The sequence below is a fragment of the Pseudomonas sp. SYWMCR5 genome (genome assembly GCF_057197165.1).
Map to the genome: position 1 here is coordinate 56,911 of NZ_JBXUNH010000010.1, position 56,680 is coordinate 113,590.

Genomic DNA, 56,680 nt, shown 5'->3' on the forward strand with positions numbered 1-56,680 from the left:
TTTGGTCGATCGCCTGGAGCGCCTGGGCCTGTCGCGCACCTGGGGCGTGGTGGTGGTGTTCAGCCTGTTCACCCTGGTGTTCCTCGCCTTGCTGCTGGTGCTGGTGCCGATGCTGGCCAAGCAGTTGCTGCGCCTGTACGAACTGGCGCCGCAGATGCTCGACTGGCTGCAGCATGTTGCCCTGCCCTGGGTGCAGAGCCGTCTGGGCCTGGCCGATGGCTTCTGGAAGTTCGACAAGATCAAGGCTGCCATCGGCGCGCACATGGGCCAGACCACCGACATCGTCGGCATCGTCCTGTCCCAGGCCACGGCCTCGAGCCTGGCGCTGATCGCCTGGCTGGCCAACCTGGTGCTGATCCCTGTGGTGGGCTTCTACCTGCTGCGTGACTGGGACCTGATGATGGCCAAGCTGCGCAGCCTGCTGCCACGTCAGCGTGAAGATCAGGTGGTAGGGCTGGCGGGTGAATGCCATGAGGTGCTGGGGGCGTTCGTGCGCGGCCAGTTGCTGGTGATGCTGGCGCTGGGCGTGATCTACGCGGTCGGGCTGTCGCTGGTCGGTCTCGAGCTGGGGCTGTTGATCGGTTTGCTGGCGGGGCTGGCGGCCATCGTGCCGTACATGGGCTTCATTGTCGGCATCGGTGCAGCGTTGATCGCCGGGTTGTTCCAGTTCGGCGGCGACCTGTACCCGATGCTGGGCATTGTCGCGGTGTTCATGATCGGCCAGGCCCTCGAGGGCATGGTGCTGACGCCGCTGCTGGTGGGCGACCGCATCGGCCTGCACCCGGTGGCGGTGATCTTCGCCATTCTCGCCGGTGGCGAGCTGTTCGGCTTCACCGGCGTCTTGCTGGCGCTGCCGGTGGCGGCGGTGATCATGGTGCTGCTGCGCCATGTGCACGACCTGTATAAAGAGTCGGACATGTACGCCGGGGATATCGATCCCGACCTGTAATCCTGCCGTTCGCCCGGCCCTGGTGCCGGGCGAAGCCCTGAGGCAACCCGCCACGTTGACGTTCCCGCCGCCAATTTGTTTGTGCTGGCGTTTCGGTTACAATCCGCAACCGTTTCAGCCGACCCCGGTCAATCAGACCAATGGCTGAAGCCTGTAAGGGTTCTCTGGCTGCTGAACAATGATCACAAAAAGCCTGCGCTGAAGAACAAGAAATACCAGGGCCAGCCACAGGCCCCCCTCCGTTCTACTGACTGGAAGTGATCAATGTTCAAAAAAGCTGGCAAGACCTTGCTGGGTCTGGCTGTCGCGGCGAGCTTCATGCAAGCGCACGCCGACGAAGCCAAGAAAGTCGATGTGCTCCTGATTGGCGGCGGCATCATGAGTTCGACCCTGGGCGTATGGCTCAGCGAACTGGAGCCGAGCTGGTCGATGGAAATGGTCGAGCGCCTGGATGGCGTCGCCGAGGAAAGCTCCAACGGCTGGAACAACGCCGGTACCGGCCACTCCGCGCTGGCTGAGCTGAACTACACCCCGATGGATAAGGACGGCAAGGTCAACATCTCCAAGGCGATCGAGATCAACGAAGCCTTCCAGGTGTCGCGCCAGTTCTGGTCCTGGCAGGTTCGCCAGGGCGTGCTGAAGAACCCGAAATCGTTCATCAACACCACCCCGCACATGAGCTTCGTCTGGGGCGACGACAACATCGCCTTCCTGAAGAAGCGTTACGAAGCACTGCAGGCGAGCCCGCTGTTCCGCCCGATGCAGTTCTCCGAAGACCACGCGCAGATCGCCAAGTGGGTCCCGCTGATGATGGAAGGGCGTGACCCGAACCAGAAGCTGGCCGTGACCTGGACGCCGATCGGCACCGACGTCAACTTCGGCGAGATCACCCGCCAGTTCGTCGGCCACCTGCAGACCCGCGACAACTTCAAGCTGAAGCTGTCCAGCGAAGTGCAGGACATCACCCGTAACAAGGACGGCTCCTGGCACGTCGAGTACAAGAACCTGAAGGATGGCAGCACCTCTGCCACCGACGCCAAGTTCCTGTTCATCGGTGCCGGCGGCGGCGCCTTGAAGCTGCTGCAGAAGTCGGGCATTCCTGAAGCCAAGGAGTACGCAGGCTTCCCGGTTGGCGGCTCGTTCCTGGTGACCGAGAACCCGACCGTTGCCATGCAGCACATGGCCAAGGCCTACGGCATCGCCTCGACCGGCGCGCCACCCATGTCGGTTCCGCACCTGGACACCCGCGTGCTGGACGGCAAGCGCGTGATCCTGTTCGGGCCATTCGCCACCTTCTCGACCAAGTTCCTGAAGAACGGTTCGTACCTGGACCTGCTGAGCAGCACCACCCTGCACAACGTCTGGCCGATGACCAAAGTGGGTATCGAGCAGTACCCGCTGGTCGAGTACCTCGCCGGCCAGGTGATGCTGTCGGATGACGACCGCTTCGAAGCCCTGCGCACTTACTTCCCGAACGCCAAGAAAGAAGACTGGCGCCTGTGGCAGGCCGGTCAGCGCGTGCAGATCATCAAGCGTGACGAAGAGAAGGGCGGTGTGCTGAAGCTGGGTACCGAGGTCGTGGCGTCCGAAGACCGCACCATCGCCGGTCTGCTGGGTGCTTCGCCAGGCGCCTCGACTGCTGCGCCGATCATGCTCAACGTGCTGGAAACCGTGTTCAAGGAGAAGGTCGCCACGCCTGAATGGCAGGCCCGCATCCGTGAAATCGTGCCGAGCTACGGTACTAAGCTGAACGATTCCGCTGCTGCTGTGCAGAAAGAGTGGAACTACACCGCTGAAGTGCTGCAACTGGAGAAGCCGCCGGTCATTGACCAGAGCGTCGGGACCAGCACCGGTGTCGAGTCGACCGCACCTGCCGAGAGCAAGGCTGCCAACGACATGGCGCTGTAAGCTGCCCTGGGGATGGCCTGTCGTCTGACAGGCCGTTGCCTGAAAAGCCACGAGGATCGCCGCAGGCGGGCTCGTGGCTTTTTTGTGCCCAAGCCACAGCCCTTGTAGGAGCGGCGGTTCGGCGCCCCGACTTGCCCGCGAACACCGGCGAAGCCGGTGCCATTCACCGCGGCGTTCTTTTCGCGGGCAAGCCCGCTCCCACAAAAGCAGCGCAGGCCCCTTTGGGCTCCCACAGGGATGGATTGCAATCAGTGGCTCAATGATCCACGTGCAACTTGTCGTCCAGGCGGTTGCTCGACGAGCCATTCTTCTGCGGCGTCTCGTCGAAATGCTTCCATTCGGCCTCCTGGAAGCGGAACAGGCTGTCATCCTCCGGCGCCTCGCGGTCGCCATAATGGTGGATCGAATAGTGGGCATACTCGACCTTGTCCGCCCAGTCGCCCTGCAACAACCCATCGGCCGCCAAATCCCGATACCAGTCGTTTTCCTTCTCACTGGCCTTCTGCCGTTTGTTGTGATCGACGAAGTAACCGATGATCCCGCCAATCACTCCCAGCACCACGCCCACCAGGAAGAACGGCCCGGTCAGCGCTGCAGCCGTGCCCGCACCGAACAGGCTGGCAGCACCGAGGACACCGGCCGAGGCACCGAAGGCACCGCCGGCGATCTGCAGGCCACCGGAGGCCTTGGCCAGCGGGTCGCCATCCTTGATCGCGTTCTTGATGGTGAAGGCCCCCAGCACGATGTCGGCGAAACCACCGGCAAGGTCTGTGGCCGGGCCCAGTACCTTGATCACCGACCCCGCAATCTTCGCCGCCTTGCCCGGTGGCAGCTTGACCGTGCCGGAGGCCGACACAGCGTCCTCCAGGCGCTGGGTAATGCCGCCATAGGCGTTCTTGGCGGCGTTGGCATTGCCCGCGCCGTCACCGAGCACGTCGGAAAAGTCCCCGAGCTTGCTGCCGGGCAGGGTATCGAGCGCTTCGGCGATCTTGGCCTTGGTGCTCGCCGGCAGCTCGCTGAGCTTGAACTCGAATTTCGGCTCCTGAATACCGCCCTTGCCCCAGATCTCCGGCAGCGTCTTGTCCAGGCCAAGGAAGTCGACCAACCCGCTCTTGCCGACCAGCCCGCCGATGGCATCGCCGACCTTGGCGAAGTGGCTGCCGGCGCCGGCGAAACTGACGAAGTCCTTGGCGATCGACAGACGCTGCTGCCAGGTCTCACCCAGCTTGCCGCCCTGGCCGACCAGTTGATAGATGCCCGAGAACAGGTTCACCCCGGCACCCAGCGTGCCGAGGATGCCCTTGCTGTTGAGGGCGCTGAACACCTCGCCGAGGGTGCCACGGTCGGCAATCGGCACGTAGGGCTTGGACAGCACGGTCTTGAGGTCGGCTTCGCTGATGCTGCCCTTGGCCATGTCGATCTGCGACAGCTCTTCCAGCACCTTGGTGACCACCGAGGATTTCTGCTTGCCCTGCAGCCCCTCTTCGAGAAACTTCTCGATGACTTCCTGGGTGCGGCGCGGCATGTCCAGCAGTGAGCCCTTGAGCACACTCTTGAGCAGGCCGAACAGGTCCTTGGTGGCCAGCTCCTTGTTCTCGTCGGAAATCTTGCTCGGGTCGCCGACCAGGTCGTTGAGGTCGTGGGTCACGCCGTCGGCCTGGATCGACTGGGCCGCCTTGGTGGCCGCCTCCGGATCGAACAACGACAAGGCCGAGAGCGTATTGTTGAGGTCTTCCTTGGCCTCGTGGTCCTTGCCCTGCTTCTGCAGGTCCTTGAGGTAGGCGATGTAGTCGGGGTTGTTGGTCAGGTCGAGCAGCTTCTGCTTGACCTCGTCCTTGTTGGGGATGCGGTTGAGCGCATCGTCCATCTTCGATTTGTAGTCCTTCTGGATGGTCTCGTCGGCGAACAGGGTGCTGATCTGCTCCTTGAGCTTGCCGCCGTCGATGATGTCGTGCATGTCGGCGGAGGTGAGCGCGGTCTGTTCCTTGTCGAACACCCGCCAGGTGCCGCCGAAGGCGCCGGGCTCTTCCTCGTAGCCGGTGATGCCGCGGCCGTTCTGGTAGGCGGCCTGCGCCTCGAGGGCGCGGACCAGCTTGGCACGCGGGTCGTCCTTGGCGATCGAGCCGTCCTGCACGCCTTTGCGGTAGTTGTCGAGCAGCTCCTTGGTGGCCAACTCGCCCACGGTCAGTTCGGGCGAGGAGGCGTCCTTCTCATCGGCCTTGACCCCGGTCTTGAGATTGAGCGCATCGAGCTCCTCGCGCGGCGGCAGGTTGTACTTGCTGCGGGTCTCATCGACCTCGCCCTTGGTCCAGCCTTCCCATTTGCCGACCACTTCGTCGTACAGCTGTGGGCTGAGCTCCTTGGAGACGATGAACTTGCCCTCGTCGGTCTCGAAGCGGATCAGGCCATCGCCCAGCTCGTCCGGCGAGCCGAAAGACATGTCCTTGTTCTTGAGAAAATCGTTGGGGCCGGCCAGCTTGTAGCCGTCCTTCTCGCTGTCGTGGATCTTGCCCCAGGTGTCGTTGGCGGTCGCCACCTGCTTGAACAGCTCCGGCGCGATGTCGCGCGAGACCACGACCTTGGTGCCGTCGTGGGTTTCGTAGGTGAGGACGTTGTCTTCCTGGCCGATGGTCCAGCCGAAACCCTTGTAGTCGTTCAGGCCCGGCGCCTGTGTGTTGGCATCGGCCAGCACGGCGCCGTTGTCCAGTGCAGTGCGGATGTCGGCAGCCTTGGCCGGGTCGCTGTAGACCTCATGCAGGCCGGCCAGGTAATCGAACAGCTTGGGGTTGTCGTCGCGGGCGACCACGACTTTCTCGCCATTGTGTTCATAGCGGATAAGGTCCGGGCCGACCTCGTCGCGGGCACCGATGGCCGTACCGTCGAAGGGCGGCCAGACTTCATTGTCGGTGGCGCGCCGGTAGCCGTCGGCTTCGCTGGCCTGCAGACCCGAGAGGCTGTCGTAGGCACTGCTGGCGGCCTTGAACAGCTCGGGATTGTCGCGTTCGGACACCACGTACTTGCTGCCATCCTGGGTCTCGTAACGGAGCACGCCCGGCCCGACTTCCTCGGCGGGGCCCACGGCGCGGAAGTCGCCAAGCGTGCCGGGCACCTGCTGGTCGGCCCCGGCCCATTGGTAGCCATCGGCGATGCTGCGGTTGATGCCCGAAAGTGCCTTGTAGTCCTGCGAGACCTGCTTGAACAGTTCGGGGTTGTCCTGCTCGGCGACGATGTAGGCCTTGCCGTCGGCGGTCTGGTAGCGGATCAGGCCGGGGCCGACTTCGTCAGCGGCACCGATGGCCTTGTAGTCACCAAGGGTGGCGGGGGCCTGGGCGTCCTTGCCGAGCAGTTCGTAGCCGTCCTGCTTGCTCTTGGCGATGGCCTCCAGTACCGGGCGGGCCTCGACGATCTGTTGGTAGAGTTTGGGGTTGGTGGCCTTGCTGACCAGCACATGGTCGCCTGCGGCCGTCACGTAGCGCACGGTGTCGGCCCCCTGGGCACCGGGCGCTTCGATCGCGGCCAGCTCGCCCAGCGTGGGCATCTGCTCGTCGGGCTTGGCACTGCGGTAGCTGTCGGCGTTGCGCTCGCTGTTGGCGAGCAGCACGCGGAAGGTGGCGGCGGGCTTATGATCGCGTGGCTCTGACAGTTTGGTGTCGGCGCTGCGGGTGAGAGGGCTGGTCGACATGCCGTGAAACTCCTTTCGTCGGGGCAGAAAGGGCGCAAGGCGTGTCAGCGTTGCTGGACGCTCGGCGACCCTCGAGGCGGCTCGACGGTAGCAGAACAGAATGTAAGTAAAGATTTCAGTGCGCGGGAATTCACAACGTTTTACATCCGTGAAACAGGTGTCCTGATCGGTACGGCAGGGCAATAACCCTACCGTTAATCCGATTATTTTTCCTGTGGCAAATGGCCAGCTAGCCTGCAAATCAGCGTCAGGGATAACGCTGAATACTGGGACCATGAAGGGCCCGCATCTTGTGTCGTCCCGACGCTTTATCTGCTGAGGAGACGATAATGAGAAAACGACCGAAACACCTGGCCTGCCTGGGTGCAGGCTTCACCAGCGTACTGGCCGTGGCCGCGGTGGCAGACAGCCCCGTGCTGTCGTCGCAGATTCCCTTCGATGTCACCGTCGTGGTACCGCCCACACCTACCCTTGAAAGCCTGCAGCACGATTTCGACCTGTTGTCGTGGAAGACCTTCGTCGCCCTGAACTGGCCGGCCAAGCCCGATGGCAGTGCCGACACCGATGCGCCGATCGGCAAGCCGAACACAACGACGGTGTGGGAGTCGTGGAAGGAGAGTTACGAGATCTTCCTGCCCAAGGGGCAGAAACCTGTAGGTTGGCACGAGAAAGCCCCGCTTCCCGCGGCCTGTGAGGGCAAGGGCAACCTGCCTGTGCTGCAGCAGATGGGCAAGGTCGCCGGAGTGCTCGATGAGTTCATCCAGCCGTTCAAGACCGGCCCACTGGTCGACCAGAGCGGGCAGTACACGCGCAACGCGATCATGGTCAACCAGCCGATGTTCGACGATATCGTCAACAACGGCCTTTACAGCAAGGAGGGGCAACAGGCGTTCCTCGGCAAGAGCGACAACCGCATCGCCTTTGCCTGCGGTTCGAACGAGGATAAGCGGGTCGGCGCGATCATGGTCAAGTCGGCCTGGAAGGTCCTTGATGCAAGCGACAAGGCCGATGAGTTCCATGCCGTCGATGCCCTGGTCTATACCCCGGGCAATGACGATCCGGACAAAGGGGCGCTCATTCCCGAGTCGTGCAGTGCGCAGAAGGTCGGCCTGGTCGGGCTGCACATCGTGCACAAGACCCAGGACGCGCAGCAGTGGGTGTGGTCGACGTTCGAGCACGTGCGCAACGTGCCGGAAAAGACTACGCCTATGAGTGAGCGCAAGGGGCCGTACCTTTTCTATGACGCCAAGGCCGATCGGCCGATCAACGAGCCGCCGGCGCTGCCGTGGGATCCATCGAAGAAGGCCGTGCCGTCGCAGATCGTGCGCGAGATTCCGATCACTGCCGCCGCCCAGGCGCTCAACCAGCAGTGGCGAGGCGCGCTGGCCGGCACGGTCTGGGCCAACTACCAACTGGTCAGTACGCAATGGCCGACCAAGCCCGCCAAGGATCCGAAGTGCCAGGTACCGGACCCGGTCAACCCCCTGGGCTCTCCGGCGCCAAGCTTCCTGGCCAACGCCACGCTGGAAACCTACAACCAGGGCACCGTGCCGCAGGCGTCTTCGAGCTGCATGGAGTGCCACAACAACGCGACCACCCGGGTGACTGAATCGCCGCGTACCAGCTTCGCGGACTTCACCTTCCTGCTTGAACGTGCCCAATCCACTGGCGCCAAGGAGTGATGCCATGAACGACCAGAACCTGCAGAACTTCATTGAGCTTTCGGCGCTGCTGACGGGCCTGTCCAGCGACCACCTTGCCCCGTCCGACGACCCGGTCAACCTGCCACCGGTGTTTTTCGCCACAGCGCAAAGCGGCATGGGCGCGGCAGCCTTCAGCAATCTGCTGGAGCTGTTTGTCAGCCTCAAGGGCCGGCCCGAGAAAGAGATCGCCGCCGCCATTCTGGACCGCAAGGATTCACCGATCGCCCAGGGCGCGCGTTCGATCATGAAGCTCTGGCTGCTGGGCAGTTGGTACCAGCCCTACGACCTGAAGGACGCGCAGAAAACCAAAGGTGATATCCACGTGGTTTCCGACCAGGCCTACAAGGAAAGCTGGGCGTGGAAGATCGCCCAGGCCCACCCCATGGGCTATAGCCAGTATCACTTCGGCTACTGGGCCGAGCAGCCACCAACCCTCGAGCAATTCACCGGTGTCAAAGCCAAGGAAGGGCAGCAGCCATGAGCCTCGTACAAGCCAAGAACATCGAGCAAGCCGATGTGATCGTCGTGGGCGCCGGCATGGCCGGCAGCGTGATGGCCTACCAGTTGGGCCTGGCCGGGCTCAAGGTACTGGTGCTGGAGTCGGGGCCGGCGATTCCGCCGAACCGCAGCGAGTATCTGGAGCGTTTCTACACCGCGGTGCTCAAATCGCCTGAATCGCCCTATCCGCCTGAGCAGATGGAGCAGACCCCGGACAAGCAGTTCGCTCCCCGAGCGACCATCAAGGACGTGATCACGGTCGCTAGCAACGACCCGCACAAGGATGAGAAAAGCTATCTGGTACAGAAAGGGCCGCTGCTGTTCGCCAGCACCTACGAGCGGGTCGGTGGCGGCACCATGTGGCACTGGATGGGCACCGCACTGCGCCTGTTGCCCAATGACTTTCGCATGAAGTCGGCCTACAACGTCGGGGTCGATTGGCCGATCAGCTATGCCGACCTGCAGACCGCGTACTGCCGCGCCGAGGAGGAGATGGGCGTGTCTGCCGACGTGGCGGCCCAGTCCTATCTCGGCGTGACCTTCCCCGAGGGCTACCAGTACCGCATGCACGGCATCCCGCCTTCGCTGGTCGACCAGGGCGTGGCCAAGGCAATTGACGGCAAGCTCTATAACGGCATCACGCTGAAGGTGCGCCCGACCCCGGCCGGACGCAACTCGCAGAACGACAACGGGCGGCGGGTCTGTGCCGGTAATACCAGCTGTACGCCGATCTGCCCGATCCAGGCCAAGTACGATGCCACCGTGACCATGGCCAAGGCGCTGGACACCGGCAACGTGCGCATCCTCTACCAGACCGTGGCCAGCAAGGTGCTAGTGACCGACAAGCAAGTCAGTGGCATCGAGTTCATCCAGTACCAGGCCGATGGCAAACGCAATGATGGCGTGGCCCAGGGCCAGCGTTACGTCATCGCCGCCCATGCCATCGAGACGCCGAAACTGCTGCTCAACTCCAAGAGCAAGGATTGGCCTAACGGGGTTGCCAACAGCAGCAAGCAGCTTGGCTGTGGCTTGTCGGACCATCCGGTGTACCTGGCCTGGGGCCTGATGCCCGAGGGTAAGCCGCTGTTCCCGTTCCGTGGCCCGCTGTCGACTTCAGGCATCGAGGAAATGCGTGACGGCGACTTTCGCAGGAAACATGCGGCCTGGCGTATCGAGATCGGCAACGAGGGCTGGAACTGGTCGCAGGAGGATCCGTACAAGGCCGTTTGCGACTACATCGACGGGACCAACGAGGGCGGGACCAACCCCAAGAAGTCGGCACTGTCTGGCCAGGCACTGGTCCAGCAGCTCAACAGCGTGCTGACTCGCCAGTTCCGCCTGGGCTTTCTGGTCGAGCAGTTGGAAAAAGACCCGGACAAGGCGCTGTGTCGAGTGAAGGTCAGCGATACCCTCACCGATGGCCTCGGGCTGGCTAGACCGGAGATCGAATATGATTTCTCCGACTACACCAAGGAAGGGTTCAGGCAGGCGCGTTTGGCCGCGACGCACATCATCACTGAGCTGATGGGCGCCAGCGAGTTGACCGACTTCCACCCCAAAAAGGAACCTGGACCGCAAACGGTGTTCGACCATGGCAACGAACGCTATGCGTTCTACGGCGCCGGGCATCTGATGGGCACCTACCGCATGGGTAGCGACCCGGGCAAATCGGTGGTCGACAAGCAGCAGCGCAGTTGGGACCACAAGAACCTGTTCCTGGTCGGCGACGGTGTGTTCCCCACCACCGGTACCGCCAATCCCACCCTGACCATCACTGCGCTGACCTTCCAGGCTGCCGATGTGGTGGCCAGCGACCTGCTTGCGCGCACCGTGCAGGTACAGGCCAACCAGGCCTGGCAGGGGACCGGTGTGCAGGTCAATGGTCACAGTTGGCAGTTGGCGGTGTGCAAGGGCGGGCAGTGGACAGCCAACCCGGCTACCGGGTTCGTGGGCGCCAGTGGTCATGCGGGTTTGATCGCCAAACCTGGCTATACCTTGCCCGGGCAGAACGAAGGTGCGCTGATCGGCCGTATCGGCAGTAACGGCACGCCGTTCCTGATAGGGGACAAGGTGCAGTTGCCGCGTGGCCAGAAGGGCGAGTTGCAGTTGTGCATCAATGACGATCTGGAGGGGCGTTACGGGGTTGGTCTGCGCGACAACCAGGGCAGCTTGAGCGTCGAGCTTAGCTTCGGATCCTTGTAGTCCGCGATGGCAGGAAGGGCACCGGCGTGGCCGGTGCCCTCCGATCACGCTTCTTCGAAATGCATCTCCGGCGGCTGCTTGCTGAACCCACCCGTCAGCACTGCCAGGTACAGGATTCCCGCCGCCAGCCAGGCCAGGCCCAGGTAGATCGCCAGGTGATCCAGGCTCACCATCAGCCACAGGTCTGCCGCCAGGCCGATCAGCGGGAACACCAGGAACAGCAGCACCGCGCGTGGCCCGCGTTCGCCACGGCCGATCCAGTAGTGGAACACCACCGACAGGTTGACCAGGCTGAAGGCCAGGAAGGCGCCGAAGTTGATGAACGAGGTGGAGGTGGTGACATCCATGTGCAACGCCAGAAGCGCCACCACGCCGCACAGCACGATGCTGCCGACCGGGGTGCCGAAGCGCTCGCTCAGGCGCCCGAAGAATGCCTTGGGCAGTACACCGTCACGCCCCATGGCGAACAGCAAGCGCGAGGCGCTGGCTTGGGCGGACAGCCCCGAGGTGAACTGGCCGACGATCAAACCGACCAGGAACAGGCTGACGAACAGGTCGCCACCGATGTTGCGGGCGATCTCGTAGGCCGCCGAGTCGGCGTTTTCGAACTGGGTGGAGGGGTGGGCAAGCTGCACGAAGTAGCTGGCGGCGATGAACAGGAATCCACCGATCAGGGTAATCAGCAGGATCGCCCGCGGGATGTTCTTGCGCGGCTCGTGGGTTTCCTCGGTCAGGGTGCTCACCGCATCGAAGCCCAGGAACGAATAGCAGGCAATCGCTGCACCGCTCATGATCAGCGGCAACTGCACGCCTTCCTTGAAGAACGGCTCCAGCGACCACAGCGGTTTGCTCGCGTCCCCCAGCACATAGTGGATCGCCAGCACCACGAAGGCCGCCAGAACGAGGAACTGCACCAGCATCAGCGCGCCGTTGATGTTCTTCGCCAGGCGCAGGCCGACCACGTTGATCGCCGTGGTCACGCCGATGAACGCCAGCACCCAGACGGCTTGCGGCACGGCGGGGAAGGCCGAGTGCAGGTAGGCCGCGCCGATCAGCCAGATGGCCATGGGCAGGAACAGGTAGTCGAGCAGCACACCCCAGCCGGCCAGGAAACCCAGTTTCGGGCTGATCGACTTGCGCACATAGGTGTAGGCCGAGCCCGCCACCGGGAAGGCGGCGGCCATGCGCCCGTAGCTCAGGGCGGTGAACAGCATGGCGACGGAGGCGGCGAGGTACGCCGAGGGCACCACGCCGCCGGTGGTGTCGGCGAGGATGCCGAAGGTCCCGAGGACGATGATCGGGGTCATGTAGGCGATGCCAAACAGCACCACCGCACTGAGCGAAAGGGTTCGCTTGAGTCGGGCCATTACTGCTTACTCCAGATTATGTTTGTTATGCAGAGTTCGAATGTGCGAGCAATCGTCTTGCACCAGACCCAAGGCTGGCGCCGATACCTGTGTGGGAACAGGAGCTGATTGCCGGCACAGGACCTGGTGTTCAGGCCCCGATCACCAGCTCGCGCAGGCCGTTATCGTGCTCGCGCACTTCGCCCGGCAGGACGAAGCGTCGCTCGGCCAGATAGCTGTAGTCGCGACGGGCAACATCCAGTTGCGCCAGGTCCAGTTCCAGCCCGATGCGGCACTCCTCGCGCCCGGCTTCGCAGAGCAACTGCCCGTATGGGTCGACCACCGCGCTGCCGCCGGCGAACACCAGGGCGCCATCCCCCTCGCCGACGCGGTTGACCATCACTGCAAACGCCTGGTTTTCCATGGCGCGGCCACTGATCGCGGTACGGTGGGTCGGCCCGTAGGGGTCCATGTTGCCGTTGGTCACCAGGATCAGCTCGACGCCCAGTTGGCCGAGGGCGCGGGCGCTTTCGGGGAACTCGATGTCGAAGCAGATCAGCAAGCCCACCCGCACCCCCTTGAACAGCGCAGTGGCGTAGCGGTCGCCCGGGGTGAAGATGCCGCGGTCCGACGCCCACAGGTGGGTCTTGCGGTACTTCAGGGCGATGCCTTCAGCGGTGATCAGCAGGGTGGTGTTGTAGAAGCGGCCGTCGTCACCCGCTTCGGCCATGCCGACCACCACGCCGACGTCACGTTCGCGCGCTGCCTGTTGCACGGCGCGCACGCTGGGGCCGTCGAGGGGCTCGGCGAGGGTTGCGATGTTGTCCTCGCTGGGGAACCCCATCAGCTGGGTTTCAGGGAAGACCACCAGGTCGGTGCCGGCAGGGCAGGCGTGGATCGCCTCCAGGGTGCGGCTCAGGTTGTAGGCGGTGTCACCGTCGCGGCCCACCAGTTGCACGAGTTCGACCTTCATTGCTGTTCTCATAGACCCAATCTTTTATTGAAATGCCCGAGCCATGGCGGTGACATGACCGCCCGGTGAAAAACGGTCAGAATGCGCATCGGACCGAGGCAAGGCTTGCCCGAGTATGCGTCGGCCACCGTATCGGGGGTAATTACGCCCACGTGGTAACCCAACAGGGGTAGAGGCATGCACCTTACGCTGCAGGACCTGGCCTGGCACCGCTCGGTCGGTCACCTGGTCGAGACGCTCGACAAGCCCGGCTTCTGGCTCGCCCTGGTGCGCCTGCTCGATCAGTATGTGCCGTTCGACAGCTGGGTGGCCTTGCTCTTCAGCAATGGTAGACCGCAAGTGTTCGCCGAGTGTCCTGGTGAGGACGGCGGGCCCGACCCGCTGTTCCAGGACTACCTCAAGGGCCTGTACCTGCTCGATCCGTTCTACATCGCCAGCCGCGAGGCGCCGGGCAGCGGCCTGTTCCAATTGGCGGACGTGGCGCCGGAGTGCTTCGAGCAGACCGACTACTACCAGCGCTACTTTCGCCTGAACGTGGTCGCCGACGAGGTGCAGTTCAATGTGCAGCTGGAGAAGGAGCGCACCTTGTGCCTGTCGTTGGGGACCAAGGGGCGTTTCAGCGCCGAGCAGATCACCCTGCTCGACTTGCTGCGCCCCTGGGTGGCCGGGCTGATGCGCCAGCGCATGACGTTCGAGCGCGAATTGCTGGAGCAGGCCACGCCACCGGCGCCACGCTGGCAGAGCCGCCTGGAGGAAACCGTCGAGGCGCTGCAGACACCCCTGACTGCACGGGAACTGGAAGTGGGGCGCTTGATGCTCAGTGGTTGTTCGAGCAAGGAGATCGCGCGCAAGCTGGCGATATCCGCCGAGACCGTGAAAGTGCACCGCAAGCACATGTACAGCAAATTGGGGATCAAGTCACAGTCCGAGTTGTTTTCGCTGTTTCTGCAAGCGCAAAGTTGATTGAGTTCACAGAAGTCATTATTCATCCGCTTATCCTGACGCCTTGTAATATTGGCCCTGTAGCGCCGCCCGCCTTACTGCGTTTATTCAATAACTGAACTTGGCTGCCGGCTGTTTCGACCAGAAAAACAGCGCATTTCCCCAATCCTAGACATTTCAAGGTATTCGGCTTTTCAGCTGAAGGCCTTGCTGTGCATGGCTTGTAGCTTGTGTAGAGGCGGTGCCCGGCAATTTGTATCAAGAGTTTTCCCAACCTTTCACAACGTTTCACAGCAGTGGCGAATATTCATTGCCTAACATGGGCCCCGTGTTAGAGAGCGACTGCCAGACTTCCCCTCAGGCGCTGTCTTGCACGGACTTCTACCCGCCTCAAAGCGGCTTCTTATGAATCCCTATCCTGAAGGAGTATCACCATGAGCAACGTACCTCCAGCAAGCAGCGGTGGCGGCGCAGACGCAGCAATCGCCAAGATGGAAGCCACTTTCAACATGGCTATCGAGAAGTCGGCCAAGATCACCGAGCTGACCACGGCAAAGAAGGCTGAGCTCGACGCCACCAAACAGCGTCCGCAGAACTGACGTTGTGCCCTGCGGGCGGAGGTTGCTCCGCCCGCATGTCTTGCAACGACGCATTTTTCGGCAAGGGCCTGAATGGCCGTTGCCCGTGTTATTCACGGTGGTGCCCCGCCCATGACAGCCCTTACTGCTCTGGCCGCCGTCACCGGTGGCGCGACAGCCTCCAAGCCGGTCCTCAGCGTCACCCAGGGTCTGCACCAGGGTGGCCGGATCAGTCTGGACGGCACCCAGTACACCTTCGGCAGCACACCTGATGCCGACTTCATTCTCAATGACCCGGGCGTCGAGCCCCGCCACCTGGTATTGCGCCTGGCTGACGGCAAGGTCGCAGTCGAGGCCGTGGGCGGCGAAGTGCGGGTCGAAGACCAGCAGGGGCGGGCGATCATCGTTCCGCTGGGCAGCGGTTATCGCGGCCAGTTGCCGCTGCGTATCGCCTTGGGTGAGGCGCGGTTGAGCCTGGAGCACGAACAGTCCGCGCGCGCCGCTGCCGCGATCGCACGGCCCCAGAACGCCTCGGCATTCACCCGCACCCACGTTGCGCTGGCGCTGGGCCTGATGCTGATCTGCGCCTTCGCCTACGCCGTGCGTGGCGAGCCACCCAAACCCCTGGCCGCCAGCGTGATGCCTGCGCCGCGTGCACCGCAGCTGCCTTCGCTGGCGCAGGCCCATCAATGGCTGGGGCAGCAGCTGCAGGTCAACGGCCTGGAAGGCGTACGGCTCAGCGAAGCAGGCGGGCAACTGCTGGCCGAGGGGCGCCTGGACCTGACGCAGAAGGCGCGCTGGCTCGCCGTACGCCAGGACTACGACCAGCGCTACGGCCAGCAGGTGATGCTGCACAGCACGGTCACCGCCCAGGCCGATGTCGCCCGTCCACGGGTGCGCTTCCAGGCGGTGTGGTTCGGCAACAACCCCTATGTGATCAGCGAAGGCGGCAAGCGCCTCTATCCCGGCGCGGCCTTGGCCGACGGCTGGATGCTGGAACGTATCGACAGCGACCAGGTGATCCTGGCCAGGGGTGAAGAACGCTTCACCCTGACCCTATAGGACCGAGCATGAGGATCGAACCGCGGCCATTGTTGCCGTCTTCCACCGAAAAGACCCCCTCCGTCGAGGCCGTGCTCCCGCTGCAGGCGCGCCCCAATGCTCGCTTCGATGCGTTGCTGGGCAAGCGTGAAGTGGCTGGTCGCCGCTCGCTGCGCGCAGAGCTCGAGCAAGCGTGCGCCGGCGAGGAGATCAACCCGGACCTGTTCAGCGGCACCCGTGCGCTGGACCTGCTGCAGTACCTGCTGGACGAAGTCATGCCGTCGCTGGATGCCGAACCGGAGATCCGCGATCTGGCCGAAGACCTGCTTCGTGAAGAGATACACCTGCGCCAGTCCCTGGAGCAGCAACGCGCCGAGGTGCAGGAACCATGATGTCCCGCGAACGACACGACAGCATCGAGCTACTCAAGGGCCTGGGCGACCTCTACCGCCGCAGCGGTCAGCCCCAGCGCGCGCTGGTGATGCTGTTGATCGCCGCGCAGATGGCCCCGCAGGACGGCACGCTGCTGCGCTACCTGGCCATGGCCTTCACCGACAGCGGCAACGCCAGTCGTGCCCTGAACGCGCTCGACCGCCTCACCGAGCAGGAAGGCGAATCACCCGGCCTGTTGCTGCTGCGCAGCCATGCCCTGTGGCGCGGCGGGCGCAAGGACGAAGCGCGCCAGTGCTTCAAGCGCTACCTTAGTGCACGCAGGGCCGCCCGATGAGCCCGCTCGATCGCCTCAACGGCCTGGCGCGTGCGGCCTCCCAGCGCACCGACGTGATCATCGTGTCGTTCATGCTGATGGCCATCGCGATGATGATCATCCCGCTGCCGACCTATCTGGTCGACGGCCTGATCGGCCTGAACATCGCCCTGAGCATGCTGATCCTGATCGTCGCTTTCTATATCAACCACTCGGTGGAGTTCTCGGCGCTGCCGCCGCTGATCCTGCTGAGCACCCTGTTCCGCCTGTCGCTGTCGATCACCACCACGCGGCTGATCCTGCTGCACGGCGATGCCGGCCATATCGTCCAGGCGTTCGGTGACTTCGTCATCGCCGGCCAGGTGGTGGTCGGCCTGGTGGTGTTCCTGATCATCACCGTGGCGCAGTTCGTGGTCATCACCAAGGGGGCCGAGCGGGTTGCCGAGGTCGCCGCGCGCTTCACCCTCGATGCCATGCCCGGCAAGCAGATGAGCATTGACAACGACCTGCGCAACGGCGACATCGACCAGGCCGAAGCCCGTCGCCGTCGTTCGCGCCTGGAGCGTGAAAGCCAGATGTTCGGCGCCATGGACGGTGCGATGAAGTTCGTCAAGGGCGACGCCATCGCCGGCCTGGTGATCCTCGCGGTGAACCTGCTGGGCGGCATGCTGATCGGCATGGTCGAGCGCGACATGCCGTTCGGCACCGCAGTGCACACCTATTCGCTGCTGACCGTCGGTGACGGCCTGATCGCACAGATTCCGGCGCTGCTGATTTCGGTGGCGGCCGGCACCGTGGTGACCCGCGTCAACAGCGACGGTGCCAGCGGTGACCTGGGGACGGAGATCATTCGCCAGTTGGGCGCCAGCCATCGTGCCTTGTTCCTCACTGCATTGATCCTGCTGGGCATCGGCCTGCTGCCGGGCTTCCCGGCGGCGGTGTTCTTCGTGCTTGCCGCAGTACTGGGTGGCTCGGCGTTCTACCTCAAGCGTCGCCAGGCGATCGAGCAGGCTGAGCCTGTGCAAACACCGGAGGCCGAGGACGAACCCCAGGTGCCGACGGTGGAGGCCAGCGTGTCGGCGAGCAAGCCGCTCGACTGCCGTATCCTCCTGGTCATGGGGCCGGGCCTTGCGACCAGTGCGCCGGAGCAGCCGCTACGCCAGCGCTTCGAGGCGCTGTGCCACGAGATCCGTGGCGAGCTCGGCATCGATGTGCCCCTGGCCGCCGTGCATGTGGACGCCAAGAGCGCCGCCCAGCGCTTCGTCATCGAACTTGAAGGCGTGCCGGTGAGCGAAGGTGAACTGCCTGCCGATTGCCTGCTGCTCAGGGACGACCCAGTCAATGTGCAGTTGCTCGACATCCCGATGATCGAAGCCGACTCGCCCCTGGCCGCGCGCAGCGCCCACTGGATCGCTCGTGAGTACCAGGAGCGTCTGGAACAGGCGGGCGTCGGTTTCATGCTCCCCGAGGAAGTCCTGCGGGCGACGGTCGAGCGCACCCTGCGCCGCTACGCGGCAGATTTCCTCGGCATTCAGGAGACCCGTGCGCTGCTGGAAAGCATCGAGGGCAGCTATGGCGAGCTGATCAAGGAAGTGCTGCGCAACCTGTCGTTGCAGCGTATGGCCGAAGCCCTGCGCTACCTGGTTGCAGAGGGTGTGTCGATCCGCAACCAGCGCGCCTTACTTGAGGCCATGGTCGATTGGGGAGGCCGCGATGCCGACGCCGCGCACCTGGCCGAACACCTGCGCGCAGCGCTGGCCCGACAGATCAGCCACCAATATGCCGACCGCAACCGGGTGATCAGCGCCCTGGTGCTGGCGCCGGTGCTGGAGCAGCAGTTGCGCACTGGGATACGGCGTCAGGACGGTAGTCGCGAGGCGATTCCCGAGCAGGTCAGCCGCGCCTTGATGCTGCAACTGCGCCAGGCCTGCGAGCGCCTGCCCGAAGACCGCACCAGTGTGCTGCTGGTACACCCGGAATTGCGCCGCTATCTGCGCCGCCTGGTGCTGCGTGGAGACCTGGAGCTGGCTGTGCTGTCGTTCCGCGAGTTGGCCGGTGAATACAACCTGCAGGCCGTGGGCACTCTCGAACTTGGCGACACCTCTCAACGCCGCTCCACCAGCGGTGCCTCGGTCACTTCTCTGGCGAGTGCTTCATGATCGGTTCATCACGCGTTGGCGCTGTGCTTCATTACCGGCTGTGGCTCGGCCTGGTCGGGTTGCTGCTGTCCTTCCTGGCCACTGCCGATGAGATCGCGGCCGGCAGCCATGGCCGCCTGGACCTGGCATCGGGCGAGGGCAGGGTGCTGCATTTCAAGGCGCCGGTGGCGTCGGTGCTGGTCGCCGAGCCGGGAATCGCCGACCTGCAAGTGGTGTCCGACGGGGTGATCTACGTGTTCGGCAAGGCGCCGGGGCAGACCAGCCTGATTGCTCTGGACGACGCGGGCAAGCAATTGGCGGCCTTGAGCCTGTCGGTGAACAACGCCACCCAGAGCGTCAGCCGTCCGCTGCAGGACCTGCATCCGGCCAGCGGCGCGCAGGTCAGCGCCGTGGGTAATCAGCTGATGGCCAAGGGTTTGGTCAGGGATGTCGGCGAAGCCAGTGACCTCAATGCACTGCTCGACAACCAGAGCCCGGTGCCAGCGGTCAACGCCGCGACCTATGCCGGTTCTGCCCAGGTCAACATCCGCGTGCGCTTTGCCGAAGTCTCGCGTTCCGAGCTGCTGCGCTACGGGGTGAGCTGGAACGCACTGTTCAACAACGGCACCTTTTCCTTTGGCTTGATCACCGGTGGTCGCCTTGCCGCCGACGCCGCCAGCGGTGCATCGAATGTCATCAGCGCCGGCCTCAGTTCGGGCAACGTGAACATCGATTCGATGCTTGAAGCCCTGCAGAGCAATGGCGTGCTGCAGATCCTCGCCGAGCCGAACATCACCGCCATGACCGGGCAGACCGCAAGCTTCCTGGCGGGCGGCGAAATCCCCGTGCCGGTGCCGGTCAACCGTGACCTGGTGGGCATCGAGTACAAGCCTTTCGGTGTGTCGCTGCTGTTCAGCCCGACGCTGCTGCCCAACGGCCATATCGCCTTGCAGGTGCGCCCCGAGGTCAGCAGCCTGATGGGCTCGGACACCACCGACGTCAACGGCTACCGGGTGCCGTCGTTCCGCGTGCGGCGTGCCGATACCCGGGTCGAGGTCGGCAGCGGCCAGACCTTTGCCATTGCAGGCCTGTTCCAGCGCGAAAGCAGCCAGGACATGGACAAGGTGCCGATGCTCGGCGACATGCCGATCCTGGGCAACCTGTTCCGCTCCAAGCGCTTCCAGCGCAACGAGACGGAGCTGGTGATCCTGATCACCCCGTACCTGGTCCAGCCGACCCGCGAGCGCGACCTGGCCACCCCCCTCGATGCCCTGCCGGGCCCTGCGACCGCTTCGGCGGGGCCACGCAGTGGCGGCAAGTTCGGCTTCTACATGAACTGACTTGGGGGTGACCATGAAATCGATCTTTTCCAAGCCGATGATCAGCGCCCCCGCCGGGCTCTGCTGGCTGTTGCCATTGGCACTGCTGGCTGGCTGCCAGACACACCTGGAGCCGGTCTCCTATTCACCGGATTTCCAGCACAAGACACTGGCCAATGGCAGCACCGAGATCCTGCCGGTGGAGTGCCTGAAACCGGCGAGCAAGGATGACTTCGGCCTCGATGAGGACTTCGTGCCGCTGCTGCCGCCGGGCTGCGCCAACAACCTCACGCTGATGCGCATGGTAGAGCAGCCGGACGACCTGGCCCAGGGGCGGCCGACCGGCCCGACCATGGCGGCGCCCGTGGGACGCGCCGCGCAGGTCTATATCGAGGGTTACGATCGCGCCGAGCTGCGTCGACGCCAGGATGAACAGCAAGCGCGCGCCGATCGCCAGGAGAAGCAATGAAACGCGCGCATGTGCAGGTGCTAGCGACCGTCCACCAGGCCCAGCTCGCGGGCCTGGGCCTGGGCATCCGGGATCGCTTTGATGCGCCGGGCTTCGTTGAGCAGCGTCTGGCGTTCGCTGGCGGAGAGATCGTCCAGGGGCAGGCCGGCGACGTCCTGCTCGCGACCGGCCAGTACGGTGACCAGCAGTTCGTTGCGCTGGTGCCGGGGCAGGGCACGGGGCGACTGGCCGACCACGCGCACGGTGTCCAGGGCCCGTTGCGCCTGACCGCCCAGGGCGTAGGCCAGGGCCAGGTTGCAGCGGGTGTCGAGGTCGTTCGGGGCCAGCGCCATGCTCTTGGCGAATGCACCTTGGGCAGCAACGGCCTGGCCGCGCAGGATCTGCGCGATGCCCAGGCGGTTCCAGGCATCGGCGCGGTTGCCACGTTCGGCCGCCTGGGTCAGGGACGTGACCGCACGTTCCAGCTTGCCCTGGCGCAGTTGGGCGCTGCCCAGCCCCAGCAGGGCGTCGAGGTTGTCCGGCTGCAGTTCAAGCGCCTGCTGGTAGGCCCGCTCGGCCGCGCGCGCATCGCCCGCGGCCAGCGTGGTGTCGCCCAGCTTCTGCCAGGCTTCGGGATGGCGCCCAGGTTGCTGCGCGGCATTCTGGTAGAGCGCAGCAGCCGAGGCGGTATCGCCGCGCTGCTGCAGATCGCCCGCCAGGTGCATGAGGCGATCGTAGCCATCGTCGGCAGTGTGTGGCTGGCTGGTGCAGGCACCGAGCAAGGTGCTGGCGATCAGAAGCAGGGTGGACGGCAAACGCTTGGGCATGGAAAGGACTCGAGCGGACGACTGAGTGGCCATTCTAGCGACTTGATGTGTGAATTCGACTGCGCTTCATACGATTTCACGCCTGTGACCTCTGCCAAAGAGGTGATTGCCCATGCGTAACCCGCTCTGGCTCATCGGTTTGTTGCTGGTCGTGCTGTCGTTGCCTGCGCGCAGCGATGAAGGCAAGGGTGACCCCGCCTGGTTCGCCCAACCCTATGCCTACGCCCTGGTCGACCAGGACCTGCGCGGCGCCCTGAGCGAGTTCGGGCAGAACCTGGAGCAGGTCGTGGTGGTGTCCGACAAGGTCCGCGGCAAGGCTCGCAGCCCACTGCGCAGCAGCACTGCCGGCGAATTCCTCACCCAGCTGTGCGACAGCAACGCGCTGGGTTGGTACTACGACGGCAACGTGCTCTACATCAATAGCAACGATGAAGTGGCCACGCGCTTGTTCCGTCGCCAGCCCGGGTTGGACCTGGAGCAGTTGCGCGACTACCTGCAAAGCCTCGATGTGTACGGCCGCCAGTTGTCGCAACGCCCTGGCGCCGACCGCGACGAGCTGCTGGTGTCCGGACCGCCCGCCTACCTGAACATGATCCAGCAGCACCTCGACAACCGACCCCAACCCGTCGCGACGTCCGCAGCCTCCCGGGGTATCCGGGTGTTCCGCGGCGCCAGCGTCAGCGATCACTGAAAAACCAACCAGGAGAAGCCCCATGGCCGTTACCCCGATCGATACCCCCGGCAGCACCCCGAGCAGCGCTGAAGCGCGCTTCGATGCTGCGCTCGGCAAATCCCAGGACGCCTCTGACGATCCAAGCTTCCAGGAGGCGCTGGTGAACCAGGCCGTGATGATCGGCGGGCAGTTCATCATCATGCCCAAGGCGCAGGAAATGCTGAACGAAGCCCAGTCCTCGGACGACGATGAGTAAGCGGCCATGACAGCCAGTCTTGCGACTACGGCGGCACTGCCGCCGTCAGGAGGACAAGGGGGGCTTGGTGCCTCCCAGAACCTCTTCGAACACATGGCCAACAGCGCCAAGGGCATGCCTGAAGGTGCCAGTCCTCACCAGATCGGTGAGAGCCTGATGCAGCGCCTGGATGGTTTCATCGACCGTTCGCGCACCTTCAGCGCTCGGGCCGAGTTGCTTAGCCAAGGCGGCCCAGCGATGCCATCGTCGAGCCCGGCCGTGGGCTCGTCGCCGTTCATGGCGCCGGGCGCCGAGGGCGCGCCCAAGGTCGGAGAGACCCAGGTCGCGAACATCGTCGAGTCCCTCGGGCGGATGTTCGACTACTCCATCGAAACCCAGATGGTGGTGCGTGGCGCGACCCAGGTTTCCGGCTCCGCCAACACCCTGCTCAAAGGACAATGAATCGATGACCCGTCGTTGGCGAGCCCTGCGTGTGCTGATCGTCGTCGCCCTGGCCAGCCTGTTGCAGGCCTGTGACATGGACTTGTACAGCAACCTCAGCGAGCGCGAGGCCAATGCCATGCTCGCGGTGTTGCTGCGCGATGGCATCCCGGCCTCGCGCAAGGTCCAGGACAACGGCCAGATGAAGATCGTGGTGGACGAGCGTCGCTTTGCCGACGCCATGGCCCGCCTCGACGAGGCCGGGCTGCCGGGGCAGTCGTTCTCCAACCTGGGCGAAGTGTTCAAGAGCAATGGCCTGGTGTCCTCGCCGGTGCAGGAGCGTGCGCAGATGGTCTACGCCCTGAGCGAAGAGCTGTCGCACAGCGTCTCGCAGATCGACGGCGTCGTCTCGGCGCGGGTACATGTGGTGCTGCCGGACAACGACTTGCTCAAGCGGGTGATTTCCCCGTCGTCGGCCTCGGTGCTGGTGCGCTATGACGCCAACACCGACATCAATCCGCTGATTCCGCAGATCAAGACCCTGGTCGCCAACGGCATTTCCGGGCTCAGCTATGACGGTGTGTCGGTGACAGCGATCAAGGCTGCGGCCCCCAGGAGCGAAGCCGACGGCCAGCCGCGCCTGGTCAGCGTGATGGGCATCTGGATGCTAGAGCAAGATGCGTCCCGCGCGCGTCTGCTGCTCGGTGGCAGCCTGCTGGTGGCGCTGGCCCTCGCCGGGCTGTTGGGCTGGCGACACTGGCAGCAGCGTCGTGGTCGTGCGCTGTACAGCCTGTCGGAGGCGCCATGAGCCTGATGCCCCAATGGCAGGCCCTGCTGGAGCAGCCTCTGGCCTTTGTCGACCGGCGCCACCTGCGCCGCTGTTTCGCCGAGAACGTCGCCGGTGCGCAGATCCAGGCATTGATCGAGTCGCCGCGTTTCCAGGCGCGCCTGCAGGCGCTGATGCTGGCGCACTTCCAGTTGCAGCCATTGGATCAGGTGTCGCAACCGACCGAACAGGACCTGCCGGTATTGCTGCTGGCGCCGCAGGATTTCGCCCGTTTGCCGCGCCTGTGTGGGGCCATCTGGCACGGTGCGACCTTAGGCCGGGAAATCCGTCGCGAGGTGGTCGAGCACTTGCGCCAGGGGCTTGGGCATGAGGTCTTCGGCCTGGCCATTGCCCATAGGCAATGGGGCGGGGCAATGGACCTGTTGCGCCAGCCTGACGACCTGCTGACCGCCATCGATCACGACGGTGCGCGCTGTGTGCAGGCCTGGTTCGACGAGCAGCCCGCCGACCTGCGCGATTGGCTGCAATTGCGCCTGCCGATGCCTGTGGCGGAAGGTTCGGCATCGTTGGCCGACCCTGGCATCGTGCGTCGGGTCGCCGCCTTGCTGATGCCGTTGTCCGAGAACCGGGAGAGCGTGCAATGAGTCAGTTGCCCAGCCGTCCGGCGTCGCGCATTCTGCGTGCCGCCGAGGTCCAGGCCTGGACCGATGGACGCGATTACCTGCAGGCCGCCCGCGATGAGGCCGAACGTATCCGTGAAGACAGCGCGCGCTGGCTGGAGCAGGCCCGCGCCGAGGGTTTTGAACTCGGCCGCGCCAAGGGCGCCGAGGCAGTCAGCGAATTGCTGGCCGACACTGCCGCCAAGGTCGAGGCCTACCTGGCGGGGCTGGAAAACAGCCTGGCCGACTTAGCCCTGGGCATTGCCCGCGAAGTGCTGGAGAGCCTGGGGGACGCCGAGCGCATCGTGCTGTGCACACGCAAGGCGCTGGTTGCGTTTCGCCAGGACCAGGCGCTGACGCTGTTCGTGCCGCGCCTGGAGGTCGAGGCCGTGCGCCGCCGCATGCACGGCGAAACGGATGGCCTGGCGACGATCGCCGTGGAGTCCGATGATCAATTGCAGCCCGGTCAGGCTCGCCTGAGCAGCCCGGTCTGCTCGGTGGAGCTGGGGCTGGACGCCCAGTTGCAGGCGCTGCGCCGTAGCCTGTTGCCGTTCGCCGAGGTGACGCCGTGAGCTTGCAAGCGTTGTTGCCGCGCCTGCACGCGCGCCTGGGCGATGCCCGGCCACGGCCGATGAAGGGCACCATCCGCAGCATTCGTGGTGTGTTGCTGCGTGCCAGCGTCGCCGGGGTGCGCATCGGCGAGCTGTGCCGCCTGCACGACCCGTCCAGTGGTCGCGCCCTGGCGGCAGAGGTCATCGGTTTCGATGGCGACGAGGCGATTCTCTCGCCGATCGGCTCGCTCGAAGGCTTGTCGACGCGCACCGAGATCACCGCCACCGGCGAGGCGCTGGGGGTGAGTGTGGGCGATGGTCAGCTGGGGCGGGTCATCAGCCCCATGGGCGATTACCTCGATGGTGATCGCCAGCCGCCGCTGGGGCCGATGCGCCGTTATCCGCTGCAGGCCGAGCCGCCTGAACCCTTCGCCCGGCAGGTGATCGTCGAGCCGTTGTCGGTGGGGGTTCGCGCCATCGACGGGCTGCTGACCCTGGGCCGTGGCCAGCGCATGGGCCTGTTCGGTGAGCCGGGGGTGGGCAAGTCGTCGCTGCTCGCCAGCATGGTGCGCAACACCGATGCCGACGTGGTGGTGATCGGCCTGATCGGCGAACGTGGCCGCGAAGTGCGCGAGCTGCTCGACGTGCAGCTCGATGCCCAGGCCCGCGCGCGCACCGTGGCGGTGGTCGCCACTTCCGACCGGCCGGCCGCCGAGCGTGCCCGCGCCGCCTATGTGGCGACGGTGCTGGCCGAGTATCACCGCGACCAGGGCCGCAACGTACTGTTGCTGATGGACAGCCTGACCCGCTTTGCCCGCGCCCAGCGCGAGATCGGCCTGGCGGTGGGCGAGCCGCCGACCCGACGCGGTTATCCGCCGTCGTTCTTCTCGGCCCTGCCGCGCCTGCTGGAACGTGCCGGCCCCGCAGCCCGGGGCAGCATCACGGCGCTGTACACGGTGCTCACCGAAGGCGACGCGGCGACCGATCCGGTGGCCGAGGAGGCGCGCTCGATTCTCGACGGCCATGTGGTGCTCAGCGCCGAGCTTGCCCAGCGCAACCATTTTCCCGCCATCGATGTGCTGCGCAGCCGCAGCCGCCTGATGGAGCAGGTCGCCAGCCCTGAGCAACGCCAGCTGGCCATGCGCATGCGCGAGCTGATGGCGCGGCGCAACGATATCGAAATGCTGATCCGCATCGGTGAATACGCCGCCGGCAGCGACCCACTGGCGGACGAAGCGATCGCCCGCCACGCCGCGATCGAAGCTTTCCTGCGCCAGTCGGCGGCGGAGCCGAGCGGCGCCCGACAAACCCTGGATCACATGCGCAAGGTGCTGGCATGAATGAGGAGCGCCCATGAAGAGTCACGAACTGAAAAGCCTGCAGACCCTGCGCCAATTGCGTGAACAACGGGCGTCGGCGCAACTGGCCGCGCAGCGCCAGCTCTGTCGCCAAACCCATGCGGCCCTCGACGACGCCCGCCAGCGGCTGTGCCTGGCGCGGGAAACCTCTGCGCTCGAGGCAGAAAAACTCTACGGTCGCTTCAGCGAGGGGCTGTCGGTCAAGGCCTGGCTTGCCGCGCAAGTGCACCTGTCGGAGCTGGAGGACGAACAGGAGACGCTGCTGGGTAATCTGGACGAGGCCTACGACTATCACCAGCAGCAGGAGCAGACCCAGGAGAGCCTGCGTCAGGCCCATGTCGCTTGCCAGCGCCAGGCCGATGCCTGGGATTCCCTGGTCGAAGGCCACGCCTTGGGTGAGCGCCGCGTCGTGGAAGCGCAGGATGAAGGCGAAGACCTGTTTGCCCCCTTGCTGGATCTCACGCCTTGACCCTGCAGACCACCGAGGTGCCCGCCGACGCGCTGGCCTTCGAGCGCAGCCTGGAGCGCCTTGACCCGCATTGGCAAGCCCTGCACCAGCGCCTGCATCGGCCGCGCCAGCCCTGGCAGGGGCAGTTGGGCGGGGCGCCGCTGAGTGTCGCCTGGGCGTCGAGTGGTGTGGCGATGGATGAACCCCAGCTTGAGTTGTGGCTGTCGCTGGGCGACTCGCCCGTGCAACTGCGTGTGCCGGCCCGTGCCCTCGATCTGCTCGGCTTGCCCGAGGGGCTGGTGCTGCCGAGCCTGCCCGCGGCGCTGTTGCTGGAGCAGGCGCTGCTGACGCTGATCGCGCCGCTGGAGCAGTTGTTCGCGCAGCCCATCCGCGTGCTCGACCGCGCGCTCGCGCAGTGCGTCGAGCTGGCGCCGCTGAGCCTTGACCTGGCGGTGCACCTGGGTGACAGCGCGCTGGCGGTGCAATTGCGCTGCGATGCCGCAACCTGGGCCGAGATCGCCCTATTGCTGGAACAGCATGCCACCCCCATGCCCCACGACCTCGGTGGCCTGGCGCTGACGCTGGGCGTCGACGGCGGCGAAGCCTGGCTCAGCCTGGCCGAGCTGCGCAGCCTGCTGCCGGGCGATGTGGTCATGCTCGACCCCTGGTCGAACGATCATCTGCGCCTGCACCTGGACGACCAGTGGCGGGCCCGTGTGCAGCGCGACGGACGACGCCTGCAACTACTCGAACCCCCTATCACCGCGCTTGCCTTGAAGGAGCGACACATGAGCGAACAGGGCACCGGGCCGAGCCTGGACAGCAGCCTTGACGAGCTGCAACTGAAACTGGTCTGCCAGGTCGGCAGCGTCGAGTTGAGCCTGGCGCAACTGCGCGAGCTGGGCGTGGGCAGCGTGCTGGAGCTGGCACCGCGCATGCACGAAGGCGTCGACCTGATGATCAACGGCCGTCGCGTCGGCCAAGGCCAATTGGTGAAGATCGGCGACGGCCTGGGCGTGCGCCTGCTGAGCTTTGCCGCATCATGAGTGGCTACCAGCCAAACCTGATCGAGATCATCCTGGTCGTCGCCTCCATCGGCCTGATTCCGCTGGCGGTGGTGACCCTGACCGGGTTCCTGAAGATCTCCGTGGTGCTGTTCCTGATCCGCAACGCCCTGGGTGTGCAGCAGACGCCGCCGAACCTGGTGCTCTATGGCATCGCGCTGATCCTGTCGGTGTACGTCACCACGCCGGTGATCGGCGACATGTACCGGGCCGCGCAAAGCCACGGCCTGCAACTGGAGAACGCCGAGCAGCTCAAGGAGCTGGGCGAGGCGATCAGGCCGCCCTTGCAGGCGCACCTGTCGCGCTTCGCCAACGAGAGCGAGCGCGGTTTCTTCGTGCAGGCTACGCAGAACGTGTGGTCCGAAGAGGCCCGGGCCGAGTTGCGCGACGACGACTTGGTGGTGCTGATCCCGGCGTTCGTCAGCTCCGAGCTGACGCGGGCGTTCGAGATCGGTTTCCTGTTGTACATCCCCTTCCTGGTGGTCGACCTGCTGGTATCCAACGTGTTGATGGCGATGGGTATGTCGATGGTGTCGCCGACGCTGATCTCGATACCGCTGAAGCTGTTCCTCTTCGTTGCGCTGAGCGGCTGGTCGCGCTTGATGCATGGTCTGATTCTGAGCTACGGGAGCTGAGCCGATGGGACAGGACGTGTTCCTTTCGTTGATGAAGCAGGCGCTGATGACGGTGTTGCTGCTGTCGGCGCCAGCGCTGGGGGTGGCGATCATCGTCGGCCTGAGCGTGGGCCTCTTGCAGGCACTGACGCAGATCCAGGACCAGACCCTGCCGCAAGTGGTCAAACTGGTGGCGGTGCTGCTGCTGATCGTCTTCGTTGGCCCGCTGCTGGCCGGGCAGGTGATGGGGCTGGGCAACCAGGTGCTGGACAACTTCGCGCTGTGGACGCGCTGACCGGGCATGGACGCAGGTTTCGTCAATGCCTTTCTGGAGATCGCCTACCCGGTGATCAGTTCGGCCGCGCTCTCCACGGCCCGTGCCATGGGCGTGGTGGTGATCACCCCGGCCTTCAACCGCTTGGGCCTGACCGGGATGATCCGCACCTGCGCCGCCGTGGCGATTTCGGTGCCGATGTTCCTGCCGGTGTTCTCGGCCTTTACCGCCTCGCCTGAGCTTGGCGGATTCTGGCTGGCGGGCTTGCTGATCAAGGAGTTCCTGGTCGGGTTGGTGGTCGGTCTGTTGTTCGGCATCCCGTTCTGGGCGGCGGAAGTGGCGGGGGAGCTGATCGACCTGCAGCGGGGCTCGACCATGGCGCAACTGGTGGATCCGCTGTCGTCGGGAGAGTCGGGGGTGATGGCAACCTTGCTCACCGTGATGCTGATCGCGCTGTATTTCATGTCGGGTGGTTTCATCCTCATGGTCGATGGCTACCTGCACAGCTACCAGTTATGGCCGGTGACCCAGTTCACGCCGTTGTTCGCCGGTTCCGCGCTGACGGCGGTGCTGTCGATCCTCGACCAGGTGATGCGCATCGGGGTGCTGATGGTGTCGCCGTTGCTGATTTCGTTGCTGATCACCGACCTGATGCTCGCCTACCTTTCGCGCATGGCGCCGAGCCTGCACATCTTCGACCTGTCGCTGCCGGTGAAGAACCTGTTCTTCACGCTTGTGATGGTGGTCTACATCGGCTTCCTGGTGCCGCTGATGCTCGATCAGCTTGCGGAGTTTCGCGGCACGGTCGGGGTGCTGCAGAGCCTGGTGGAGGGGGGCAATGGCTGACACCAGCGAAGAGAAGTCGCAGCCGGCAACGGACAAGAAACTCAAGGATGCACGCAAGAAGGGCCAGGTCGCCAAGAGCCAGGACCTGGTGTCGGGGGTGGTGATCCTGCTCTGCACCCTGTGCATCGCCATCCTCGCGCCACGGGCCAAGGCCCAGGTCACGGCACTGGTGGACCTGACCGCGCAGATCTACATCGAACCCTTCGCCACGGTGTGGCCGCGCCTGCTCGATACCGCCGAGCAACTGCTGATCGGCATCACCCTGCCGGTGATGGCGGTGACGGTGACGGCCGTGGTGCTGACCAACCTGGTGACCATGCGCGGGCTGGTGTTCTCGGTCGAGCCGCTGAAGCCGGATTTCAAGCGCATCAACCCGGCCGAGGGCTTCAAGCGGATCTTCGCCATGCGCAACGTGGTGGAATTCCTCAAGGGCCTGGTGAAGGTGCACTTGCTGGGGCTGGCGTTCTATGTGGTCGGGCGCCATGCGCTGCAGGCGTTGATGGAGTCGTCGCGGTGTGGGCCGGAGTGCCTGCAGTCGACCTTCCTGCTGGTGCTCAAGCCGCTGGTGTTCACGGTACTGGCGGCGTTTCTGGTGCTGGGGGCGGCGGATGTGCTGATGCAGCGCTGGCTGTTCGGCCGCGACATGCGCATGACTCGCAGCGAGCAGAAGCGCGAGCGCAAGGATATCGATGGCGATCCGTTGATCAAGCGCGAGCTGCGCCGCCAGCGCCAGGAAATGCAGGCCATGGCGACCAAGCTGGGGCTGGGCCGGGCGTCGTTGATGGTGGGGGTGGCGGGTGGTTGGGTGGTGGGTTTGCGCTATGTGCGCGGCGAGACCCCGGTGCCGGTGGTGGTGTGTCAGGCCGAGCCCGAAGACAGTGCGCGGATGCTGGCCGAGGCGGCGCAACTGGGGATCGCCCATGCCATGGATGCCCGCCTGGCAGCGGAGCTTGCCCGGCGCACCGTGGCGGGGGACCCGGTGCCGGACAGCACCTTCCAGGCCGTGGCGGATCTGCTGGTGGCTGCGCGGTTGATCTGAGCACCTTTGACGCCTTCAGCGTGCCGCTATCGAGAGCTTGCGGGAGCTCGGCGACCAGGTTGCGCGACCGACATCAAAGGCTCATGGAAGTCTGATCCCAGGCGAGCTCGACCTCTGGAACGCACCACCTTGGCAAATTACAAAACGGTTTCACCTGTGTGAAAACTGTGTGTTGACCAGGCGCTCCTGACGACGCTGATCCCAGGCTTGGCTGGTGCGCCTGGGGGCTTCTTCCGGTTGGCTGGTCAACTGCGACAGGCTAGCGGTGATGCGTCCGGCCCAGAATCGCGCGCCCTGTTCCTGGGCCTCGTGCATGGCCTGATTAAGCAGTTCCTGGGCTTGCGCCTGGCGTTCGGGCGAATCGGGCCTGGCCAGCAGTTGGGCCTTGATGCGCAACAGCTCGGGACGGAACCAGCGTTCCTGGCGAGCGGCGGTCACGGCCAGGGTCTGGTCGAGGATCTCGATGGCCAACTGCTCCAGGCCCAGTTGCGCCAGACCTTGGGCGTACTCGCTGCGCACCAGGTTGTACAGCGGGCTGTCGCCGATCGCGTGGAGCTGGTCGAGTGCTTCGCCCAGGCCGCGCACGCCATCTTCGGCATTGCCCTGGCGGATCAGCAGGATGTGCTCGAAGCACCGGGCGAACAGGCGCCATACCGGCATCTCGTGGTGCCCCAGGCTGTCCTTGAGGCGGGCAAGAAACTCGCGGCTGCGCTTTTCGTGGCCGACCAGCAGGGTGATGGGGATCGCGCTCAGGCTCAGGGTGTACCAGAGGCTGGCCGGGTGGTGCTGGGTCAACGCCGCCTCGACGTTGGCCTCGATGGTCAGCAGGGCCTGACCGACCTGGCCTTGCAGCAACTGCACCTGGGCCTTGAGCGAGCGCGCGGCGATCCCCTGGTCGAAGTGGCTGTCGATGACGTGGGCGCGGGGCATCATCGGGAAACTCAGGGCTTCGCTGATTGCCTGGCGGGCGCCATCGAAGTCGGCCATCTGGAACAGTGGCGTTGCACGCATGCGTCGGCCGAGCATGCGTCGCTCGAGGATGCCGGTGCGTTCGCTGAGCTGGATGTACTGGTTGGCCAGGTCCAGCGCCTCGGCGTGCTGGTTGCTGCAGCAGTGGTCGTGCCAGAGGCCCCACAGGCCGCGCAGTTCATGCTCGGTGTCGCCCAGGGTACGGGCGTCTTCGATCACCTGCTGCCAGGCGTCGCGGATCGACTGCCCGGCACCGCGGGTCAGGGCCATGACGCTGGCCGAGAGGGTCAGCAGGAGCATGCGCTGGCGAGGTGTGATGGCCTCGAAACGCAGTCCGCGGTCGACCCAGGCGTGGCATTCATCGACCCGCGACAGGCGCAGCCACAGCGGCACGCTCATCAGCGTGAGTTCGACGCCGAGGCAGGCGTCGCCCTGGTCGCTGAAACACCAGTCCAAGGCGCTGCGTACGCTGTCGCTGCCGGGGCTGTGCAGGGCCAGCCAGCTGTCGCTGTCCAGGCGCTCCAGGTCTTGCACCGCGCGGCGTTGCTCCTGAAGGGTGTATTGCGCGTGGCGCTGGGCGATAGCATCAGTCTCGTCATGCAGAGCCAGCTGCTGCGCTGCGTACACGCGGGCGGTGTGGTGCAGGCGGTAGCGCTTGATCGGTTGCGCGCCGGCGGCCACCAGCAGTGACTTGTCCATCAGGCTTTCCACCAGCCAGGCGGTGTCCTGGAACGGGCCCGGCTGGACCTCGACCACCGCCTTGGCGGCGGCGAGGGTGAAGCTGCCGGTGAACACCGACAACTGCCGGAACATCGCCTGCTCCTGCGTGCACAGCAGGGCGTGGCTCCACTCCAGCGAGGCTTGCAGGGTGCGGTGGCGGGGCAGGGCGGTACGCCGGCCGGCCATCTGCAGGCGGAAGTCGCCATCGAGCAGTTCGACCAGATAGGCCAGGCCAAAGGCGCGGACGTGGCTGGCGGCGATCTCGATGGCCAGCGGATTGCCGTCGAGGGTGCGGCACAGTGCGAGCGCCGCCGGCACGTCGGCATCGCCGAAGGCAAAGTCTGTGTCGTGCGCTGCGGCACGTTCGACGAACAACTGGACGGCGGGGCTGAGCAGGGCCTGGGCGGCGCACAGCACGTGATCGTTTGCGGGGCAGGGCAGCGGCGCGACCTCGTGGACGCATTCGCCTTCGGCGTGCAGGGCTTCGCGGCTGGTGACCAGGATATGGCAGCCCGGCGCCTGTTGCCGCAGGGCTTCGACCAGGGTCGCGGTGGCTTCGAGCACGTGGTCGCAGTTGTCCAGGATCAGCAGGTGGCGTGCTTCGTCGAGCAGGGCGGCGATCAGCGCCACGGCGTCTTGTGCGGTGCTATCGATGCCCAGGGCCGCCGCCACCATGTCGGCGACGCAGGCAGGCTGGTCAGCCTCGGTGAGGTCGACGAAGGTGCGCCCCTCGCTGAAGTCTTCGGCCATGGCGTGGGCGAGCGTCAGTGCCAGGGTGGTCTTGCCGATACCGCCGGTGCCGGTGAGGGTGAGCAGGCGGCGGCTGTGCAGGGTTTCGGCCAGGCTCTGGCGAATGTCGTCGCGGCCGATGACGCTGCTGCCAAGGCTCGGGAGATCGTTGCCGGTCTTCGTTGCGAGCAGGGGTTGTGGCGCCATTTCACGGATGGTCACCGGGGCCACGAAGCGGTAGCCGCGGCCCGGTACGGTGACGATGTAGGTGAAGTCGCCTTCTTCGCCAAGCACTCGGCGCAGGGTGGTCATCTGCGCGCGCAGGTTGCATTCCTCGACGACGACCTTGGGCCAGACCAGCGCCAGCAGCTCGTTCTTTTCCAACAGCTCGCCGGTTCGGCTCGCCAGCGTGACCAGCAGTTGCAGCGCACGGCTGCCCAACTGCACCAGCTCCCCGTCCTTGAACAGCAGATGCTGCTGGGGGTATAGCACGAAGGACCCAAAGCACAGGGCGTTTTCCGGATCAGGGGTATCCAGGGCGTCCAGGGCGACAATCTTTCCGGGCTTGGTCTTGGTCAGGGGCATGATTAAACCTTTATGAATGAGTTAGTTATTGGCGGTCTTGAAGGGCGCCTTTGTTGTTTCACATGTTCAGGATAAACAGCACGATCCGACGTAAAGGTCTGTCTTGGCGGCACGGGCGAACTTCGATAGCCAATGGCCACTCGCTTGTCATTGTTCGCTCATCTTTCGCAAGGCATGTCGCGGAAGGACTCCGCAACGGATCAAATTCTGGCAAGTACCGTGCCATGGATCCGATGATTATCAGGTAACGGGCGTCCTTGAACTTTCGCGAAACGATGCGCACTGCCGAGGTCGGTCGTGGTTTTATTCGGAATTCCGAATGTTTCATTCGTATGGCGTTCGGGTTGCCGAATGAGTGAGGTCGCGGACGTGCTTTGCCGGACGACGACGGCGAATGGAGGCATTGTAAATCGCGGGCTGTACGGATCATGACGGTGTGTACTGACAAAAAGCCGAATAGCGCCCGGCGGTTCCCCGCCATACCTGGCAAAGGGTGTTAAGTGTGTGCGCAATGCGCAGCCACGGCGCGATTCATTGTTGGGCGGGGATAAACTGACCCCCCTATGGATACTATTTAGATCATCCTTTTGTGTCGTTTATTAGTTGGCGGTAATCCGCCATCGCGAAGTTTGTGAACACATTCGCAGTTGTCATCTTTATCGTGAAACAAATGGCGGGTTTGCGGTAAGGTTTGCGGTCGTCTTTCGCAGGCGGTCATGCGCACTAAATTTGTTATTGACTGTTTTTATTGGGAAAGTTCGGAAGTTTCGAGTAATTGCTCGAAAACATTGCGCGTGCCATCTTTTTTTGCACCACAACAGGCCCTGGCGATAAACCGCCACGCATGACAGCACCCCGGGGCCGGGGTGCAGAAAGGCGGGAAGATCAGGGACGTGCGGCGGCGTTATCGGCTGCTCAGGCCACGCCGCCGTTGGCGCGCAGGATCTGGCCGTTGACCCAGCCGCTGTCGGGGCCGGCGAGGAAGGCGACGACACCGGCGATATCCTCTGGCTGGCCCAGGCGGCCCAGGGGCGGAGCCTGAGTGGCGGCCTGGATCTGCTCGGGCGTCTTGTCGGCCAGGAACAGATCGGTTTCCACCGGGCCAGGGGCCACGGCATTGACGGTGATGTTGCGACCGCGCAGCTCCTTGGCGAACACCTGGGTGAAGGCCTCGACCGCGGCCTTGGTGCCGTTGTAGATGGCGTAGCCTGGCATTTTCAGGGCCAGCGTGGTGCTGGTCAGGTTGATGATGCGCCCGCCGTCGTTCAGGCGTGTGGCTGCAGCGCGCAGGGTGTTGAACACGCCCTGGGTGTTGATCGCGAAGTTGCGGGCGTACAGCTCGTCGCTGGTCTGCGCCAGGGGCGCGACCTTGAGGATGCCGGCGTTGTTGACCAGCACATCGATGCGACCCAGTTGCCGCTCTAGGGTGTCGAACAGGGTTTGCACCTGGCCTGCGCTGGACACATCGGCCTTGAGGGCGATGGCCTTGCCGCCGGCCTGGCGGATCTCGCTCACCAGCGCATCGGCTTCGTCATCGTTGCTGGCGTAGTTGATCGCCACGGCGAAGCCGTCACGGCTGAGGCGGCGAGCGATGGCGGCACCGATGCCGCGCGAGGCGCCGGTGATCAAGGCTACTTGAGAGGTCATGCTGGGCATCCTTCTGAGTGGGTGTGGGAAGGAGTGTGGACTGTTGGCGAAAAAAGATAATTGCGCGGCAGGTGCGATCAGTGTTCCATTTGCTTTAATTATCGCCTTGGCGTCTTTTCCCTTGCGAAGCAAGCGTAGCCGCCACCTTCCAGGAGAACCCGTCCATGGATCGCTTCCAGGAAATGCAGGTGTTCGTGCGTATCGCCGAGCGCGGCAGTTTTTCCCAGGCCGCCGAAGACCTGCAGATCCCGCGGGCCACCGTCACCAACCTGATCAAGCGCCTGGAGCAGCGCCTCGGCGTGCGCCTGCTCGAGCGCACCACCCGGCATGTGCGCATGACCCACGATGGCGAGGCCTACTACCACCGATGCGTGCGCCTGTTGCTGGACCTCGAGGAGACCGAAAGCGCCTTTCGCAATGCCCCGCCCAAGGGCCTGCTGCGGGTCAACCTGCAGGGCACCCTGGCCAAGCATTTCGTCATGCCGGCGCTGGGTGGGTTTTTGGCGCAGTACCCGGACATCACCCTGCACATCGGTGAGGACGACCGCCTGGTCGATCTGGTGCGCGAAGGCGTGGACTGCGTGCTGCGGGCGGGCCTGCTGCAGGATTCGTCGTTGATCGGCCGACAGGTCGCCAGCCTTGAACAGGTGACCGTGGCAAGCCCCGAGTACCTCGCGCAACACGGCACGCCCGCGACGCTGGACGACTTGCAGCAGCATTTCGCGGTGGATTACCTGTCCAGCGCCACCGGCAGGGCGGTGCCCCTGGAGTTCAGGGTCGGTCGTGAGGTGGTGGAGCGTTTGTTGCCAGCGAGGGTTTCGGTGACCGGCGTTGACCTGTACACCGGCGCGGCGCTGTCGGGGCTGGGGATCGTTCAGGTCCCGCGCTACCGGATTGTCCAGGAACTGGCGGCCGGCAGCCTGCGCGAGTTGTTGCCGGACTGCCCGCCACCGCCGATGCCGGTGTCGGTGGTGTACCCACAGAGCCGACAACTGTCGGCGCGGGTGCGGGTGTTTTCGCAGTGGTTGGCGGCGCAGTTGGGGCAAGGTCGCTGACCGGGTGACCGACGGTGAGGGAATAAACCGGCGTGGCGGGCGTTTACGAGCTGAAAACCCCATCGACCGGAGCCGTCACCATGCCCCACCTGCGTACCCTTGCCCGCGACACCCTGCTTCTCGGCACCCTTGGCCTGGCCAAGCGCTGAGCAGGCTCAGCCTGCGCTGAACAGTGCACGTGCTTCGTCGAAGCACTGTTCGGCGATGGCCGAGCGCGGTTCGCTGCGACGCAGCAACAGGCCCACCGGGCTGTGAATGCTGGCGTCGGCCACCGGGATGATGCGCAGGTGTTCGCTCAGCTCTTCCAGGCCGCAGTCCAGCGGCATCACCGCGCAGCAGATGCCGGCGTTGAGTGCCTGGATCAGTTGGAAGGTCGAGTCGCTTTCCAGCACGGCCTGGGGTTCCAGGCCGCGGCTGCGAAAGCTCAGGTCCAGCGACTGGCGGTAGTGCATGCCTTTGCTCAGCAGGCCCAGCGGCAGGCCGTCGAGGTCTTCCCAGCGCAGTTGTTCGGTGTCGAACTGGAAGTGTCGGGTATCGTGCAGCAGGCCCATGGTGGTGGTGCCCAGCTCGATCACATCGAAGAAGCTGACATTGACCTGGTCGAGGTAGCAGATACCCAGGTCGAGCTGGTTGCGGCTCAGGCCGTCGATGATCTGCTCCGAACTCAGCGAGCTCAGCTGGAAGTGCAGTTCGGGGTATTTCTCGCGCAGCGGCAGCAGCAACTCCATCGGGTTGAAGCTGGCCAGCGGCACGGTGCCCAGGCGCAGGCTGCCGACCACCTGGCCGCGGCAACTGGCGGCCTCGGCCTGCAGGCCGTCGTGGGCGGCGAGCAGGGTCTTGGCCCAGGCCAGGATGCGCTCGCCGGCTTCGGTGAAGCCCTCGAAACGCTGGCCGCGCTTGACCAGCACCAGGTCGAGCTCATCCTCCAGGTTGCGCAGGCGCATCGACAGGGTCGGCTGGGTGATGTGGCACAGCGCGGCGGCCTGGCCGAAGTGGCGGGTCTGGTCGAGGGCGATGAGGAACTTGAGCTGCTTGATGTCCATGGTCGGGCCTGACGATAGAGAAGGACTGCACGACACGTCTTATCGACTGGACGCTCGCGCCGGGCCCCTAGCCTGACGCAAAAAACCCTGTGTAGACAAATCTTGTGAGCGGTCGCCTCTAGCTCAACACATGCTTCACCGGCTCCAGCACCGGCGGCAGCGGCTCGCCCAGCGCCGACAGCACATCGCGCTCCAGTGTGCGCACCATGGCGTCGGTGGGCAGGTCGTTCTCGTCGCGGCCGAACGGGTCTTCCAGTTCGTTGCCGATCGCATCCAGGCCAAGGAAGGTGTAGCTGACGATGGTGGTGAACAGCGGCGCGAGCCAGCCCAGGGGCTGGGCCAGGGCGAACGGCAACAGCAGGCAGAAGATGTAGATGGTGCGGTGCAGCAGCAGGGTGTAGGGGAACGGCAGCGGCGTACCCTTGATCCGCTCGCAGGTCGCCTGCACCTCCGACAGCCCCAGCAGGCGTTGCTCGAGCAGGGTATAGCGGAATTCGCTGATGTGCTGCTGGGTGGCCAGGTGCGAGCAGTGCGCGCCGATCTGGCGCAGGATGCCGTCGCAGACATTGTGTTCGGTGCCGACTGCGCCCTCGGCTAGCCACGGCTTCGCGCCACGCAGTTCGTCCTCGTTGCGCAGGCGGGCGTTCAGCGCATGGGCGAAGCCGCACAGGCTGCGCAGCAGCTCACGTCGCAGGGCCGGATCTGCGATCACCACGCTTTCGCGGATGAACGAGCGAGTCTCGATGATCATCCGCCCCCAGGCCTTGCGCCCCTCCCACCAGCGGTCGTAGCAGGCGTTGTTGCGAAAGCTCATGAAGATCGACAGCGACAACCCGAGCAGGGTGAAGGGCGTGGCGCTGACCGGGTAGAACAGCGCCGGGTAGCGTCGCTCGACCAGCACGATCAGCGCTGCCAGCAAGGTCACCATCAGGCAGCGCAGGGCGATGCGCTTGACGATCGAGCCGCGCAGGGTGAACAGCATGCGCAGCATGTCGGTGTTGGAATGGACGATCAAGGCGGTTCCAGAGACGGCCGATCAGCCGCCGGTCATGTTCATGAAGCGCAGGATCTGCACCTCGCCACCCACCTCGAAGTGATGGCGGTAGGGCTTGAGGTGCATGGCGTCGCGAATCGCTTGCTCCAGGCGCTCGCTGTCGCCGGGATGGCTGCGCAGGACCTGTTTGAGGTCCATCGAATGCTCGTTGCCCAGGCACAGCAGCAACCGGCCTTCGACGGTCAGGCGCACGCGATTGCAGGTGGCGCAGAAGTTGTGGCTGTGCGGCGAGATGAAGCCGACCCGCGTCTGCGGCGCTTCGGCCAGGCGCCAGTAGCGGGCCGGGCCTTGGGAGGATTCGGCCGATTCGATCAGGGTGAAGTGCGGTTCCAGGCGCTCGCGCACATCGTCGCTGGAGTAGAACGACTCGCCACGCTCGTGCTCGCTGATCACGCCCAACGGCATTTCCTCGATGAAGGTGATGTCCAGTTCGCGGTCGATGGCAAAGCGCACCAGGTCGACGATTTCATCGTCATTGCGGCCCTTGAGCACCACACAGTTGAGCTTGGTACGGCGGAAGCCTGCCTGGCGCGCAGCGTCGATGCCGGCGATCACCTGGGCCAGGTCGCCGGTGCGGGTCAGGGCCTTGAAGCGTTGTGCATCGAGGCTGTCGAGGCTGATGTTCAGGCGTGTGACGCCAGCATCGAACAGCGGTTGGGCCAGGCGGCCAAGCTGCGAACCATTGCTGGTCATGCACAGCTCGCGCAGGCCGGGCAGGGCGGCGATGCGCCCGCACAGGTCGACGATGCCCTGGCGTACCAGCGGCTCGCCACCGGTCAGGCGGATCTTGCGGGTGCCCAGTGCGACGAAGCGCTCGGCGACCTGGTAGAGCTCTTCGAGGCTGAGGATCTGCTGGCGGGGCAGGAACTGCATGTCTTCGGCCATGCAGTAGACGCAGCGGAAGTCGCAGCGGTCGGTCACCGACATTCGCAGGTAGTCGATTTTTCGGTTGAAACCGTCGATCAGGGCCTGGCTGCTGTGTTCCACGTTCGCGCTCGGAAGGGTGGGGTGGGGTAATGTCCACGCTATAACCTGCAGGCACGGGCGTCAAATTGCTTTGCCTGACCGTTTGATAGGTGTGATCTATCAAGCGATCAGTAAGGGCGCATCAGGCCGCTGCCGTGATCTTCTCACCGATACACCGGAAACGCCGTGGTGTACTTGATCTGTTCCATGGCAAAGCTGGACGTGATGTTCGACAGCCCGTCGGTGCTGGTGATCAGCTTCTTGTAGAAGCGGTCGTAGGCGGCAATGTCGCTGACCACCACCCGCAGCATGTAGTCCCAGTCGCCGGACATGCGGTAGAACTCCATCACTTCCTCGAAACCGGTCACGGTCCTGGCGAAATGCTCGAGCCAGGCGCTGTCGTGGCGCTGGGTCTTGAGCTGGACGAACACGCTCAGGCCCAGGTTGATGCGCTCGGGGTCGAGCAGGGCGACGCGGCCGCGGATATAGCCTTCATCCTCCAGGCGCTTGACCCGTTTCCAGCAGGGCGTGGTGGTCAGGTTGACCGCCTCGGCCAGGTCTTTGAGGGAGATCGAGGCGTCGCGCTGGAGCAGGGTGAGGATGTGCTGGTCGAAACTGTCCATGGCGATAGGGGCCGGCTTTGCAGAAAAAGTTTCTCGAGAGTAGCTCAATAGGGGAATCGCTTGCTACGTCTGGCGCTGTTGCAGCGGGTCGGGCCGGGATATGCGATAGTGGCGGTTTTCTACCTGACCCCTTCAGTCAACGGATCCGACCATGGCCGAAAAACCGCGCAATTTCGCCACCCGCACCATCCACGCCGGCGAGCAGTCCAGCGTCGCCGACAACGCTATCTTCCCGGCCATTGTCACCTCCAGCTCGTTCATCAAGCGCGGCCTGGACGATAACCCCGAGTACGCCTACAGCCGCGTCAGCAACCCGACCCGGCATGCTTATGAAACCTGCGTCGCAGCCCTGGAAGAGGGTGTCGGTGCGGTCGCTTGTGCGTCGGGCGTGAGCGCCACTGCCACGGTGCTCGAGCTGCTGCCCAAGGATGCCCACGTGGTGGTGATGAATGGCGTCTATGGCGGCACCTTCCGCCTGATGGAGGACTACCGGGCACACACCTGCGGGCTGACCACCACCTATGTCGACCTCAACGACCTGGACGCCGTCGCCGCAGCGATTCGTCCGAATACGAAAATGATCTGGCTGGAGTCGCCGACCAACCCGCTGCTGCACCTGGTGGACATCAAGCCGCTGTGCGACCTGGCCCGCGAGCGCGGCATCCTCACCTGCATCGACAACACCTTCTGCTCGCCGTGGAACCAGCAACCGATCACCCTGGGGGTGGACCTGGTGATGCACTCGGCGAGCAAGTACATCGGCGGCCATTCCGACCTGACTGGCGGGGTGGTGGTGGCGGGCAATCCTGAACTGCTGGCGCGCCTGCGCAAGATCAGCATGGCGGTGGGCGCGATCCAGGGCCCGTTCGACTGCTACCTGGCCCTGCGCGGCCTGAAGACCCTCGATGTGCGCATGGAGCGCCAGAGCGCCAACGCCCTGCGCGTGGCGCAGTACCTGGAGCAGCACCCGCAGGTCGAACAGGTGTTCTACCCCGGGCTTGCGAGCCATCCGCAGCATGCGCTGTGCCAGCGCCAGATGCGCACTGGCGGGGCGGTGGTGGCACTGCGTGTGAAGGGTGACCGTGCCGCGGTCAATCGCCTGGTCGAAGCGTTGTCGATCTTCGTCCTGGCTGACTCGCTGGGCGGTGTGGAGAGCATGATCAACCATTCCTGGACGATGTCGCACAACTCGCTCAGCCCGGAGCAGAAGGGCGTGATGGGTATCAGCGAGAACCTGGTGCGGTTGTCGATGGGGATCGAGGATTACCGCGACCTGATCGATGACCTCGAGGCGGGGTTGCAGGCGGCGGCCTCTGCGTAACGGCGGCTGACGCTATTGCGGGACAAGTCGGAACGCCGAACCGCCGCTCCCACAGGTGCTACGTTGTAGCTGAAACCGTTGGGTTCCTGTGGGAGCGGCGGTTCGGCGTTCCGACTTGTCCCGCGATGGCGTTGCAACGAACGACCTCAAGCCTTGGGCGGATGAATGATCCGTTCGATCTTGTCCTTGATCAGCAGACGCTCCTTGCGCAGGCGGTTGACCGCCTCGTCGTTGGTGCCGTTGCCTTCGGCGGCCAGCACTTCCTTGTCCTTGGCGTTGTATTCCTTGTGCAGCTTGTGCAGGTCCTGATCCTTGTCGATCAGGGCCTGGAATTTGTCTTCGGTAATATGCAGGTCGGCTAGCAGATCGTGCGGGACTGGCATCTCTTCACCTCTGTTTCAGGGGTTGGTAAAAGTCCTGATCTTTCAGGATAGCTGCGTTTGCCGAAGGCGGGAGCGGTTCGCCGGGCATGGCTGCAGCGTCGCAACGCGGCTGAATGGCAGCTGAATGAACTTTAATTAATCATGAAAGACGCATGACAACTGATTGTTGGCGTCTTTTTCACAAAAAATTGATGCTACGCTTTCTACAGTTCGGCCAACTTCCCAAGGTGCCCGCCCGGGTACGCCTGGTCGCTTCTAAACTCTGATTGCGAACGCCATGTTGAAAATCAAATCACTGCGGACCGAGTGGGTCACGCTGCTGGCCAGCCTTTACCTGTTGATCGGCCTCAATCTGTTCCTCTGGGAGCATCTGGAGACCATCCTGCCCTCCGGCATGGTTGGGCTGTGGCTGGGCTTGGCGTTTGCCGTACTGATGTTGTTCGCCTTCAACCTGATATTGACGTTGTTGGCCTTCAAGTATGTGTTGAAACCGGTTTTGATTGTGCTTTTCATGAGTGGTGCCGGTGTCGCCTATTTCATGAATCAATATGGCGTACTTATTGATGCCGGGATGTTCCGCAATGTCGCCGAAACCAATATCGAGGAAGTGCGTGACTTGCTGTCGTTGAAGTTCGCACTTTATATGCTGGGGTTGGGCGTCGTGCCGTCGTTGTTGCTCTGGAAGGCGCGCATCGCCTACCGCCCCTGGCACCGCGAGCTGCTGGGCAAGCTCATCGTCAGCGGCGCCTGCGTTGCAGCCCTGGGCTCGATCGGCCTGGTCAATTACCAGGGCCTGTCGTCGCTGTTTCGCAATCACCACGAACTGCACTTGATGCTGACCCCCAGCAATATCGTCGGGGCGTCGTTCAGCTATGCCAGCGAAAAGCTCGGCAGCGCTGCCAAACCCTTCCAGAAATACGGCGAAGATGCCCGTCGCGATGCCGCCTGGCAGAAGCATGAGCGCAAGTCTCTGACCGTGCTGGTGGTGGGTGAAAGTGCCCGAGCCGAGAACTTCGGTGTGCTGGGTTATGGCCGCGATACCACGCCACGCCTGTCGAAGGAGGCTGGCCTGCTGGGCTTTACCGATGTGCATTCGTGCGGGACCGAGACGGCTGTATCGGTGCCTTGCATGTTCTCCGGCATGGCACGCAAGGACTACGATCCGAGCCTGGCCAGCCGCCGCGAGGGCCTGCTCGATATCCTCGGGCGTGCCGGCATCGAGGTGCAGTGGCGTGATAACCAGTCCGGCTGCAAAGGCACCTGCGATCGATTCAACTACGTCAACCTCACCAGCGCCAAGGACCCGGTCCTGTGCGCCGATGGCGAGTGCCATGACCAGATCCTGCTGCAGAACCTCGATGCGCTGCTCGACAGCCTCGACAAGGATACCGTGCTGGTGCTGCACCAGATGGGCAGCCATGGCCCGGACTACTACAAGCGTTACCCCGCGGGCTTCGAGCGCTTCACTCCGGTGTGCCGCAGCAACGCCCTGAACCAGTGCAGCCAGCAGGACATCGTCAACAGCTACGACAACACGCTGGCCTACACCGACGAGGTGCTGGCGTCGCTGGTCGACACCCTGCGCAAGCACCAGGACAAGGTCGACACCGCCATGATCTACCTCTCCGACCATGGCGAGTCGCTGGGCGAATACAACCTGTTCCTGCACGGCACCCCGTACATGCTTGCGCCTGACCAGCAGAAGCATATTCCGCTGCTGGCCTGGTTCTCCGACAGCTACCGCCAGGACTTCGCCATCGATACCGACTGCCTGTCGAAGATGCGTGACACGCCGCTGAGCCAGGACAACCTGTTCCACTCGATGCTGGGCCTGCTGCAGGTGCGCACCGAGGTGTACCAGCAGTCGCTGGACATGTTTGCCGGGTGCCGGCCCTGGTTGACGGCCAGGAACTGACAGCGCGCTATCGTTACCGCTGATCGCCACCATGGATGGCCCGGGTTTCACGAGCAGTGCCCGCGCCGTATATACTGCGCGCCAATGTTTGTGGGAGAGCCTTGTGGCCATCGAAATACACTGGATCCGTGACGACCAGACCCTGGCCGAACTCTGCCGGACGTGGCGCACGCTGCCGTTCGTGGCCGTCGACACCGAATTCATGCGGGTCGATACCTTCTATCCCAAGGCTGGCCTGGTGCAGGTCGGCGATGGTCAAAGCGCCTACCTGATCGACCCTCTGCTGATCCGCGATTGGCAGCCGCTGGGCGAATTGCTCGAAGACAGTAGCGTGGTCAAGGTGCTGCACGCCTGCAGCGAAGACCTCGAAGTCCTGCTGCGCCTGACCGGCAAGCTGCCGCAGCCGCTGTTCGACACGCAGTTGGCCGGTGGTTACCTGAACATCGGTTTCTCGATGGGCTATTCGCGCCTGGTCCAGGAAGTGCTGGGTATCGAGCTGCCCAAGGGCGAGACGCGCTCCGACTGGTTGCAGCGCCCGTTGTCCGACACTCAGGTCAGCTACGCCGCCGAGGATGCCGTGCACCTGGCCGAGCTGTTCACCGCCCTGCGCCCGCGCCTGTCGGATGACAAGTACGCCTGGGTGCTGGAGGACGGCGCCGAGCTGGTCGCGCAAATGCGCCGTGAAGTCGAGCCCGAAACCCTTTACCGCGACGTCAAGCTGGCCTGGAAGCTGGGCCCGCAGCAGTTGGCGGTGCTGCGCGAGCTGTGCGCCTGGCGCGAGCGTGAAGCCCGCAGCCGCGATGTGCCGCGCAGCCGGATCCTCAAGGAGCACTCGCTGTGGCCCATGGCCAAGGGGCAGCCCGACAGCCTGTCGGCGCTGGCCAAGATCGACGAAATGCACCCGCGCACCATCCGCCAGGACGGCGCAACGCTGCTCGAGTTGATCAAGAACGCCGCCAGCCAGCCCGCCGAGCAATGGCCCGCGGTGCTGCCCGAGCCGCTGCCGATCGAAGCCGCCGGCATTCTCAAGCGCCTGCGCGCCATCGGCCAGGCCGAAGGCGAGCGCCTGCAGATCGCCCCGGAGCTGATGCTGCGCAAGAAGGCCCTGGAAGCCCTGCTCAAGAGCGGCTACCCCAACGGCCCCTATCAATTGCCCGATTCGCTGCGCGGCTGGCGCCGTGAGCGGATGGGCCAGGCCCTGCTGGACGACCTGGCAGGTGCCGGAGAGACTCGATGAAACGTATCTGCTCGATCTACAAGAGCCCGCGCAAGCGCGAAATGTACCTGTATGTGCTCAAGGCCGAGGGCCTGGAGCGCGTGCCCGAGGGCTTGCTGCCGTTCTTCGGTACGCCGGTGCATGCCTTCGACCTGGTGCTGACCCCCGAGCGCAAGCTGGCTCGCGAGGACATCGCCAAGGTGCTGGAGAACCTCGACAACCAGGGTTACCACCTGCAGATGCCGCCGCCGGACGACGACTACATCGAGCACCTGCCCGAAGAGCTGCTGCGGCGCAACGATCCGGCCTGAGCCGGGGCGCGAACCCTATCAACAGGCGGCCCTCGACGGGCCGCTTTCGTCGTTCTGCAAGGTTGTCATCGAGATGCGCGTTCTGATCGCTGAACAGGATCATGCCCTTTACGCTCGCCTGCTGGGCGAGCTGGCACCGGACCTGGAGGTCCTGACCAGTGGCGATTCCGCCGAATTGTCGCGCCACGCCCCCGAATGCCCGATCTGGCTGGGTGAGCCTCACCTGGTCGCCAGCCTGCTGCGCCAGGGCCACAAGCCGGCCTGGATGCAGTCCACCTGGGCGGGTATCACGCCGCTGCTGGCCGACGGCCTGCCGCGTGACTATCGCCTGACCCGCGCGGTGGGCATCTTCGGCCAGGTCATGGCCGAGTACATGCTGACCTACATGCTGGCCCACGAGCGCGATGTACTGGCGCGGCTGGTCAGCCAGGTCGAGCGGCGCTGGGATGGCCGGCCGGGCAACAGCCTGGAAGGGCGCAAGGTGCTGATCGTCGGCACCGGCGACATCGGCCAGCGGGTCGCCGAGTTCCTGCTGCCGTTTGGCGTGACGCTGTATGGCGTGGCCAGCAGCCCGCGCGAGCAGGCGCCGTTCGTCGAAGTGGCGGGGCTGGATGCGTTGCCGCGGCTGGTCGGCCAGGTCGATTACGTACTCAACCTGCTGCCGGATACCCCGGCTACCCATGACCTGTATGATGCCGCACTGTTTCAGTGCTTCAAGCCGACCGCGCTGTTCATCAACGCCGGGCGTGGTGTGGCGGTGGTCGATGCCGACCTGGTCGAGGCACTCAAGAGGGGGCACCTGGCTGGTGCCGTGATCGATGTCTGCCGCCAGGAGCCGTTGCCCCAGCGCCATCCGTTCTGGACCGCCTGGGGGTTGCTGCTGACCGGGCACAGTTCGGCGCCGACCTCGCCGGTGGCGATGGTGCGCTTGTTCGTCGAGAACGTGCGGGCGTATGCGGCGGGGCAGGGGCTGCGCGGGGAAGTGGATTTCTCGCGGGGGTATTGAGGTGCTTCTGTTGGCCCTATCGCGGGTTTTTCCCGCGATAGGGCCAACCCGGTCTTAGAGGCTGAAATCCCCCTCAGCCGCCAACTCGCTCAGCGGCCGGCGCGGACTCGGCACTTCACGTGCCTGCAACGCCTCGATCAGGCTGGCCTTGTCGCCCAGCTTGCCGATCGCCACCATCGCATGCAGCACATAACCTTCGGGGACCTTCAGCTCCTTGCGCGCCAGTTCCTGGTCGAACCCGGCCATGCCGTGAGTGTGCCAGCCGCTGATGCTCGCCTGCAGCGCCAGGTGGCCCCAGGCCGAACCGGTATCGAAGGTGTGCCACAGGGCAGGTGTCTCTTCGCTGGCGCCCGGGGCAGTGAAGGTGGTCTTGGAAAGGATCAGCACCAGCGCCGAGGCCTGCTGTGCCCAGCTGCGGTTGAACGGCACCAGGAATTCCAGGAAGCGCTCCCAGTTCGGCGTGTCGCGGCGGGCATAGAGGAAGCGCCAGGGTTGCGAGTTGTAGGCCGACGGCGCCCAGCGCGCAGCTTCGAGGAAACTCAGCAGGGTCTCTTCGCTGATGGGTTCAGCGGTGAACGCACGAGGTGACCAGCGGTTGATGAACTGCTCGTTGATGGCATAGTCGGCGATGCGGGGATTGACGCTCATGCGGGCTCCTGCGAAAGGACGAGGGAAAGCCTGAACGCTACTGCGTCCGCTCGGCACTGACAAGCGGTATGGCATTGCGTCGGGACAGGCTCTAGACTGGCGCCGCCGCGCGCCGCGGCCTTCAAAGTGATTGCAGGAAAACGTGTGATGATCGCCGACCCCGCGCCCTTCTGGCGGCGCAAGACCCTCGACCAGCTCGACCCGCAGGAGTGGGAGTCGCTTTGCGACGGCTGCGGGCTATGCTGCCTGCAGAAGCTCGAAGACGAGGATGACAACAGCATCTATTACACGCGTATCGCCTGCAAACTGCTGGACATGAACACCTGCCAGTGCAGCGACTACCCCAACCGCTTCGAGCAGGTGCCCGACTGCATCCAGCTCACGCCGGGCAAGGCCGACCAGTTCAAATGGCTGCCGACCACCTGTGGCTATCGACTGGTCAGCGAGGGCAAGGATCTGCCGGCCTGGCACCACTTGGTCTGTGGCGACCGCGAGCAGGTCCATGAGCAGCGCATTTCCCAGTCCGGGCGGATGCTCAGCGAGAACGACGTCGACGAAGACGACTGGGAAGACCACCTGATCTTTCGCGCCGGCTGATCCGCCTGGCCCGCGCCTCTGGGGAACAAGGAGTTTCTGTATGCGTCGCCCGTTGTTGTTGCTACTGGCCCTGTCGGCCAGCTTCCCGGCCTGGGCGAAGAAGGTCGATCTGGATTACCAGGTGCGCTTGCTGCCCCAGACGGGCCAGGCCGAAGTGCGCCTGACCCTGGCCGAGGGCACGCCGGTGCGCAGCCTGGACTTCGACCTGGGCAGGCAGGGTGCCTACAGCGATTTCAAGGCGGACGGCCAATGGCAGGTGCAGCAGGACCGTGGCGTCTGGCACCCCGGAGCAGGCAAGAGCAGCCTCAGCTACCGCGTGCAGCTCGATGTGAAGCCCCATGGCAGCGCCCATGAGGCACGCATCACACCGCATTGGGCGTTGTTTCGCGGCGATCAGCTCGTGCCCCCAGCCCGTCTCGATCAGCAGGATGGCACCGAGTTGGTGACACGCCTGGCCTTCGAGCTGCCGTCGGGCTGGCAGAGTGTCGAGACGGCCTGGCCGCGCATCGGCAAGCAGAAATTCCGTATCGACAACGTCTCGCGCCTGTTCGACCGCCCCACTGGCTGGATGCTCGCCGGCAACCTCGGCAGCCGCCGCGCACGCCTGGGTGATACCGAGGTGACGGTCGCCGCGCCGCAGGGGCAAGGCATGCGGCGCATGGACACCCTCACCCTGATGACCTTCGTCTGGCCGCAGTTGCAGGCGGTGTTCCCGCGCAATCCGCCCAAGCTGCTGGTGGTCGGTGCCCGCGACGACATGTGGCGCGGTGCGCGTGCCTCGCGCAACTCGCTGTACCTGCACAGCACCGGCCCGCTGATCAGCGAGAGCGGCAGCAGCCCGCTGCTGCGTGAGCTGGTGCAACTGTTCGCGCAGATCGACGACCGTGATCGCAGTGACTGGCTGGGCGAGAGCCTGACCGACTACTACGCCACCGAACTGCTGCGCCGCGCCGGCGGCCTGAGCGATGACCGCTACCAGGCGTTGCAGGCGCGATTGCAGAAGGACGGCGCCAAGGTCAAGACCCTTCGCACCGAGCAGGCCGACGCAATGCAGGTGGCCAGGGGCGTGCTGTTGCTGCAGGCGCTGGATCGCGAGATTCGCCTGCACAGCCACGACAAGCGCTCGCTGGACGACGTCACTCGCGCGCTGATGCGCATGGCCAGTGTCAGCACGGAGGAATTCATCCAGATCAGCGAGAGCGTTCTGGGGCGCGAGTCCGAGGTGCTGGAGAGCAAGTTGTTGCGTTGAGCGGGTGTCGGCTTCTTCGCGGGCAAGCCCGCTCCTACACCACCCTCAAGGCTGTGGAGGTCCTGTAGGAGCCGGCTTGCCCGCGAAGAGGCCACCGCCGATTCAAACCCCAGCCAACGGATCCTTACCCGTCACCGTCACCGTGCGGGTCGCCGCCTCGGCGCTGGCCTTGAGTGCCTTCAACTCCGCCGCTCCCCGTTCGATATCGGCATGCAACCGGTGGTACTCCGCACGATGCTTGTGGAACCAGGCCTTGGTCGCACAATGCCCCTTGATGCCCCGGGCCAGCGCCATGCCGCCCACCGCTACCTGCAGCAAGCCGATCAGCCCGCCGTGGCGCATCCCTTTGCTGATCATCAGGGCACCGCCCGCCAGTGAGCTGACGCGCTCCCAGCCCTGGACGTTGTGGTCATGCCTGTCTGACGCCGAATGGATATCGAGCATGGGTAGGTCTCCTTGTGGGTTGGTACATCAGCTGACCTTGGAGGCTGCCCCGGCGTTCAGTGCAATTACCCTGATCCCCGTTACTTGAACTTGGGCCCGGAGCGAGTATTCAAGCCCTTGGCCAGCCGGTCATACAGCACCACATTGACCGTCGCGGCCAGGTTCATGCAGCCCTGGGTGGGGATGTAGATGGTTTCTTCGCACCAGGCGCGTACGCTTTCGTCGAGGCTGCCGTCCTCCGGGCCGAAGATGTAGATCGCCCGATCCGGATGGGTGTATTCGGGCAGCGGCCGTGCGCCGTCGACCAGCTCCACTGCCACTGGCGTGCAGCCCAGCGGGATGATGCGCTGCAGGTCGTCGATGCCGATCAGCGGGATGTCGTAGTGCACCCGCTTGGTGTCGGTGACGAAGTCGCGGGCGCGCTCGTAGCGTTTGCCGGTGTAGAACACCGAGTTGACGCCATAGCAGCCTGCCGCTCGCATCACCGAGCCGACGTTTTCAGCAGATTTTGGGTTGAACAGGCCGATGCAGCTGTACCGTTTGTTCGCCACGAGTCGGGGCCCTTCGCAAAAAAAGAGCGCGATTATACGGGCTCGCCGACGCCGTGGGCGGATGAATCGACGGTCAGTCCTTCTTCATCAGGGCAGCCAGGCCGGCGAAGGGGTTGTGCGTGGCGACATTGGTTTTCGGCGTGCTCAGCGAGCCCTCGCCGAAATACTGCTGGTCGGTATAGCGCGAATGCTCGTTGTCGTGGCAGTACAGGCACAGCAACTCCCAGTTGGAGCCATCCTGGGGGTTGTTGTCGTGGTTGTGGTCGCGGTGGTGCACGGTCAGTTCCGACAGGCGCTTGCCGGAGAACTCACGGGCGCAGCGCCCGCAGACGTGCGGGTACATCTTCAGTGCCTTGTCGCGGTAGCCCATTTCCTTGTCGCGCTTGGCGTCGGCGAGGATGCGGTCGAGGCGGGCGGTGGCGGCGGAGGTGGAGGCCGAGCTCATGGTGTTACCTTTTTCGTTATCAGGGCAATGACGGTTATGGCATTGAGTCTAGCGCGCCTGCGGGCCTGGCGGACAGGCAAAAGCGCGCAATTGGGCGTAGCCTTTAGGCAGGTTCCGGACGGGAGGTTAACGATGTTGCCTGTGATCCTTGCCACGCTGCTCCTGCTTTGCGCCCCGCTGGCTGATGCCGCCGGGCAGCCTTCGGGAAGCATCACTCCGGTGCCAGGTGCACCGGGCACGCCCACGCCCACACCTTACCCGCAGATCACCCCGAGTACGCCTCCCAAGGCCGGCAGCCGTCAGCCTGGCGCGCCGCTGCTGCCGCCGATGCCACTGCCGGGCCCGCCAAAGGATCAGCCTTTACGGGTGGGGCCAGAAGGTGAAAGCAAAACTAAGTGAACCTCTTGCGGCTCGTTTATAGCGCATGTGAAACGTGCGCAAGGCGTCGAATCCTGCATCAGGATCGGTTGCTTGATGGAGGGGGCACCATGGTTGGGGCTGGCTGAAGCGCAAATATGGGCGTGTCCTTTGACGGCTTGAGTTTCTGTTTGTCCGCAGGCTGGAGTATGACTTTCACAAAAATTTAATATTGCCAATTTTCATGAAATCTTGTGAAGAACAGTTGGTGCGTTTGGTGCGGGCGGGAGGGGATGTAGTATCGTAATTACGCATATGGGGGAACCAAATTAATTACGATAATTGAGGGTAAGGACTCCAATGACTACAGGGCCCATCCAACGGCTTGGCATGCTTGCCGCGAAACCAATATATGACTTCGATCGCGCATTGGAAAGTGCAGCCGCCCCGAAAAAAGACACACCGAAAGACCCTGGGAAGGACGTCGCGACTCCCGCGTTCGGCGAGTATAAGCATATTGAGGTCGTCGAGGATAATAAGCGGCTGACCTACACCACGCTTGACGGCAAGCAGGTAGTCGTAGACAAGGCGCTGGACCCCGAGTTGTATAAGGTTGTATTGGCCGATTACCGTACGCTCGAAGCAATGAAAGATGGATTTACGTTGTCTCGGGATAATGATGATGTGCTGATGTTTCTGGATTATAACGACCCCAGTAAGGTTGACCGTCGGCATGAGCACGAGGGTGTCATCATGTTCGAGTTCGGTGCCAATAAGATGGTGATCAATGAGCGCCTGACGCCGGACACATTCAAACGATTCAGCCGTTTGAAGCACCTTCAGCAATCGCCCTCATCGGGTGAACTCGTCAATCCCTCCTACAAGCTCCCGCTGGCGACTGCCGATTACAAGTCCATCCGTGTGCTGGAGGAAGGCGTCGTGCAGGCGGAGATGACCGCTGGGAAAACCTATGTGGTCTCTCGCGATCTCACTCCGTCGCAGTTCGCCCAGTTGGAATCCATTGGTAAAGCGAAATCCGCGCTTGAAACCTTCAAGGGCCAAGGTTACGAGTTGGTCAACGAACTGCCGAAGTCAGTGGATCCAAACAAGCTGAAGATTGATGCTGTCGATAAAGAAACCGGGGTGATCGCTTTCGAGTATGACAGCAAGCGCTACGCGATTTCGAAACTCGATGCCCTCGACTGGGACATGGCGCATGCTGAAGACCTTGTGCCGCAGCCCGGCATATATCTCGATGGTTGGATACAACGACCGACGGCTTCAGAAACGGTAGGTGGGACGAAGCTTATCGACACACTGCTCGATTTCCATGCGGTCAGTGGCACGCCGGCTGAACAGGCTTTCAAGGATGCGTATGATAAAGACCTGCGGGTAGTCGATGATGCTCAGCCGGTACCCAAGCTGGCACAGATCGAATCTATCGAAGTCTCTGGCGAAGGGGTTCTCATGGTCAAATGGGGCCGGGGGGACACGCAAGTGGTGCTTGAAGCGACTGCGCCAGCCGCCTATGAGCGGTTTATGCAAATGCACAGCACGCTGGAGGGCATAAGTGCTGCTGAGAAAGAAGGTTTCCGACTCGCGGGCAATGATGATTATCTGTCGTCCACTGAAGATGTCAAAGACATTGGTGTCCCCGATCAATTGGGTCAAGGGCTCATCACTTATGTCGTGCACAAGCCGGGTGGGGAAGAGCAGAAGTTTGTGGTGTCGGCTGATTATAATCCTGCGCTTCATGCCCAGTTATTAGAGGCCGCTACTGCCAAGCAGATGTCGCCCGAGGTGCTGAGCGAACTGCGGACTACGTATAATATACCCGCGGACAGTGAATTATCTGTCGATACGCTAGCGACTACCGAGAAAGATGAAAAAGGTAACCCCCTCAGCCTGCAAGACTTGCAATTCAAGCTTATGTACGATGAGTACAAAGCCGGTGTTGAGAGCGGCAGTATCGACAAGAACGATCCGCGCGCAAAGTTTATTCGTGCACTCGATGCCAAGAGCCGAGTCGAAAACGGTATGCCGATTGTGCCCCATGGCAGCGTCGATACCATCTTCGTGGCGCCTGGAGAGCCCATGTGGCTCGAGTCGCGTGATGTGCGCGACACCATATTCGATGCCAGAGCCGTGGATGAGGCACTTGCCAAGGGCATCAGCGATCCTCAGATCCAGAAAGACCTGGAACGTTTCAAGAGTGAAGCACGTTCGAAGGTCGAGGGCGGCGAGGAGAAAATCAACGCTGTGGAGCAGCGGCTCGAGGCCCTCGCAGGCTCCGATGATCTGCGTCTCTATCTGAAAGCGCTGGAGGATGCAGGCCAAGGCGATGCTGCAAAAATGGAGGTGCAGAGGATCTATATGGGGCTTGCGCATTTCGATGTGCAGAAGGCCGATGACTTCGTGCGAGACCTCAGCCGTGACGGGTTGCTCATGGAACTCGACAAGATCATGGGCGACCCTGGCAGCGTCAGTGCCGAAAATGCGGCTCTTGCAGGCTCCGATACTACCAATTTCGTTCTTCGTGCAATGCGCGCCGCTGGCGACATGCCCTCGCACCTCATAAATGCCTACGAAACAACATTCCAGAAAATCTATCAAAACAAGGCGACCGCCGCCGACATCGACAAGGTATGGCGTGAGCTGGGTGAAACCGCCAAAGTCCGAGAACTGACCACCGACGACGTTCGTGCCGCAATGGACAAGACCGAAAGCTTCAAAGCTTCCGGTTTCTCACCCTTGTCGGCGAGTGAAAAAAGCAATGTATTCACAATGTTCGCTCATCTTAAAGACGCCGGCGTATTAGGCTCTGTTTCCGGGACGATGGGGCTCATACGCGGTATTTATCAGTTGGTCGGCAACCCCACCAACCTTGCGGCGACAGCGGAAGGGCGATTGGTCATCGCTTCGGATTTCGTGACCTTCCTGAGTTTTTCCAATGGCTTCATGACGTTGGGCAGTAAGACCTACGACAGTCTCTTTAATACTCATACCAACGCCAAGTTCGGCTTGAGCACACCGATTCAGGATTTGTTGTGGGGGGCGGACCCGACCGTGACCTATCCTCTGGGCGCTGCTGGGCTCCAGGACGAGCTCCATAAACTCACTGCCGTCGAGCAGCGGAACGCGCTTAAAGAACTTCCTTTCGATCCGGATTTACTGGATGCAGACGCTCGCGACACCCGTGATGTTTTCCGTGACCTGCCCTTCGATGATGATGTAGACCCGCGGTCTAGCGGAGGAGGGTTAAATCCAGATGCGGACCGTCGAGATATTTTCCGAGATCTGCCCTTCGATGATGATGTGGATCCGCGGCCTCAAGGAGGCGTAAGTGCAGACGCGGACCGTCGAGATATTTTCCGAGACCTGCCCTTCGATGACGATGTGGATCCGCGGGTAAATCCAAACGTGGACCATCGAGATATCTTCCGAGACCTGCCGTTCGATGATGATGTCAGCCCCACACAGACCCCTTCGGAAAAGCGACTAACCCCTAGCCAGATCGAGAGCTTCAGCCGCGGTATGATAAATGGCGGTGGAGTCAAGTATGGCGTCAGCGCCAGCGTGGGGTATCGAATCGCCGGCAGCGTCTCACGCTTCTTAGGTGCAGGCGGCGACTTCGCTGGCGGCGTCATAGGTATCGTTTTGGGCGCATTTGGTCTGCGCGGTGGTATCCAGTCCGGCGACAAGCTGCAGATTGCTGCTGGCTCGTTAGGCATCGTCGGGGGGCTAGGTTCGACCGTCGCTGGTTTAGGGAGTATTGGTAGCGCTTTCGGCATTACTGGAACACTGGGGCGGGTGCTTTCTTTTGCGGGGCCGCTTGGGTTTATTACCGGCGCCGCGATGGGTTTCGTTGGCGCATTCCTCAGCATCGCCCGTAGCGAACAACTGAAGAAAATGTCCCAACGTGATTGGAAAGACATCGAAGACTTCAAGAACGACGGTCTTTTAAAAGAAGGCGGCGACGAAGCCTATGCGTGGGTGCAGACCTACATGCATAACTGGGGGCAGCGCGATTCGCCTAAAGACCAGAGCATATTCGATTTTCGATCCGATGAGTGGGAGCGCCGAGAGACGCGTAGGACACTTGACCACGAAAACTATGCTGGCGACGGTGATAATGCGTGGCAGACCGAGTTCCCAGAACCCAGCGCAGGTAACTTCGTCCAGTGAACGTAAATTTCATTCGGCAGGTCATGCAAACAAAATAACTGTTCAGGATGCAGCCAACGTAACGTTCGCTTGGTGGCAAAGTGATCGTGTGCAGTCGCCTGGGCACTCCTTGCACGGCGGCTGACGTCGGTTGTTTCACCTGGCAAAGCGCTCGGCTTGCGAGCTGAAAACTCGTCGCTGAGCCTCTTGCCGCTCCAGTGATACTACCGAGCAGGCTTGCCCGCCTGCTTGGTAGCACACTGGGATCAGTCGCGTGCTCGACTTTTCTTTACGATCAGTGCCTCAATCCGGCCATTTGCGCACTGCCTTCGCGCCCGGATCATACGGCTTGATCAGGTGATCAAACGCTGTCACCGCACCTTTGCCCGTTGTGGAGGCCTTGAACGCCTCATCAACACCTCACTCATCAGGTCCTGGCCAACGCTCGACCGGAATGTCCTTGATCGTCCCACCCTCCACCCCGTCGATGCCATAGCGCTCCAGCGCATCGCCCAGCACATCACCGAATTTGTCCGCATTGACCTGCTGGCGGCCTTCCTTGACCAGTCCTGGAACGATCGACGCCAGCACCGCTACACCAGCGCCCAGGAAACCCAACACACCGGCAGTGCCAGCCAGTGCAGGCAGGAACCGGGGCAGGTTCGCGCCAAGCAAGCCCAAGCCTCCCTCGACCGCGGATGCCGTTCCGGCCAGCACACTTAGCGAACCAGCAGTGATACCAAAGCCGCCCGTCAACTTGTCGCCACGACGGATCGCGTTAACCGCGTCCAAGATGCCATAGGCCCCAGCCGCGATGCTGGCGAGGCCGCCAATACCCTTGGCAGCCTCCTCGAAGTTCTTGGCGATAGCCTTGGCGTGCTTGCCGTCCTTGATGTTGTCCCTGACCTTGTCGAGTTCATCGCCCTGCAGGCCGTCGAGGGTGTCCTCGCCCTTTTTGATTGCCGTGTTCAGGTACTCCTGATACCCCTTGCTGCCACCTTCGATCAGAACCGTGACGGTCTGCACCGTACCGGTGGTGATGTCGACGATGTTGCGATCGGTCAGGTTACCGCCAGTCTGCGCGCCGCGAGCTATCGTGACCCCTGCCAGGAACAGGCCGCTGACACCGTGCAGCACACCACTGTTGTAGCCACTCTTGATATCGCCAGCGGGATCGAAATCCGACAGCTTGCCGAACTTGTCCAGGGCCTTGATACCCTGACGCAGTTGATCCCAGTTGCCTCGGAAGCCTGCCAGTATCTGATCGGTGGTAGCCACGCTGCCGTCTTCATTGACCAGTAGCTCGGGACTTTCGCTGCGCACTTGATCGATCAGCTTGCGCACTTTGTCTTCGTCAAGTTCGTCGCCGCCTTCCTTGCCGAAGGCTAGCTTGAGGTCTTCGAAGGTGGCGCCCTTGAACAGGTTTTCCTGAGCGATGGTGGAGAAGTTTTCGTTGAGCTGCTGGTCGAACTGGGCTGTGAACTGCGGGTCCAACGCAGTGTTGTACAGCGCTACTTCCAGGCTGAACTCAGCGGCGGCATGCTCCGGGGGGTTGTCCCTGAGCAATTCGCGCATGCGCTCACCCGTTGCCAGCTGGTCCTTGTAGAAGGTTTTGAACTCCTCCACATGTGCAGACTTGCCGACCGAGTCCTGGATCGCCTTGGCATCGTCGATACCGAGCATCGACTGCAAGCTGGTGGCGGTAGCGTAGAAGTTGGTCAGCGCAGTTTGCTGCGAGGTCTTGCCATCCTTGGTCGCAGCTTCCCACGCCTGGTCCAGCGCTTTGCCGGACTTGATTTCGTCTTCATAGGTCGTGCTGACTGCTGCCTTCAAGCCGGGGTTGTCGTTGAACAGCGTGTTGACGGCGTCATCCCCGGCCTTCTTCAGGTACTCGGCAGTTTCGTTGTCGTTCTGCAGGATAGCCATGTGCTTGTTGATGTCCTGCAGGACCTTGTCCGGCTCCCAGAAAACCCCGGAGCGACTGGCGATCGACACCTTGCCATAGTCGTCGCCCCACATGCCGGCATTGGCACCATCGATTACCAGCTTCTGAGCGCGCTGTAGGTCCAGCAGTACTGCAGCTTTTTCCTCGGCGGTGTACTTCTCCGGTTGCTCGAATACATCAGCGCCCAGCTTGCTGGTGTCGACGCCTGCGGTAATGTTCCCGCCCGCAACGCTGGTAATGAGGCTGGTGAGGGTTTGTGCGTCGACCGGTGCTGAGCCCTTGAGCCAAGTCTGGATATCGTTGCGACTGATCTTGCCGTCTGCGGTGTCTGCCAGAGGGCTGCCAGCCGTGTCGAGCATGCGATAAGCCCCCGGCTGGGAGAAAAAGTTCAGAGCTTCCTTCTCTTGCTGGCTCAATTGCGGGTTGGTAGCCAGGTAGTCCTTGATGTTCTGCTGGCGCAGCGTGTCGTCGCCACCGGTCTTGCCGAC

52 protein-coding genes (2 of these 52 running past the window's edge) are annotated in these 56,680 nt (G+C 63.6%); 36 read left to right on the top strand and 16 right to left on the bottom strand.

Annotated elements, in window-relative coordinates; genetic code table 11:
- Positions 1-949 carry the 3' portion of an AI-2E family transporter gene (locus AC2CGW_RS22225; RefSeq protein ID WP_186722352.1) on the top strand. 125 nt of this gene lie to the left of the window's left edge, so the window shows 949 of its 1,074 coding nt (coding positions 126-1,074); its start codon lies off the left edge, out of view; its stop codon occupies positions 947-949.
- A 264-nt stretch (positions 950-1,213) separates the two neighbouring features.
- Entirely contained in the window at positions 1,214-2,857 is a 1,644-nt protein-coding gene (mqo, locus tag AC2CGW_RS22230) for a malate dehydrogenase (quinone) (protein ID WP_063543592.1), read from the top strand.
- 256 nt (positions 2,858-3,113) lie between these two features.
- Here mqo and AC2CGW_RS22235 read toward each other — a convergent pair whose 3' ends face one another.
- Positions 3,114-6,539 (bottom strand): hypothetical protein, encoded by a 3,426-nt coding sequence (locus AC2CGW_RS22235; RefSeq protein WP_484574610.1) that lies wholly within the window; start codon positions 6,537-6,539, stop codon positions 3,114-3,116.
- A 329-nt stretch (positions 6,540-6,868) separates the two neighbouring features.
- On the opposite strand from AC2CGW_RS22235, the gene AC2CGW_RS22240 reads away from it, so the two are divergent.
- From AC2CGW_RS22240 to AC2CGW_RS22250, 3 genes are read left to right on the top strand one after another with little or no spacing between them, the layout of a single operon-like run.
- Positions 6,869-8,221, top strand: coding sequence for a cytochrome C (locus AC2CGW_RS22240; RefSeq protein WP_484574611.1), 1,353 nt, complete (start codon positions 6,869-6,871; stop codon positions 8,219-8,221).
- A gap of 4 nt (positions 8,222-8,225) precedes the next feature.
- A complete protein-coding gene (locus AC2CGW_RS22245) occupies positions 8,226-8,723 on the top strand; it encodes a sorbitol dehydrogenase (RefSeq protein WP_186666948.1) in 498 nt (165 codons plus the stop codon).
- Positions 8,720-10,942, top strand: a complete 2,223-nt coding sequence (locus AC2CGW_RS22250; protein WP_484574612.1) for a GMC family oxidoreductase — start codon at positions 8,720-8,722, stop codon at positions 10,940-10,942. The genes AC2CGW_RS22245 and AC2CGW_RS22250 overlap by 4 nt, the downstream gene beginning before the upstream one ends.
- Before the next feature lie 44 nt (positions 10,943-10,986).
- Here AC2CGW_RS22250 and AC2CGW_RS22255 read toward each other — a convergent pair whose 3' ends face one another.
- On the bottom strand, positions 10,987-12,309 hold the full coding sequence (locus tag AC2CGW_RS22255; RefSeq protein WP_186666946.1) for an APC family permease: 1,323 nt from the start codon (positions 12,307-12,309) through the stop codon (positions 10,987-10,989).
- 130 nt (positions 12,310-12,439) lie between these two features.
- On the bottom strand, positions 12,440-13,261 hold the full coding sequence (locus AC2CGW_RS22260) for a carbon-nitrogen hydrolase family protein (RefSeq protein ID WP_186666945.1): 822 nt from the start codon (positions 13,259-13,261) through the stop codon (positions 12,440-12,442).
- A 177-nt stretch (positions 13,262-13,438) separates the two neighbouring features.
- Between AC2CGW_RS22260 and AC2CGW_RS22265 the strand changes: the two genes are divergently transcribed.
- The 8 genes from AC2CGW_RS22265 to AC2CGW_RS22300 all read left to right on the top strand — a co-directional run bounded on the left by AC2CGW_RS22265 (position 13,439) and on the right by AC2CGW_RS22300 (position 20,454).
- On the top strand, positions 13,439-14,224 hold the full coding sequence (locus tag AC2CGW_RS22265; protein ID WP_426351843.1) for a helix-turn-helix transcriptional regulator: 786 nt from the start codon (positions 13,439-13,441) through the stop codon (positions 14,222-14,224).
- 413 nt (positions 14,225-14,637) lie between these two features.
- Entirely contained in the window at positions 14,638-14,802 is a 165-nt protein-coding gene (locus AC2CGW_RS22270; RefSeq protein ID WP_186666944.1) for a hypothetical protein, read from the top strand.
- 111 nt (positions 14,803-14,913) lie between these two features.
- Positions 14,914-15,843 carry a SctD/MshK family protein gene (locus tag AC2CGW_RS22275; protein WP_484574613.1) on the top strand — a complete coding sequence of 310 codons (930 nt, stop codon included), beginning with the start codon at positions 14,914-14,916 and terminating at the stop codon, positions 15,841-15,843.
- An 8-nt stretch (positions 15,844-15,851) separates the two neighbouring features.
- Positions 15,852-16,214 (top strand): hypothetical protein, encoded by a 363-nt coding sequence (locus AC2CGW_RS22280; RefSeq protein WP_484574614.1) that lies wholly within the window; start codon positions 15,852-15,854, stop codon positions 16,212-16,214.
- On the top strand, positions 16,214-16,549 hold the full coding sequence (gene sctY, locus AC2CGW_RS22285; protein ID WP_371105658.1) for a type III secretion apparatus assembly chaperone SctY: 336 nt from the start codon (positions 16,214-16,216) through the stop codon (positions 16,547-16,549). The genes AC2CGW_RS22280 and sctY overlap by 1 nt, the downstream gene beginning before the upstream one ends.
- A complete protein-coding gene (gene sctV / locus AC2CGW_RS22290) occupies positions 16,546-18,687 on the top strand; it encodes a type III secretion system export apparatus subunit SctV (protein ID WP_186666941.1) in 2,142 nt (713 codons plus the stop codon). Before sctY ends, sctV begins: the two co-directional genes overlap by 4 nt.
- Positions 18,684-20,006 carry a type II and III secretion system protein family protein gene (locus tag AC2CGW_RS22295; protein ID WP_484574615.1) on the top strand — a complete coding sequence of 441 codons (1,323 nt, stop codon included), beginning with the start codon at positions 18,684-18,686 and terminating at the stop codon, positions 20,004-20,006. Before sctV ends, AC2CGW_RS22295 begins: the two co-directional genes overlap by 4 nt.
- 13 nt (positions 20,007-20,019) lie before the next feature.
- A complete protein-coding gene (locus AC2CGW_RS22300; protein WP_238348295.1) occupies positions 20,020-20,454 on the top strand; it encodes a hypothetical protein in 435 nt (144 codons plus the stop codon).
- A gap of 20 nt (positions 20,455-20,474) precedes the next feature.
- On the opposite strand, the gene AC2CGW_RS22305 is transcribed toward AC2CGW_RS22300, so the two are convergent.
- Positions 20,475-21,260 carry a tetratricopeptide repeat protein gene (locus AC2CGW_RS22305; RefSeq protein WP_484574616.1) on the bottom strand — a complete coding sequence of 262 codons (786 nt, stop codon included), beginning with the start codon at positions 21,258-21,260 and terminating at the stop codon, positions 20,475-20,477.
- Between the two features lie 112 nt (positions 21,261-21,372).
- On the opposite strand from AC2CGW_RS22305, the gene AC2CGW_RS22310 reads away from it, so the two are divergent.
- The 13 genes from AC2CGW_RS22310 to AC2CGW_RS22370 are packed head-to-tail and all read left to right on the top strand — an operon-like array spanning position 21,373 to position 30,249.
- Positions 21,373-21,951, top strand: coding sequence for a type III secretion protein (locus tag AC2CGW_RS22310; RefSeq protein WP_186708422.1), 579 nt, complete (start codon positions 21,373-21,375; stop codon positions 21,949-21,951).
- Between the two features lie 22 nt (positions 21,952-21,973).
- Positions 21,974-22,189: a hypothetical protein gene (locus AC2CGW_RS22315; RefSeq protein WP_186666937.1), complete on the top strand. Its 216-nt coding sequence runs from the start codon at positions 21,974-21,976 to the stop codon at positions 22,187-22,189.
- Positions 22,190-22,195: 6 nt separating this feature from the next.
- Positions 22,196-22,630: a hypothetical protein gene (locus tag AC2CGW_RS22320; RefSeq protein WP_484574617.1), complete on the top strand. Its 435-nt coding sequence runs from the start codon at positions 22,196-22,198 to the stop codon at positions 22,628-22,630.
- A gap of 4 nt (positions 22,631-22,634) precedes the next feature.
- Complete coding sequence (gene sctJ, locus AC2CGW_RS22325; protein WP_186666935.1) at positions 22,635-23,417, top strand: type III secretion system inner membrane ring lipoprotein SctJ; 783 nt, start codon at positions 22,635-22,637, stop codon at positions 23,415-23,417.
- The gene (locus tag AC2CGW_RS22330) at positions 23,414-24,040 is read left to right on the top strand and encodes a type III secretion protein (RefSeq protein WP_186708416.1); all 627 of its coding nucleotides are present in this window, start codon (positions 23,414-23,416) and stop codon (positions 24,038-24,040) included. Before sctJ ends, AC2CGW_RS22330 begins: the two co-directional genes overlap by 4 nt.
- A complete protein-coding gene (locus tag AC2CGW_RS22335; RefSeq protein ID WP_484574618.1) occupies positions 24,037-24,627 on the top strand; it encodes a FliH/SctL family protein in 591 nt (196 codons plus the stop codon). Before AC2CGW_RS22330 ends, AC2CGW_RS22335 begins: the two co-directional genes overlap by 4 nt.
- Positions 24,624-25,946: a FliI/YscN family ATPase gene (locus AC2CGW_RS22340; protein ID WP_186666932.1), complete on the top strand. Its 1,323-nt coding sequence runs from the start codon at positions 24,624-24,626 to the stop codon at positions 25,944-25,946. Before AC2CGW_RS22335 ends, AC2CGW_RS22340 begins: the two co-directional genes overlap by 4 nt.
- A 13-nt stretch (positions 25,947-25,959) precedes the next feature.
- Positions 25,960-26,433 carry a hypothetical protein gene (locus AC2CGW_RS22345; protein WP_484574619.1) on the top strand — a complete coding sequence of 158 codons (474 nt, stop codon included), beginning with the start codon at positions 25,960-25,962 and terminating at the stop codon, positions 26,431-26,433.
- Entirely contained in the window at positions 26,430-27,458 is a 1,029-nt protein-coding gene (locus AC2CGW_RS22350) for a FliM/FliN family flagellar motor switch protein (RefSeq protein WP_484574620.1), read from the top strand. The genes AC2CGW_RS22345 and AC2CGW_RS22350 overlap by 4 nt, the downstream gene beginning before the upstream one ends.
- The gene (gene sctR, locus AC2CGW_RS22355; protein WP_063543624.1) at positions 27,455-28,111 is read left to right on the top strand and encodes a type III secretion system export apparatus subunit SctR; all 657 of its coding nucleotides are present in this window, start codon (positions 27,455-27,457) and stop codon (positions 28,109-28,111) included. The genes AC2CGW_RS22350 and sctR overlap by 4 nt, the downstream gene beginning before the upstream one ends.
- A gap of 4 nt (positions 28,112-28,115) precedes the next feature.
- Positions 28,116-28,385: an EscS/YscS/HrcS family type III secretion system export apparatus protein gene (locus tag AC2CGW_RS22360; protein ID WP_054892864.1), complete on the top strand. Its 270-nt coding sequence runs from the start codon at positions 28,116-28,118 to the stop codon at positions 28,383-28,385.
- A gap of 6 nt (positions 28,386-28,391) precedes the next feature.
- Positions 28,392-29,210 (top strand): type III secretion system export apparatus subunit SctT, encoded by an 819-nt coding sequence (sctT, locus tag AC2CGW_RS22365; protein WP_288377758.1) that lies wholly within the window; start codon positions 28,392-28,394, stop codon positions 29,208-29,210.
- Entirely contained in the window at positions 29,203-30,249 is a 1,047-nt protein-coding gene (locus AC2CGW_RS22370) for an EscU/YscU/HrcU family type III secretion system export apparatus switch protein (protein WP_484574621.1), read from the top strand. Before sctT ends, AC2CGW_RS22370 begins: the two co-directional genes overlap by 8 nt.
- 150 nt (positions 30,250-30,399) lie before the next feature.
- Here the strand turns inward: AC2CGW_RS22370 and AC2CGW_RS22375 are convergent, their stop codons facing one another.
- Both AC2CGW_RS22375 and AC2CGW_RS22380 read right to left on the bottom strand, forming a co-directional pair.
- A complete protein-coding gene (locus tag AC2CGW_RS22375; protein ID WP_484574622.1) occupies positions 30,400-33,252 on the bottom strand; it encodes an ATP-binding protein in 2,853 nt (950 codons plus the stop codon).
- Between the two features lie 915 nt (positions 33,253-34,167).
- Positions 34,168-34,908, bottom strand: coding sequence for an SDR family oxidoreductase (locus AC2CGW_RS22380; RefSeq protein ID WP_186666927.1), 741 nt, complete (start codon positions 34,906-34,908; stop codon positions 34,168-34,170).
- 155 nt (positions 34,909-35,063) lie between these two features.
- Between AC2CGW_RS22380 and AC2CGW_RS22385 the strand changes: the two genes are divergently transcribed.
- Positions 35,064-35,954 (top strand): LysR family transcriptional regulator, encoded by an 891-nt coding sequence (locus AC2CGW_RS22385; protein ID WP_288377754.1) that lies wholly within the window; start codon positions 35,064-35,066, stop codon positions 35,952-35,954.
- Between the two features lie 155 nt (positions 35,955-36,109).
- Here AC2CGW_RS22385 and AC2CGW_RS22390 read toward each other — a convergent pair whose 3' ends face one another.
- The 4 genes from AC2CGW_RS22390 to AC2CGW_RS22405 form a co-directional block, all read right to left on the bottom strand.
- Positions 36,110-36,997: a LysR family transcriptional regulator gene (locus tag AC2CGW_RS22390; protein WP_125930503.1), complete on the bottom strand. Its 888-nt coding sequence runs from the start codon at positions 36,995-36,997 to the stop codon at positions 36,110-36,112.
- A gap of 118 nt (positions 36,998-37,115) precedes the next feature.
- A complete protein-coding gene (locus AC2CGW_RS22395) occupies positions 37,116-38,012 on the bottom strand; it encodes a bestrophin family protein (RefSeq protein WP_186709760.1) in 897 nt (298 codons plus the stop codon).
- Positions 38,013-38,033: 21 nt separating this feature from the next.
- Positions 38,034-39,038: a GTP 3',8-cyclase MoaA gene (gene moaA, locus AC2CGW_RS22400; protein WP_288377752.1), complete on the bottom strand. Its 1,005-nt coding sequence runs from the start codon at positions 39,036-39,038 to the stop codon at positions 38,034-38,036.
- A gap of 143 nt (positions 39,039-39,181) precedes the next feature.
- Complete coding sequence (locus tag AC2CGW_RS22405) at positions 39,182-39,640, bottom strand: Lrp/AsnC family transcriptional regulator (protein ID WP_065861420.1); 459 nt, start codon at positions 39,638-39,640, stop codon at positions 39,182-39,184.
- A 151-nt stretch (positions 39,641-39,791) separates the two neighbouring features.
- On the opposite strand from AC2CGW_RS22405, the gene AC2CGW_RS22410 reads away from it, so the two are divergent.
- The gene (locus AC2CGW_RS22410; RefSeq protein ID WP_186722149.1) at positions 39,792-40,961 is read left to right on the top strand and encodes a trans-sulfuration enzyme family protein; all 1,170 of its coding nucleotides are present in this window, start codon (positions 39,792-39,794) and stop codon (positions 40,959-40,961) included.
- 146 nt (positions 40,962-41,107) lie between these two features.
- On the opposite strand, the gene AC2CGW_RS22415 is transcribed toward AC2CGW_RS22410, so the two are convergent.
- Entirely contained in the window at positions 41,108-41,344 is a 237-nt protein-coding gene (locus AC2CGW_RS22415) for an HP1242/YdcH family protein (protein ID WP_402765846.1), read from the bottom strand.
- Between the two features lie 277 nt (positions 41,345-41,621).
- Between AC2CGW_RS22415 and AC2CGW_RS22420 the strand changes: the two genes are divergently transcribed.
- The 4 genes from AC2CGW_RS22420 (at position 41,622) to AC2CGW_RS22435 (ending at position 45,792) form a co-directional block, all read left to right on the top strand.
- On the top strand, positions 41,622-43,259 hold the full coding sequence (locus AC2CGW_RS22420) for a phosphoethanolamine transferase (protein ID WP_186722145.1): 1,638 nt from the start codon (positions 41,622-41,624) through the stop codon (positions 43,257-43,259).
- A 103-nt stretch (positions 43,260-43,362) separates the two neighbouring features.
- A complete protein-coding gene (rnd, locus tag AC2CGW_RS22425) occupies positions 43,363-44,496 on the top strand; it encodes a ribonuclease D (RefSeq protein WP_426352583.1) in 1,134 nt (377 codons plus the stop codon).
- Positions 44,493-44,786, top strand: coding sequence for a YcgL domain-containing protein (locus AC2CGW_RS22430; RefSeq protein ID WP_186666918.1), 294 nt, complete (start codon positions 44,493-44,495; stop codon positions 44,784-44,786). The genes rnd and AC2CGW_RS22430 overlap by 4 nt, the downstream gene beginning before the upstream one ends.
- 73 nt (positions 44,787-44,859) lie before the next feature.
- Positions 44,860-45,792, top strand: coding sequence for a D-2-hydroxyacid dehydrogenase (locus tag AC2CGW_RS22435; RefSeq protein ID WP_484574623.1), 933 nt, complete (start codon positions 44,860-44,862; stop codon positions 45,790-45,792).
- A 54-nt stretch (positions 45,793-45,846) separates the two neighbouring features.
- Here AC2CGW_RS22435 and AC2CGW_RS22440 read toward each other — a convergent pair whose 3' ends face one another.
- Positions 45,847-46,440 (bottom strand): nitroreductase family protein, encoded by a 594-nt coding sequence (locus tag AC2CGW_RS22440; RefSeq protein WP_186666916.1) that lies wholly within the window; start codon positions 46,438-46,440, stop codon positions 45,847-45,849.
- 147 nt (positions 46,441-46,587) lie between these two features.
- Between AC2CGW_RS22440 and AC2CGW_RS22445 the strand changes: the two genes are divergently transcribed.
- The gene (locus tag AC2CGW_RS22445; protein ID WP_063543654.1) at positions 46,588-47,037 is read left to right on the top strand and encodes a YcgN family cysteine cluster protein; all 450 of its coding nucleotides are present in this window, start codon (positions 46,588-46,590) and stop codon (positions 47,035-47,037) included.
- A 40-nt stretch (positions 47,038-47,077) separates the two neighbouring features.
- Positions 47,078-48,286: a hypothetical protein gene (locus tag AC2CGW_RS22450; RefSeq protein ID WP_484574624.1), complete on the top strand. Its 1,209-nt coding sequence runs from the start codon at positions 47,078-47,080 to the stop codon at positions 48,284-48,286.
- A gap of 102 nt (positions 48,287-48,388) precedes the next feature.
- On the opposite strand, the gene AC2CGW_RS22455 is transcribed toward AC2CGW_RS22450, so the two are convergent.
- The 3 genes from AC2CGW_RS22455 to AC2CGW_RS22465 form a co-directional block, all read right to left on the bottom strand.
- Positions 48,389-48,730: a YgaP family membrane protein gene (locus AC2CGW_RS22455; protein WP_063543658.1), complete on the bottom strand. Its 342-nt coding sequence runs from the start codon at positions 48,728-48,730 to the stop codon at positions 48,389-48,391.
- Between the two features lie 80 nt (positions 48,731-48,810).
- Positions 48,811-49,281 (bottom strand): RNA methyltransferase, encoded by a 471-nt coding sequence (locus tag AC2CGW_RS22460; RefSeq protein WP_054895033.1) that lies wholly within the window; start codon positions 49,279-49,281, stop codon positions 48,811-48,813.
- Between the two features lie 73 nt (positions 49,282-49,354).
- Positions 49,355-49,726: a YajD family HNH nuclease gene (locus AC2CGW_RS22465; protein ID WP_288377749.1), complete on the bottom strand. Its 372-nt coding sequence runs from the start codon at positions 49,724-49,726 to the stop codon at positions 49,355-49,357.
- A gap of 132 nt (positions 49,727-49,858) precedes the next feature.
- On the opposite strand from AC2CGW_RS22465, the gene AC2CGW_RS22470 reads away from it, so the two are divergent.
- Entirely contained in the window at positions 49,859-50,125 is a 267-nt protein-coding gene (locus AC2CGW_RS22470) for a hypothetical protein (RefSeq protein WP_484574625.1), read from the top strand.
- A gap of 348 nt (positions 50,126-50,473) precedes the next feature.
- The gene (locus AC2CGW_RS22475; RefSeq protein ID WP_484574626.1) at positions 50,474-54,268 is read left to right on the top strand and encodes a hypothetical protein; all 3,795 of its coding nucleotides are present in this window, start codon (positions 50,474-50,476) and stop codon (positions 54,266-54,268) included.
- 399 nt (positions 54,269-54,667) lie between these two features.
- Here the strand turns inward: AC2CGW_RS22475 and AC2CGW_RS22480 are convergent, their stop codons facing one another.
- A protein-coding gene (locus tag AC2CGW_RS22480; protein ID WP_484574627.1) for a type III effector HrpK domain-containing protein crosses the window boundary here: on the bottom strand, positions 54,668-56,680 show its 3' portion. Its footprint extends 963 nt past the window's final position; 2,013 of the gene's 2,976 nt are visible here — the last part of the coding sequence; its start codon lies beyond the right edge, outside the window; its stop codon occupies positions 54,668-54,670.

Coding starts and splice junctions, on each gene's coding strand:
- AC2CGW_RS22255 (WP_186666946.1), bottom strand. CDS start 12,309: ATGGCCCGACTCAAGCGAACCCTTTCGCTCAGTGCGGTGGTGCTGTTT.
- sctJ (WP_186666935.1), top strand. CDS start 22,635: ATGACCCGTCGTTGGCGAGCCCTGCGTGTGCTGATCGTCGTCGCCCTG.
- sctY (WP_371105658.1), top strand. CDS start 16,214: ATGTCCCGCGAACGACACGACAGCATCGAGCTACTCAAGGGCCTGGGC.
- AC2CGW_RS22295 (WP_484574615.1), top strand. CDS start 18,684: ATGATCGGTTCATCACGCGTTGGCGCTGTGCTTCATTACCGGCTGTGG.
- AC2CGW_RS22380 (WP_186666927.1), bottom strand. CDS start 34,908: ATGCCCAGCATGACCTCTCAAGTAGCCTTGATCACCGGCGCCTCGCGC.
- AC2CGW_RS22475 (WP_484574626.1), top strand. CDS start 50,474: ATGCTTGCCGCGAAACCAATATATGACTTCGATCGCGCATTGGAAAGT.
- AC2CGW_RS22405 (WP_065861420.1), bottom strand. CDS start 39,640: ATGGACAGTTTCGACCAGCACATCCTCACCCTGCTCCAGCGCGACGCC.
- mqo (WP_063543592.1), top strand. CDS start 1,214: ATGTTCAAAAAAGCTGGCAAGACCTTGCTGGGTCTGGCTGTCGCGGCG.
- AC2CGW_RS22470 (WP_484574625.1), top strand. CDS start 49,859: ATGTTGCCTGTGATCCTTGCCACGCTGCTCCTGCTTTGCGCCCCGCTG.
- AC2CGW_RS22245 (WP_186666948.1), top strand. CDS start 8,226: ATGAACGACCAGAACCTGCAGAACTTCATTGAGCTTTCGGCGCTGCTG.
- AC2CGW_RS22375 (WP_484574622.1), bottom strand. CDS start 33,252: ATGCCCCTGACCAAGACCAAGCCCGGAAAGATTGTCGCCCTGGACGCC.
- AC2CGW_RS22440 (WP_186666916.1), bottom strand. CDS start 46,440: ATGAGCGTCAATCCCCGCATCGCCGACTATGCCATCAACGAGCAGTTC.
- AC2CGW_RS22310 (WP_186708422.1), top strand. CDS start 21,373: ATGCGTAACCCGCTCTGGCTCATCGGTTTGTTGCTGGTCGTGCTGTCG.
- AC2CGW_RS22235 (WP_484574610.1), bottom strand. CDS start 6,539: ATGTCGACCAGCCCTCTCACCCGCAGCGCCGACACCAAACTGTCAGAG.
- AC2CGW_RS22240 (WP_484574611.1), top strand. CDS start 6,869: ATGAGAAAACGACCGAAACACCTGGCCTGCCTGGGTGCAGGCTTCACC.
- AC2CGW_RS22415 (WP_402765846.1), bottom strand. CDS start 41,344: ATGCCAGTCCCGCACGATCTGCTAGCCGACCTGCATATTACCGAAGAC.
- AC2CGW_RS22270 (WP_186666944.1), top strand. CDS start 14,638: ATGAGCAACGTACCTCCAGCAAGCAGCGGTGGCGGCGCAGACGCAGCA.
- AC2CGW_RS22445 (WP_063543654.1), top strand. CDS start 46,588: ATGATCGCCGACCCCGCGCCCTTCTGGCGGCGCAAGACCCTCGACCAG.
- AC2CGW_RS22300 (WP_238348295.1), top strand. CDS start 20,020: ATGAAATCGATCTTTTCCAAGCCGATGATCAGCGCCCCCGCCGGGCTC.
- AC2CGW_RS22330 (WP_186708416.1), top strand. CDS start 23,414: ATGAGCCTGATGCCCCAATGGCAGGCCCTGCTGGAGCAGCCTCTGGCC.
- AC2CGW_RS22370 (WP_484574621.1), top strand. CDS start 29,203: ATGGCTGACACCAGCGAAGAGAAGTCGCAGCCGGCAACGGACAAGAAA.
- AC2CGW_RS22250 (WP_484574612.1), top strand. CDS start 8,720: ATGAGCCTCGTACAAGCCAAGAACATCGAGCAAGCCGATGTGATCGTC.
- AC2CGW_RS22315 (WP_186666937.1), top strand. CDS start 21,974: ATGGCCGTTACCCCGATCGATACCCCCGGCAGCACCCCGAGCAGCGCT.
- AC2CGW_RS22335 (WP_484574618.1), top strand. CDS start 24,037: ATGAGTCAGTTGCCCAGCCGTCCGGCGTCGCGCATTCTGCGTGCCGCC.
- AC2CGW_RS22280 (WP_484574614.1), top strand. CDS start 15,852: ATGAGGATCGAACCGCGGCCATTGTTGCCGTCTTCCACCGAAAAGACC.
- AC2CGW_RS22305 (WP_484574616.1), bottom strand. CDS start 21,260: ATGCCCAAGCGTTTGCCGTCCACCCTGCTTCTGATCGCCAGCACCTTG.
- AC2CGW_RS22275 (WP_484574613.1), top strand. CDS start 14,914: ATGACAGCCCTTACTGCTCTGGCCGCCGTCACCGGTGGCGCGACAGCC.
- AC2CGW_RS22265 (WP_426351843.1), top strand. CDS start 13,439: ATGCACCTTACGCTGCAGGACCTGGCCTGGCACCGCTCGGTCGGTCAC.
- sctT (WP_288377758.1), top strand. CDS start 28,392: ATGGACGCAGGTTTCGTCAATGCCTTTCTGGAGATCGCCTACCCGGTG.
- AC2CGW_RS22430 (WP_186666918.1), top strand. CDS start 44,493: ATGAAACGTATCTGCTCGATCTACAAGAGCCCGCGCAAGCGCGAAATG.
- AC2CGW_RS22320 (WP_484574617.1), top strand. CDS start 22,196: ATGACAGCCAGTCTTGCGACTACGGCGGCACTGCCGCCGTCAGGAGGA.
- AC2CGW_RS22435 (WP_484574623.1), top strand. CDS start 44,860: ATGCGCGTTCTGATCGCTGAACAGGATCATGCCCTTTACGCTCGCCTG.
- AC2CGW_RS22345 (WP_484574619.1), top strand. CDS start 25,960: ATGAAGAGTCACGAACTGAAAAGCCTGCAGACCCTGCGCCAATTGCGT.
- sctV (WP_186666941.1), top strand. CDS start 16,546: ATGAGCCCGCTCGATCGCCTCAACGGCCTGGCGCGTGCGGCCTCCCAG.
- AC2CGW_RS22455 (WP_063543658.1), bottom strand. CDS start 48,730: ATGCTCGATATCCATTCGGCGTCAGACAGGCATGACCACAACGTCCAG.
- AC2CGW_RS22385 (WP_288377754.1), top strand. CDS start 35,064: ATGGATCGCTTCCAGGAAATGCAGGTGTTCGTGCGTATCGCCGAGCGC.
- AC2CGW_RS22410 (WP_186722149.1), top strand. CDS start 39,792: ATGGCCGAAAAACCGCGCAATTTCGCCACCCGCACCATCCACGCCGGC.
- AC2CGW_RS22390 (WP_125930503.1), bottom strand. CDS start 36,997: ATGGACATCAAGCAGCTCAAGTTCCTCATCGCCCTCGACCAGACCCGC.
- AC2CGW_RS22420 (WP_186722145.1), top strand. CDS start 41,622: ATGTTGAAAATCAAATCACTGCGGACCGAGTGGGTCACGCTGCTGGCC.
- sctR (WP_063543624.1), top strand. CDS start 27,455: ATGAGTGGCTACCAGCCAAACCTGATCGAGATCATCCTGGTCGTCGCC.
- AC2CGW_RS22260 (WP_186666945.1), bottom strand. CDS start 13,261: ATGAAGGTCGAACTCGTGCAACTGGTGGGCCGCGACGGTGACACCGCC.
- AC2CGW_RS22450 (WP_484574624.1), top strand. CDS start 47,078: ATGCGTCGCCCGTTGTTGTTGCTACTGGCCCTGTCGGCCAGCTTCCCG.
- AC2CGW_RS22360 (WP_054892864.1), top strand. CDS start 28,116: ATGGGACAGGACGTGTTCCTTTCGTTGATGAAGCAGGCGCTGATGACG.
- AC2CGW_RS22465 (WP_288377749.1), bottom strand. CDS start 49,726: ATGAGCTCGGCCTCCACCTCCGCCGCCACCGCCCGCCTCGACCGCATC.